Source organism: Streptomyces sp. NPDC006458 (genome assembly GCF_040612135.1).
Classification (GTDB): domain Bacteria; phylum Actinomycetota; class Actinomycetes; order Streptomycetales; family Streptomycetaceae; genus Streptomyces.
The window spans coordinates 1-57,671 of sequence record NZ_JBEXPR010000026.1; the positions used below are offsets into that span (position 1 = coordinate 1).

39 protein-coding genes and 1 pseudogene (1 of these 40 running past the window's edge) are annotated in these 57,671 nt (G+C 71.6%); 25 read left to right on the forward strand and 15 right to left on the reverse strand.

The window, feature by feature from the left end:
- Positions 1-220: 220 nt before the first annotated feature.
- The 7 genes and pseudogenes from ABZZ79_RS29740 to ABZZ79_RS29770 form a co-directional block, all read left to right on the forward strand.
- Positions 221-376 (forward strand): annotated as a pseudogene (locus tag ABZZ79_RS29740) (cellulose binding domain-containing protein); the annotation flags it as partial.
- Positions 377-461: 85 nt separating this feature from the next.
- A complete protein-coding gene (locus tag ABZZ79_RS29745; RefSeq protein ID WP_356693913.1) occupies positions 462-1,526 on the forward strand; it encodes an LCP family protein in 1,065 nt (354 codons plus the stop codon).
- A gap of 132 nt (positions 1,527-1,658) precedes the next feature.
- Positions 1,659-2,021, forward strand: a complete 363-nt coding sequence (locus ABZZ79_RS29750) for a YciI family protein (RefSeq protein WP_356693915.1) — start codon at positions 1,659-1,661, stop codon at positions 2,019-2,021.
- A 113-nt stretch (positions 2,022-2,134) separates the two neighbouring features.
- Entirely contained in the window at positions 2,135-3,337 is a 1,203-nt protein-coding gene (locus ABZZ79_RS29755; protein WP_356694095.1) for an RNA polymerase sigma factor, read from the forward strand.
- Positions 3,338-3,427: 90 nt separating this feature from the next.
- Entirely contained in the window at positions 3,428-7,810 is a 4,383-nt protein-coding gene (locus tag ABZZ79_RS29760; protein WP_356693917.1) for a LamG-like jellyroll fold domain-containing protein, read from the forward strand.
- Positions 7,811-7,896: 86 nt separating this feature from the next.
- Positions 7,897-14,319, forward strand: a complete 6,423-nt coding sequence (locus tag ABZZ79_RS29765) for an RHS repeat-associated core domain-containing protein (RefSeq protein WP_356693919.1) — start codon at positions 7,897-7,899, stop codon at positions 14,317-14,319.
- Positions 14,320-14,331: 12 nt separating this feature from the next.
- Complete coding sequence (locus tag ABZZ79_RS29770; protein ID WP_356693921.1) at positions 14,332-14,829, forward strand: hypothetical protein; 498 nt, start codon at positions 14,332-14,334, stop codon at positions 14,827-14,829.
- Positions 14,830-14,896: 67 nt separating this feature from the next.
- On the opposite strand, the gene ABZZ79_RS29775 is transcribed toward ABZZ79_RS29770, so the two are convergent.
- The gene (locus ABZZ79_RS29775) at positions 14,897-16,114 is read right to left on the reverse strand and encodes an SAM-dependent methyltransferase (RefSeq protein ID WP_356693923.1); all 1,218 of its coding nucleotides are present in this window, start codon (positions 16,112-16,114) and stop codon (positions 14,897-14,899) included.
- 258 nt (positions 16,115-16,372) lie between these two features.
- Here ABZZ79_RS29775 and ABZZ79_RS29780 point away from each other — a divergent pair, with 258 nt between their 5' ends.
- From ABZZ79_RS29780 to groL, 4 genes are all read left to right on the forward strand, one after another.
- On the forward strand, positions 16,373-17,272 hold the full coding sequence (locus ABZZ79_RS29780) for a polysaccharide deacetylase family protein (protein ID WP_356693925.1): 900 nt from the start codon (positions 16,373-16,375) through the stop codon (positions 17,270-17,272).
- Entirely contained in the window at positions 17,269-18,105 is an 837-nt protein-coding gene (locus tag ABZZ79_RS29785; RefSeq protein WP_356693927.1) for a polysaccharide deacetylase family protein, read from the forward strand. The genes ABZZ79_RS29780 and ABZZ79_RS29785 overlap by 4 nt, the downstream gene beginning before the upstream one ends.
- A 207-nt stretch (positions 18,106-18,312) precedes the next feature.
- Positions 18,313-18,621: a co-chaperone GroES gene (gene groES / locus ABZZ79_RS29790; RefSeq protein WP_356693929.1), complete on the forward strand. Its 309-nt coding sequence runs from the start codon at positions 18,313-18,315 to the stop codon at positions 18,619-18,621.
- Between the two features lie 129 nt (positions 18,622-18,750).
- Complete coding sequence (gene groL, locus ABZZ79_RS29795) at positions 18,751-20,373, forward strand: chaperonin GroEL (RefSeq protein ID WP_356693931.1); 1,623 nt, start codon at positions 18,751-18,753, stop codon at positions 20,371-20,373.
- A gap of 250 nt (positions 20,374-20,623) precedes the next feature.
- Here groL and ABZZ79_RS29800 read toward each other — a convergent pair whose 3' ends face one another.
- From ABZZ79_RS29800 to ABZZ79_RS29835, 8 genes are all read right to left on the reverse strand, one after another.
- Positions 20,624-20,920, reverse strand: a complete 297-nt coding sequence (locus ABZZ79_RS29800) for a hypothetical protein (RefSeq protein ID WP_356693933.1) — start codon at positions 20,918-20,920, stop codon at positions 20,624-20,626.
- Positions 20,913-25,355: a DUF6531 domain-containing protein gene (locus tag ABZZ79_RS29805; RefSeq protein WP_356693935.1), complete on the reverse strand. Its 4,443-nt coding sequence runs from the start codon at positions 25,353-25,355 to the stop codon at positions 20,913-20,915. Before ABZZ79_RS29805 ends, ABZZ79_RS29800 begins: the two co-directional genes overlap by 8 nt.
- Before the next feature lie 4 nt (positions 25,356-25,359).
- On the reverse strand, positions 25,360-25,641 hold the full coding sequence (locus tag ABZZ79_RS29810; protein WP_356693937.1) for a hypothetical protein: 282 nt from the start codon (positions 25,639-25,641) through the stop codon (positions 25,360-25,362).
- Between the two features lie 265 nt (positions 25,642-25,906).
- Positions 25,907-26,314: a hypothetical protein gene (locus ABZZ79_RS29815; protein WP_356693939.1), complete on the reverse strand. Its 408-nt coding sequence runs from the start codon at positions 26,312-26,314 to the stop codon at positions 25,907-25,909.
- A gap of 79 nt (positions 26,315-26,393) precedes the next feature.
- Positions 26,394-26,819 carry a nuclease-related domain-containing protein gene (locus ABZZ79_RS29820; protein ID WP_356693941.1) on the reverse strand — a complete coding sequence of 142 codons (426 nt, stop codon included), beginning with the start codon at positions 26,817-26,819 and terminating at the stop codon, positions 26,394-26,396.
- Positions 26,820-27,060: 241 nt separating this feature from the next.
- Positions 27,061-27,768 carry an ester cyclase gene (locus ABZZ79_RS29825; RefSeq protein ID WP_356693943.1) on the reverse strand — a complete coding sequence of 236 codons (708 nt, stop codon included), beginning with the start codon at positions 27,766-27,768 and terminating at the stop codon, positions 27,061-27,063.
- Between the two features lie 83 nt (positions 27,769-27,851).
- Positions 27,852-28,625, reverse strand: a complete 774-nt coding sequence (locus ABZZ79_RS29830; protein WP_356693945.1) for an SDR family oxidoreductase — start codon at positions 28,623-28,625, stop codon at positions 27,852-27,854.
- A gap of 90 nt (positions 28,626-28,715) precedes the next feature.
- Positions 28,716-29,384 (reverse strand): MOSC domain-containing protein, encoded by a 669-nt coding sequence (locus ABZZ79_RS29835; protein ID WP_356693947.1) that lies wholly within the window; start codon positions 29,382-29,384, stop codon positions 28,716-28,718.
- A gap of 80 nt (positions 29,385-29,464) precedes the next feature.
- Between ABZZ79_RS29835 and ABZZ79_RS29840 the strand changes: the two genes are divergently transcribed.
- On the forward strand, positions 29,465-30,367 hold the full coding sequence (locus tag ABZZ79_RS29840) for a LysR family transcriptional regulator (protein ID WP_356693949.1): 903 nt from the start codon (positions 29,465-29,467) through the stop codon (positions 30,365-30,367).
- Between the two features lie 436 nt (positions 30,368-30,803).
- Here the strand turns inward: ABZZ79_RS29840 and ABZZ79_RS29845 are convergent, their stop codons facing one another.
- The gene (locus ABZZ79_RS29845) at positions 30,804-31,133 is read right to left on the reverse strand and encodes a WhiB family transcriptional regulator (protein WP_356693951.1); all 330 of its coding nucleotides are present in this window, start codon (positions 31,131-31,133) and stop codon (positions 30,804-30,806) included.
- Positions 31,134-31,512: 379 nt separating this feature from the next.
- On the opposite strand from ABZZ79_RS29845, the gene ABZZ79_RS29850 reads away from it, so the two are divergent.
- From ABZZ79_RS29850 to ABZZ79_RS29865, 4 genes are all read left to right on the forward strand, one after another.
- A complete protein-coding gene (locus tag ABZZ79_RS29850; RefSeq protein WP_003948568.1) occupies positions 31,513-32,124 on the forward strand; it encodes a response regulator transcription factor in 612 nt (203 codons plus the stop codon).
- Between the two features lie 343 nt (positions 32,125-32,467).
- The gene (locus tag ABZZ79_RS29855; protein WP_356693953.1) at positions 32,468-33,055 is read left to right on the forward strand and encodes a sigma-70 family RNA polymerase sigma factor; all 588 of its coding nucleotides are present in this window, start codon (positions 32,468-32,470) and stop codon (positions 33,053-33,055) included.
- Between the two features lie 162 nt (positions 33,056-33,217).
- A complete protein-coding gene (gene guaB / locus ABZZ79_RS29860; protein ID WP_356693955.1) occupies positions 33,218-34,726 on the forward strand; it encodes an IMP dehydrogenase in 1,509 nt (502 codons plus the stop codon).
- Between the two features lie 106 nt (positions 34,727-34,832).
- Positions 34,833-35,957 (forward strand): GuaB3 family IMP dehydrogenase-related protein, encoded by a 1,125-nt coding sequence (locus ABZZ79_RS29865; protein ID WP_356693957.1) that lies wholly within the window; start codon positions 34,833-34,835, stop codon positions 35,955-35,957.
- Between the two features lie 74 nt (positions 35,958-36,031).
- On the opposite strand, the gene ABZZ79_RS29870 is transcribed toward ABZZ79_RS29865, so the two are convergent.
- Positions 36,032-36,562, reverse strand: coding sequence for a hypothetical protein (locus tag ABZZ79_RS29870; RefSeq protein ID WP_356693959.1), 531 nt, complete (start codon positions 36,560-36,562; stop codon positions 36,032-36,034).
- 186 nt (positions 36,563-36,748) lie between these two features.
- A complete protein-coding gene (locus ABZZ79_RS29875) occupies positions 36,749-37,957 on the reverse strand; it encodes a nucleotide sugar dehydrogenase (RefSeq protein ID WP_356693961.1) in 1,209 nt (402 codons plus the stop codon).
- Between the two features lie 291 nt (positions 37,958-38,248).
- Between ABZZ79_RS29875 and ABZZ79_RS29880 the strand changes: the two genes are divergently transcribed.
- The 8 genes from ABZZ79_RS29880 (at position 38,249) to ABZZ79_RS29915 (ending at position 53,682) form a co-directional block, all read left to right on the forward strand.
- Positions 38,249-39,955, forward strand: a complete 1,707-nt coding sequence (locus ABZZ79_RS29880; protein WP_356693963.1) for a glycerol-3-phosphate dehydrogenase/oxidase — start codon at positions 38,249-38,251, stop codon at positions 39,953-39,955.
- A gap of 346 nt (positions 39,956-40,301) precedes the next feature.
- Positions 40,302-42,323 carry a protein kinase gene (locus ABZZ79_RS29885; RefSeq protein WP_356693965.1) on the forward strand — a complete coding sequence of 674 codons (2,022 nt, stop codon included), beginning with the start codon at positions 40,302-40,304 and terminating at the stop codon, positions 42,321-42,323.
- Positions 42,324-42,512: 189 nt separating this feature from the next.
- Positions 42,513-45,173 (forward strand): protein kinase, encoded by a 2,661-nt coding sequence (locus ABZZ79_RS29890; protein ID WP_356693967.1) that lies wholly within the window; start codon positions 42,513-42,515, stop codon positions 45,171-45,173.
- A gap of 147 nt (positions 45,174-45,320) precedes the next feature.
- Positions 45,321-47,018, forward strand: a complete 1,698-nt coding sequence (locus ABZZ79_RS29895; protein WP_356693969.1) for a serine/threonine-protein kinase — start codon at positions 45,321-45,323, stop codon at positions 47,016-47,018.
- Positions 47,019-47,106: 88 nt separating this feature from the next.
- Entirely contained in the window at positions 47,107-48,153 is a 1,047-nt protein-coding gene (locus ABZZ79_RS29900; protein WP_356693971.1) for a serine/threonine-protein kinase, read from the forward strand.
- 223 nt (positions 48,154-48,376) lie between these two features.
- Positions 48,377-50,053, forward strand: a complete 1,677-nt coding sequence (locus ABZZ79_RS29905) for a serine/threonine-protein kinase (protein WP_356693973.1) — start codon at positions 48,377-48,379, stop codon at positions 50,051-50,053.
- Positions 50,054-50,190: 137 nt separating this feature from the next.
- Complete coding sequence (locus ABZZ79_RS29910) at positions 50,191-51,810, forward strand: succinic semialdehyde dehydrogenase (protein WP_356693975.1); 1,620 nt, start codon at positions 50,191-50,193, stop codon at positions 51,808-51,810.
- 93 nt (positions 51,811-51,903) lie between these two features.
- A complete protein-coding gene (locus ABZZ79_RS29915) occupies positions 51,904-53,682 on the forward strand; it encodes a GMC family oxidoreductase (RefSeq protein WP_356693977.1) in 1,779 nt (592 codons plus the stop codon).
- Between the two features lie 104 nt (positions 53,683-53,786).
- Here the strand turns inward: ABZZ79_RS29915 and ABZZ79_RS29920 are convergent, their stop codons facing one another.
- Positions 53,787-54,770, reverse strand: coding sequence for an LAETG motif-containing sortase-dependent surface protein (locus ABZZ79_RS29920; protein WP_356693979.1), 984 nt, complete (start codon positions 54,768-54,770; stop codon positions 53,787-53,789).
- A 401-nt stretch (positions 54,771-55,171) separates the two neighbouring features.
- Positions 55,172-55,453 (reverse strand): chorismate mutase, encoded by a 282-nt coding sequence (locus ABZZ79_RS29925; protein ID WP_356694097.1) that lies wholly within the window; start codon positions 55,451-55,453, stop codon positions 55,172-55,174.
- A gap of 448 nt (positions 55,454-55,901) precedes the next feature.
- Here ABZZ79_RS29925 and guaA point away from each other — a divergent pair, with 448 nt between their 5' ends.
- A complete protein-coding gene (guaA, locus tag ABZZ79_RS29930; RefSeq protein ID WP_356693981.1) occupies positions 55,902-57,482 on the forward strand; it encodes a glutamine-hydrolyzing GMP synthase in 1,581 nt (526 codons plus the stop codon).
- Positions 57,483-57,485: 3 nt separating this feature from the next.
- Here guaA and ABZZ79_RS29935 read toward each other — a convergent pair whose 3' ends face one another.
- Positions 57,486-57,671 carry the end of a pyridoxamine 5'-phosphate oxidase family protein gene (locus ABZZ79_RS29935; protein ID WP_356693983.1) on the reverse strand. The gene runs 288 nt beyond the window's last position, so only the last 186 of its 474 coding nucleotides appear in the window; its start codon lies beyond the right edge, outside the window; it ends in the stop codon at positions 57,486-57,488.

Below are 57,671 nucleotides of genomic sequence, written 5' to 3' on the forward strand. Positions count from 1 at the left end.
CATCGACCGGACCACCTACAAAGCAGCCATCAACATCACCATGCTCACAACCAGCACTTGACGCCCCGGCCCCGCCCTTAACTGAACGGCGTTGCAGCTAGAGCTGGACGACCTCGGTGCCGCGCCGGTCGCCGGTGTTGCGGACGGTCACGGACGAGCCGATCGCGACAGCTCGCAGATGCCGTCCGTGGCGAGATCCGCGCCGCCCGTGAAGTCGCTCCAGTCGAACGTCGCCGACTGCGTCCAGTCGGGTTCGGCCGTCATGTGCGCGAACGCCTCGTACAACGGCACGGTCCCCGACGGCGGTTCGGTGACCTTCGGGTTCAACGGCTCCTGGAACGGCGGCAATCCGATCCCCGTGGTGACGATCGGCTGAACCCGACCCGGGAAAGATGAGATTCTCCCAAGAAAATATGGAGTGCCGTTCCCGCCCGTAATATTTCGGACGTACGTTCCTGTCCGTGACGGGTCACCAGGAGAACGGAACCACCGGGAACGAGGACGAGGGCAGAAGAGCGGGCCGGCGGTCGGCAGTGCTGAAGACCGTCGGCCTCACTCTGGCGGGAGTGCTGGTGCTGGCCGGTGCCACGGCGGGCTGGGCGTACTGGCGGCTGAGCGACAACATCACCGGCGTCGACATCGACCAGGCCCTGGGCGACGACCGCCCGCCCAGACCCATGACGACCCCGTCCGCCTCGCCGTCCGGCCCGCCCGTGCCGAGCGGCGCCCTGAACATCCTGGTCCTCGGCTCGGACACCCGTACGGGTGCGGAGAACCAGCGCCTCGGCGGCGGGGACGGCGGCGGCGGCCGCTCCGACACCGCGATGATCGTCCATGTCGACCCGGGCCGTACGTCGGCCACGGTGGTCAGCATCCCGCGCGACACGCTCGTCGCCCGCCCCTCCTGCCCGCTGCCGTCCGGCGGCGAGACGGCACCCAGGGAGTCGGTGATGTTCAACTCCGCCTACGAGGTGGGCGGCCCGGTGTGCGCGGTGAAGACCGTCGAGCAGCTCACCGAGGTCCGCATGGACCACTACGCCGAGCTCGACTTCGCCGGGTTCGCGGCGCTGGTCGACGCCGTCGGCGGGGTCACCGTCACCACCGACGAGGACATCGACGACGAGGACAGCCATCTGCGGCTGGCGGCGGGCACCCATCTGCTGGACGGCGAGCGGGCCCTCGCCCTGGCCCGCACCCGCCACGGCATCGGCGACGGCAGCGACCTCGGCCGCATAGGCCTCCAGCAGCACCTGGTCACGGCCCTGCTGGAGCGGATCTCCGCGGGCGGCCTGCTCACCGACCCGGCCCGGCTCTACCGGGTCGCCGACACGGTGACCGGCAGCCTGACCACCGACACCGGCCTCGACTCGCTCACCGAGCTGATGGGCCTCGGGCGCAGCCTCGCCGGACTGTCGGCGGACGCGGTCGAGACGGTGACCATGCCGGTGGTCCCGGCGGCCTGGGACCGCAACCGGGTGGTCGCGGACGAGCCGGAGGCGGGGCGGCTGTGGGAGTCGCTGCGCTGAGGCGGAGCGCTGTCACGAGCCCTCTCGACAGGCGCGCGAAAAAAATCCCGGCGACGATGTCGATCCGGCCGTCTCCCGTTCGACGCATGGGTGAGAGCGGGGACAGGCCCCGCCGGAACACGAGGAGTCACCATGCCCCGCTATCTGTCCCTGGTCCGTATCGAGGAGAACACCATCGACATGGCGTCCGCCGACCCCGGCTTCGAGCAGCGCATGGCGGCGCTGTTCGAGGAGATCACCAAGGCCGGCGTCATGCTGGACACCGCCGGGCTCAAGCCGACCGCCGAGTCCACGCGGATCACCTGGTCGGACGGAAAGCTGTCGTACACCGACGGCCCCTTCACCGAGACCAAGGAGGTCGTCGGCGGCTACGCCCTCATGCAGTGCAAGGACATGGCCGAGGCGATCGAATGGGGAAAGCGCTTCCTGGAGGTCCACCCCAAGAAGTGGATGGTGGGCCTGGAGGTCCGCGAGGTCGAGGAGCCGGGCCTCTGAGCGCGCGGCCGCTGTCGGTGCCGTGTGCTGTCATGTGAGGTGTGAGGGCACACAGCACGGACGCGGCCGATCCGGTGGGTTCGGTCGCCCGGACACTCGACACGGTCTTCCGGATGGAGTCCGCGCGGATCATCGCCACGGTCGCGCGGATCGTCCGGGACGTCGGCATCGCCGAGGAGATCGCCCAGGACGCGCTCGTCGCCGCCCTGGAGCAGTGGCCCCGGGAGGGCGTCCCGGACCGGCCGGGCGCCTGGCTGACGGCCACCGCCAAGCACCGCGCGGTCGACCTGGTGCGGCGGCGCGAGACGTACGCCCGCAAGCTGGCGGAGGCCGGCCGCGAGCTGACGGAGGAGTCGCACGACCCCGAGCCCTCGGGCCCCGGGGACATCGACGACGACGTGCTGCGGCTGATCTTCACCGCCTGCCATCCGCTGCTGTCCGCCGAGGCCCGCACGGCGCTGACCCTGCGGCTCGTCGGCGGGCTGCGCACGGACGAGATCGCCCGCGCCTTCCTGGTGCCGGAGCCGACCGTCGCGCAGCGGATCGTGCGGGCCAAGCGGACGCTGGCCAGGGCCGGGGTGCCGTTCGAGGTGCCCTACGGGGAGGACCGGGCGGCCCGGCTGGGCTCGGTCCTGGAGGTCATCTACCTGATCTTCAACGAGGGGTACGCGGCCACCGCGGGCGACGACCTGCTGCGCCCGGCCCTGTGCGAGGACGCGCTGCGGCTCGCCCGGGTGCTGGCCGCGCTGGTGCCCAAGGAGGCCGAGGCACACGGACTGGCCGCCCTGCTGGAGCTCCAGGCCTCGCGCACGGCGGCGCGGACCGGGCCCGGCGGGGAGCCGGTGCTGCTCGCCGACCAGAACCGGCGGCTGTGGAACCGGCTGCTGATCCGGCGCGGTTTCGCCGCTCTGGAGCGGGCCGTCGACCAGGGCGGCACCTTCGGGCCGTACGCCCTCCAGGCCGCCATCGCCGCCTGCCACGCGCGGGCGGCGACGTACGAGGAGACCGACTGGCCGCGGATCGCCGCGTTCTACGGGATGCTCGCCGCCCGCGCCCCCTCGCCGGTGGTCGAGCTGAACCGGGCCGTCGCCGTCTCGATGGCCGAGGGCCCCGCCGAGGCGCTGCGGATCGTCGACGCCCTGGCCGCCGAACCCGCCCTGCGCGACTACCACTTGCTCCCCAGCGTCCGCGGTGACCTGCTCGCCCGTCTGGGCCGGACGGCCGAGGCGCGGGCGGAGTTCGAACGGGCCGCGAGGCTGGCGCGCAACGAACGGGAACGCGAGCTGCTGCTGGGCCGTGCACGGGAGTTGCTCTAGAGCGCCTCGCGGAGCGCTCGACGGGTCATGTTAAGTTCCCCTCCGACCAAATAACTTCATACGTTTTTCATGATGTGGGGGAAAGTGAAGATGCAGACGCATGCGCGTATGCGCGGCGTCGGGGGAACCATCGCGATCGCTCTCAGCTCCGCACTCGCGGTCGGGCTGCTGCCCGCCACCGCGAGCGCGGCCGTCTCCTCGACGGCAACGGACACCCGGGAACTGACCACTTCCGGGAACGCTCCGCTGTCCGAGAAGGAGGCGCGGGAGCAGGCCGTACGCACCGGCCGAAGCGTGGAGGTCACCGCACTGCGCGGTGAGAGCACCGAGGTGTTCGTCACCCCCGAGGGAGATCTGGAGAGACGGGAGCATCTGCGTCCCGTCCGGGCCCGGGTCGACGGCGAGTGGAAGCCGATCGACACGGAGCTGGCGCGGACCGGCCACGGCACGGTCGCGCCGAAGGTGGCCACGATCGGGCTGGAGTTCTCCGGCGGCGGCACCCAGGTGCCGCTGGTCCGGATGGACAAGGCCGGCCGGCGGCTCGCGCTGTCCTGGCCCGGCACCCTGCCCGCGCCCCAGCTGGACGGCGCCACGGCGACGTACCGGAACGTCCTGCCGGACGTCGATCTGCGGATGGGCGCGCAGGAGGACGGGTTCACCCAGCTGCTCGTCGTCAACAGCGCCGAGGCCGCGGCCAGTCCGGCGCTCGCCGAGCTGCGGCTGAAGCTGGCCGCCGACGGCATGGACGTGAAGGAGACCGCGGGCGGTGGCCTGGCCGCGGTCGACAAGGGCGCCGGGAACGCGGTGTTCGAGGCGCCGAAGCCGCTGATGTGGGACTCCAGCGGCGGCACGCCGGCCACCGGCGGGACGGCGGCCACCAAGGCAGCCGCCACCAAGGCAGCCGCCACCAAGTCGGCAGCCGCCACCAAGGCGGCAGCCCCCGGCAAGTCGGCGGCCACCGGTAAGGCGGCCGCCGCGCCGCAGCGCCGTACCGCCGGTCTGTCCGCAGCGGCCGGCGCGCCCGCGACCGGCACCGGCACCGGCCCCGGCGAGACCGCCAAGCTCGCTCCCGTCGACGTGGAACTGCCCGCGGGCGGACGCGAGTTGGTGCTCAGGCCCGACGCCAGAGTGCTGAAGGGCCGGAACACCGAGTACCCGGTGTTCATCGACCCGCAGTGGTACTCGCCGCGCGCGAGCTCGTGGACGATGGCGTCGAAGCACTGGGCGTCCTCCCCGCAGTGGAAGTTCAACGGCAAGCCGGACGCCGGCATGGGCTACTGCAACTGGGACTACTGCGCCCCCTACGACACCAAGCGGCTCTTCTACCAGGTGCCCACCTCCGCCTACGCGGGCCGGACGATCCTGTCCGCCGAGTTCGTGGTCCGCAACACCTGGTCGGCGTCCTGCTCGGACCGCGAGGTGGAGCTGTGGCGGACGAAGGGCATCTCCTCGTCGACCACGTGGAACTCGCAGAACGAGTCCGGGTTCTGGATCAAGCAGCTGCGCTCTTCGTCCTTCGCCTACGGCTTCACCGGCTGTGCCTCCAAGGACGCCGAGTTCGATGTGAAGTCGGCGGTCCAGGAGGCCGCGGACGGCAAATGGTCGTCGATGACCTTCGGCCTGCGCGCCGGCAGCGAGAGCGACCGGTACGGCTGGAAGCGCTTCTCGGACAAGGCGTTCCTGCGGGTGAAGTACAACCGCCCGCCGCCGCAGGTGAAGATGTCGCAGCTCACCATGGAGTACGGCGGCACCTGCAAGCCCCACACGAGCGAGCCCCGGGTGCGCACCCTGGGCAAGATCTACGCCAACGGCATCACCGACCCGGACGGCGACAACATCGCCGTCGAGTTCGAGGCGGCCTGGGACGCCGGTGACGGCAAGGGCTGGACCGCCCGCTGGAAGCCCGCCCGGACGTCGTACAAGAAGTCCGGTTCCGGCTTCTCGATCGCCCTGCCGTCCTCGATCCCGAAGAACAAGCGGGTCAGCTGGTACGTCCGGTCCTACGACGGCGCCCAGCACTCCCCGTGGTCGCACTCCGGCACCGCGGCGGGCTGCTACTTCGTCCACGACACCAGCGTGCCCAAGGCGCCCTCGATCTCCTCGGGCCACTACCCGGCCTCCGACCCGGAGGATCCGGAGGACCCCTGGTACGACGGCGTCGGCCAGTACGGCGGCTTCGCCTTCGACTCGCCCGAGACGGACGTGGTCCGCTACCGCTACGGGTTCAACACCGACCCGTCCGGCTCGACGCAGATCACCACCAGCGGCGGCGCCGGCAAGTCCGTGCAGCTGCTGCCGGCGAGGGCGGGCCTGAACTTCGTCACGGCCCAGGCCTTCGACGCGGCGGGCAACGGCTCCGAGATCCGCACCTACCAGTTCCGGGTCAAGGCCGGTCAGCCCGACCGCGCGGCCTGGCGGCTGGACGAGCCGGCCGGTGCGACCGGGGCCGCCGGTGCGACGGCCCCGCGGACCGTACGCCTGACCGGCGGGGCCACCCTCGGCGCCGAGGGCCGCAAGGGCACCGCGCTGCATGTCGACGGCACGTCCGGGTACGCCGACTCCGACCTCACCGTGGTCGACACCTCGGACAGCTTCTCCGTCGCGGCCTGGGCCCGGCTCGACAAGATGCCCGCGTACGCGGCGATCATCGCCGCCCAGCCGGGCAACCACTCCCCGGGCTTCGAGCTGTACTACTCCCAGTACTACGACCGCTGGGTGTTCAACCAGTACACCGCCGACACGGCCGACGCCTCCATCGCCCGTGCCATGGCGGCCGCGCCCGGTGACGCCAAGGCGGGGGAGTGGACCCACCTCGCGGGTGTCTACGACGGCAAGGCCAAGCAGCTGCGGCTGTACGTCAACGGCAAGCTCTCCGGCTCCACCGCCTACACCACCGCCTGGGAGGCCCGCCGGGGCCTGCGGATCGGCGCCGGCAGCTACAACGGCAAGGCCGGGGCCTTCTTCCCGGGCACCGTCGACGATCTCAGGATCTTCGACCGGGCCCTGAGCGCCACCGAGGCGGCGCGGCTCCAGCAGGACCAGGAGCTCACCGGTGGACGCCCCGCCCGCGCGGTCTTCCCGCTCGACGAGGCCGCCACCGCCACCGAGACCGTCGGCGCGGCCCCCGAGCAGCCGCTGACCCTGAACGGCGGGGCCACGACGGGCGCCGACGGGGTCGCGGGCCGCGCCCTGACCCTGAACGGCGGCACCGGCTACGCGGCCACCGACCGCCCGGTGCTCAACACCGCCGGCTCCTACGCCGTCTCCGCCTGGGCGAAGCTCAACGCGGGGGTGACCGGCAACCGCACGGTGGTGAGCCAGAACGGCACGTACTACAGCCCGTTCTATCTCTCCTACGAGGCCTCGCCGAACACCTGGAGCCTGCGCACCTCCCTGGAGGACGTCCAGGCCGGCAATATCACCGAACAGGTGGTGCGGGGCACCCAGCCCGCGCGGCCCGGTGAGTGGACCCACCTGGTGGCCGTCCACGACGCCACCGCCAAACAGATCCGCCTCTACGTCAACGGGCGGCTCCAGGGCACCGACGCCGCGCCGAAGACCTGGGAGGCCCAGGGGCCCCTGCAGATCGGGCGGGCCATCTGGACCGGCAAGATCGTCGACCACTTCCCCGGAACCATCGACGACGTCCGGCTCTTCGACCGGCCCGTCGCCGACGACGAGGTCCGCCAGATCTTCCAGCAGCGGCCCCTCGTCAGGAGCCGCTGGAACTTCGAGGAGACCACCGGCACCTCCACCGTCACCACGCCCAACGCGGTGACCGGGGGCGGCGCGCTCACGCTGGGCGGCGGAGCGAAGAAGGCGGACACCGCCTTCATCGACTCCGGCAGCCTGGACCTGGACGGCGTCACGGGCCACGCGGCGACCACCGCGGTCCCCGTCGACACCGGCGCCAGCTACACCGTGACCGCCTGGGCGCAGGCCGCTGCCGTGCCCAAGAGCGGGGTCACCCTGCTCAGCGCGGAGGGCTCGGCCCAGAGCGCCTTCGCCGTGCGGTTCGTGCCGGATGCCAAACCCGAGGCCCCCGGCCGCTGGGAGCTGGCGGTGGCCGACCAGGACGGCGCGGACGCGACCGTGGTGCGCGTGGAGAACACCGAGTTCCTCGACGTGCGCGACTGGAACCACCTCGCCGTGGTCTACGACGGCTTCGCCAAGCAGGCGCGGCTGTACGTCAACGGCAACCTCCAGGTGGTCTCCTGCGGCGATGCCGACGGCGACGGCGAGGCCGACCAGAGCGGCTGCGCCGAGCAGGTCTCCTGGGCGGAGAACACGCTGGCCTTCAAGGCGGCCAAGTCCTTCCAGATCGGTCGCGCCAAGTCCGGTACGGGCTACGGCGAGTACTTCCCGGGCCTGGTCGACGACGTGTGGACCTTCCAGGGCGCGCTGACCGACGAACAGGTCGAGAAGCTCGCCACCACCTGGTTCGACCTGCCGACCGAGGTACCGGGCGCCTGACGCCGCCCGCTCTTTCATCTCTTCCTTCACCGGCCCGCCCTGCTCAGGGCGGGCCGGACACCTCCCACGAGGATTGACGATCACTCATGTCTGGAACATCCAGATCGCGACTGCGCACAGCGGTCCGACGACGGGTGGCGCTGACCCTGTCCGCCGTCATGGTGGGCACGGTGCTGCAGACCGCGGCCGCTTCCGCGACCACCCCCGACACTCGGCATGACCTGCCCGGCCTGCCCGCGGCCGAGAAGCCCGTCAAGGGCGACGACACCCTGACGGCGGAGCCCCGCGCTCTCACCAAGGGGCCGAGGACGCCCCAGGGCAGGCCCAGGGCCTCCTGGCCCAAGGAGGGCGCGGCCCTGGTCGACGTGACCGGCCCGCGCACCGGCAGCCGCCTCGCGCGCTCCGCCGCCGGGGCCGCCCCCGCGTCCGTCACCGCCCGCGTCCTGGGCCGCGCCGCGGCCGAGCGCGCCGGGGTCAACGGCGTGCTGTTCACGCTCGACGCGGCCGACGGCAAGGGCCGTACGCCCGCCTCGGTCGGGGCGAAGCTGGACTACTCCTCCTTCGCCGAGGCGTACGGCGGCGGCTTCGGCTCGCGCCTCACCCTGGTCCGGCTCCCCGCCTGCGCCCTCGACAAGGGCGGCAGGGCGGACAAGGCCGGCACGGCCAAGTGCCGTACGGCGACCCCGGTCGAGACGGTCAACGACACCGAGCGGCGCACCCTGACCGCGTCGAAGGTGGCCCTGCGCTCGTCCGGCCCGACGCTGCTCGCGGCCGTCGCCGCGGCCGAGGAGACCGCCGGCAAGGGCGACTACACCGCCTCCCAGCTGTCCCCCTCGGCGACCTGGGACACCGACCTCAACACCGGTGACTTCACCTGGTCGTACGACATCCCCGTGCCGGACGTCCCGGGCGGGCTGACCCCCGACCTCGGGGTGTCGTACCACTCGGGCCGAATCGACGGGCAGACCGGCACCACCAACAACCAGTCCTCCTGGGTCGGTGACGGCTTCGACCTGTGGTCCGGCTTCATCGAGCGGCGCTACAAGCCCTGCCACGACGACGGTGTGAAGAACGCCGACGGCGACAAGCCGGGCGATCTGTGCTGGGGCTACGACAACGCGTTCGTCACCTTCAACGGCAAGGGCGGCGAACTCGTCCCCACCGGCGCGGACGACTTCCGGTTCAAGCAGGACGACGGCAGCCGCATCAAGCGCCTGCGCTCCACCGACCGGGGCAACGGCGACAACGACGGCGAGTACTGGCGTCTGACCGACCCCAACGGCGTGCGCTACTACTTCGGTTACCACCGGCTGCCCGGCTGGGCCGAGGGCAAGGCGACCACCGGCTCCACCTGGACGGTCCCGGTCTACGGCGACGACGCCGACGAGCCCTGCCACAAGGCGGCCTTCGCGGACTCCTGGTGCCAGCAGGCCTGGCGCTGGAACCTCGACTACGTCGAGGACCCGCACGGCAACGCGGTCGCCTACCACTACGACCAGGAGAAGAACTCCTACGGCCGCAACCTCAAGGCCAAGGACGACACCCGCTATGTGCGCGGCGGCTCCCTGGACCGGATCGAGTACGGCCTGAAGTCCTCCGACGTGTACGCCGCCAAGGCGCTCGCCCGGGTCGACTTCACCACCTCCGAGCGCTGTCTGCCGGACTCGAAGACCACCTGCGCCGACATCGGCAAGGACGCCTTCCACTGGTACGACACGCCCTGGGACCTCAACTGCGACGACGGCAAGGACTGCGACCAGGGGCGGCTGTCCCCGGTGTTCTTCACCCGCAAGCGGCTGACCGGCGTCACCACCGAGGTCCTCAAGGGCGACACCCTCACCAAGGTCGACTCCTGGACGCTGGGCCACCGCTGGGGCCAGGCCGACATCGACTACCAGCTGCTGCTGGACTCCATCCAGCACACCGGGCACACCGCGACCCCGGCGATCACCCTGCCGAAGACCACCTTCGGCTACACGCAGCTCGCCAACCGGCTCGACAGGACCGGTGACGGGTTCGCGCCGTTCATCAAGTCCCGGCTGTCCACCGTCGCCGACGAGTACGGCGGCCAGGTCGACATCAACTACTCCGCGCCCGCCTGCGCCTTCGACGCGCTGCCGACCCCGGAGAAGAACGCCACGCGCTGCTATCCGCAGTTCATCGGCGGCGACGCCGACGACGCTCCGGAGCGGCAGTGGTTCAACAAGTACGTCGTCACCTCCACGACCAAGACCGACCGCACCGGCGGCGCGCCGGACTCGGTGACCCAGTACGAGTACCTGGGCGGCGCGGCCTGGCACTTCGACACCGACGACGGCCTGACCAGGCAGAAGCACAAGACGTGGTCGCAGTGGCGCGGCTACGGCCAGGTCCGGGTCAAGTCCGGCGGCCAGGGCGGCGCCATGAAGTCCCAGCAGGACACGTACTTCCTGCGCGGCATGGACGGCGACCGGGAGAACACCTCGGGCGGCACCAAGGACGTGTCCGTCGCGCTCGGCGCCGGTGAGGGCGACCCCCTGACCGACCACGAGTCGGCGGCCGGCTTCGCCTACAGGACCGTCGTGTACTCGGGCGTCGGCGGAAAGGTCCTGTCGAAGACCGTCAGCCGGCCCTGGCACCACGAGACCGCCAAGAAGGTCCGCGACTGGGGCACCGTCACCGCCAACTACTCCGGCACCGCCCGGACCGGGTCCTGGACCTCGCTGGACGGCGGCGCCGGCTCCTCGTGGAAGACGACCGCGACGGAGACGGACCACGACCCCGCGACCGGCCGGGTCACCCAGGTCGACGACCTCGGCGACACCACCACCGCGAGCGACGACCGCTGCACCCGCACCACCTACGCCCCCGGCGACATCCGCACGCTCGTCGCGCGTGAGGAGACCGTCCTCGGCGCCTGCTCGCGCACCCCGGACCGGGCCAAGGACGTCGTCTCCGACGTCCGCACCGCCTACGACGGCGGCGAGTACGGCGCCGAGGCGACCAAGGGCGACGCCACCGCGTCCGCGACGCTCAAGAGCCACGACGGCACCACGGCCACCTACCTGGAGTCCAAGGCCGCCTTCGACTCCTACGGCCGACGGCTGAGCACCACGGACCTGACCGCCGACGTCAAGATCACCGGCACCGGCCAGCCCGTCCGCACGGCCCGCAAGGACGGCCGGACGACCACCACCGCCTACAGCCCCGCGACCGGCTTCCCGGCCAAGCTCACCGAGACGACCCCGCCCGCCACCGCGGGCGTCGCCGCCTCGGCGCAGAGCACGGTCACCGAGTTCGAGCCGCTGCGCGGCCGGCCGGCCGCCCAGGTCGACCCCAACGGCAAGCGCTCCGAGTTCGCGTACGACGCCCTCGGCCGCTCGCACAAGATCTGGCTGCCCGACCGGCGCACCGGCCAGACGCCCAACTACGAGTTCGGCTACTTCGTCGACGAGGGCAAGCCGGTCGCGATCCGCACCCAGACCCTCGACAACAACGGCGGCCAGCGCGCCTCGTACGTCCTCTACGACGGCTTCCTGCGCGAGCGCCAGACGCAGGACCCCGGCCCGAACGGCGGACGCCTCCTCTCGGACGTCTTCTACGACGAGCGGGGCCTCGCCGCGCGGTCGTTCGCGCCCTACTACAACGACCAGGAGGCCCCGAACCGCGGCCTGTTCAAGCCGGCCGACGCCCTCACCGTCGAGACCCAGACCTGGCACACCTACGACGGGCTCGGCCGCGAGACGGAGACCCGGGACGTCGCGGGCAACGGCGACGGCGGCGCGGTCCTCGGCATCACCCGCCGGATCTACGGCGGCGACCGCACCACGGTGATCCCGCCCGAGGGCGGCACCGCCACCACGGCGATCGCCAACGCCCGGGGCCAAGTCACCGAGCTGCGCCAGCACCACACCCGCAGCGCCGAGGCCGCCTACGACACCACCACGTACGGCTACACCACCAGGGGACAGCTGGAGAAGGTCACCGACCCGGCCGGCAACACCTGGAAGTACGGCTACGACGCGCGCGGCCGCGAGACCCGCACGGAGGACCCCGACCGGGGCACCACCATCCGCACCTACGACGACCGCGGTCTGCTCACCACCACCAAGGACTCCCGCGGCACCGTCCTGGCCCACGTCTACGACGGCCTCGACCGCCAGATCGAGCTGCGGGACACCTCCGCCACCGGCGCCCTGCGCGCCAAGTGGACGTACGACACCGTCAGCGGCGCCAAGGGCCTGCTCGCCGAGGCCACGCGCTACGCCGCCGGCGCCGCGTACACCACCAAGGTCACCCAGTACGACCAGCTCTACCGCGCGGTGCGCTCCGCGGTCGTCCTGCCCGAGAAGGAGGGCGCCCTCGCCGGCACCTACCAGACCGGCACCGCGTACGCCCCCTCCGGACTGGTCAAGGGCGTGAGCTGGTCCGCGGCCGGCGCGCTGCCGGGCGGCGGCTACTCGTACACCTACGAGCCGGACACGCTGCGGCCGGTCTCGGTGCTCGGTGACGGCTTCACGGCCGACACCAGCTACTCCAGCACCGGCAAGCCGCTCCAGCACAAGATGAACGGCAACGCGACCGGCGCCAAGCCGGTGCAGGTCACCAACACCTACGAGTGGGGCACCCAGCGCCTCGCGACCTCGCGGGTGGACCGGCAGGACGTGGCGGGTGTCGACCGGTTCAACACCTACCGCTACGACGAGGCGGGCAACATCCTGTCCGTCTCGGACACCTCCCGCTCCGGCACCGACACCCAGTGCTTCCGCCTGGACCACCTCCAGCGCCTGACCGAGGCGTGGACGCAGGGCACCAGGACCTGCGCCGCCGCCCCGTCCGGCTCCGTGCTGGGCGGACCCGCGCCGTACTGGCAGTCCTACGGCTACGACAAGGCCGGCAACCGTCTCACCGAGACCCAGCACGACCTCACCGGCGACAGCGCCAAGGACACCGAGCGGGCCTACGCCTACCCGGCGCCCGGCAGCGCCCACCCGCACGGCCTGGACTCGGTCACCACCCGCCGCCCCGACGGCAGCACCGCGAAGGAGTCCTACGACCACGACGCGACCGGCAACACCACGGCCCGCGGCGGCCAGTCGCTGGAGTGGGACGCCGAGGGCCACCTGGCCAAGGTCACCGAGTCCGGCAAGGTCACCGAGTACCTCTACGGCGCCGACGGCAACCGGCTGATCGGCCGCAGCGGCTCGGAGACCACGCTGTACCTGGGCCACACCGAGCTCACCCTCGCCAAGGGTGCCGACAAGCCGAAGGCGACCCGCTACTTCCCGCTCGGCGGCGGCCACCAGGCCGTCAAGTCCGACGACGGCACGGTCACCTTCACGCTCGCCGACCACCAGGGCACCGGCCAGCTCGCGGTCGACGCCGCCACCCAGCGGCTCACCCAGCGCCGCACGCTGCCCTTCGGCGGCGCCCGCGGCACGGCGGCGGCCTGGCCCGGCGGCAAGGGCTTCGTCGGCGGCACCGACGACAGCGCCGACACCGGCCTGACCCACCTCGGCGCCCGTGAGTACGACCCCTCCACCGGGCGCTTCCTCAGCGTCGACCCGGTCCTGGACCTCACGGACCCGCAGCAGCTCAACGGCTACGCGTACGCCGAGAACTCGCCCGTCACCTTCAGCGACGCCAACGGCCAGTGGAAGTGGCTGGACGACCTCGTCGACGGCGGCAAGAGCGCCACGAAGGGCTTCTGGAACGGCGCGGTCGACGGCTACTACGACCTGGCCGAGAGCGTCTACACGGTCACCGACCGGTTCGGCTGGACCGAGGGCAACGCCCAGAAGATCAAGAACGACCGGGCGGGCCACGGCCTGGTCAGCCTCTACCAGACTGTCCGCGGACCGGACGAGGGCGGCGCCTGGTACAGGATCTCGTACTGGATCGGCAAGTTCCTGGTGCCGTTCATGCCGGGTGCCTCCGGCGCGGGCGGCAGCGCGAAGGTGGCGTCCAAGTCCGGCACCGTGGCGAAGGTCGTCAAGGGCGCGCTCGGGAGGCTGTTCTCGGGCGCGGCGAAGAAGGCGGAGCAGCCGAAGGCGGCGCCGCGGATCATTCCCCGGCCCGACGTCAGCACCCGCGGCATCGGCGGCAAGGGCCCGCCCGCCCTGGAGATCCAGAAGGCTCCCTCGGGCTGGACCCACGCGGGCCAGATGGAGAAGGCCTCGTCCCAGGTCGCGGACTACGCTCTCAAGAACTTCTCGAAGCGTAAGAAGGACAAGACCTATGTGGGCGGCTACAACGTCGAGACGGGCGACATCGCCCTCGCCCAGTCCGGCGGCTGCAAGCCCGGCGCCAGCTACTGCGCCGAGGGCAATGTCGTACGGGCCCTGGGCGGCGACCCCGCGAAGGTGCGGTTCACCATCGCCTACACGGTGAAGATCGAGGAAGGCGGCCACACCGTCGCCGTCATGAAGCCGGTCTGCACGGAATGCCAGCTGGACTATCCGTCGCCGTTCCAGTTCCAGTCGGGTGCCGTGCCGCAGGAAGGCGGCATCTGGGAGAAGCAGCACTACTGAGGGGAGTGAGTCATGAACGCCATGGAGCTGGAGCTCAGCCTGTACGACTGGTCCGCGCTGCCCTGCCGTAGGTGCGGCTCCGCGGATCACGTCCCCGGCGAACTGCTGCGGATGGCCCGCGCGCAGACCCGGGAGGAGGCCGAGCCGAGGGACATCGAGTCCCACGTGCTGCAGGAGAGCTGGGCGACCCCGACCGTCGTCCCCGTCGCCCGGGTGCTGATGGCCGCCCTCGCCGACCGGAGCATCTCGCCCGAGGCACGGAACCGGTTCCTGGACCTGCTCTGGTCGTTCGTCATCGTGGACGACGACGACCTCGCCGAGGCGTGCAAGGACGCGGTCCGGGCCGGAACCTGGTCGCTGTACCAGGAGATCCTGTCCGGCGAGTCCATGGGCAGCGCTCTCCTCGCCTACTGGCTCGTGAAGGAGGTGGAGACCGCTCCGGCACGGGTGGAGCGGCTCCTGCAGGTCGCGCGGCATCTGCTGCCGGAGGACCTGCACGACGAGGACTGACCGGCCGGCAGCGGCAGGCAACGGGCAGGACACCCGCCGACAAGGCGGTGTCCTGCCCGTTCGTGTCTCACCCGGCCGGGTGACCGACCAGCATCGTCGGCGCGCCAGCCACCCGCGTGAGGAACACCGTCGCCGCGTTCGGCCCCTGCGGCTTGACCTTCTTGCGCAGCTCCTCCGGCTCGACGGCCGAGCCGCGCTTCTTCACGGTGAGGCTGCCGACCGCGCGCTCCCGCAGCAGCGCCCTGAGCTTCTTGACGTTGAAGGGCAGCTGGTCGGTGATCTCGTAGGCGGTGGCGTACGGGGTGGGGCGCAGCGTGTCGGAGGTGACGTAGGCGATGGTCTCGTCGATGAGACCGCCGTCCAGTTGCCGGGCCGCCTCGGCGACCAGGTGCGCGCGGATGACGGCGCCGTCGGGCTCGTAGAGGTAGCGGCCGAGAGGGCGGACCGGGGGGTTGGGCAGGCCGGTGCCGAGGAGGGTGCGCGGGCCGGGGAGCAGGGTCGCGCGCACGGCGCCCGGCTCCGTGCCGAACCACAGCACGGCCTCCTTCACGTCGCCGCCGTCCGAGATCCACTCGGCCTCGGCCTCGGCGGGGATCGCCTCGTGCGGCACGCCCGGGGCGATCTTCAGCGCCGCGTGCCGTGCCGTGGCCGCCGCCCCCACGGCCCAGGACAGCGGCGGTGAGTAGGACTCCGGGTCGAAGATGCGCCCGCCCGCCGACCGGCCGCCACCCCTCACCGACGCGCCGCGCGCGGCCCCTCCCGGTCTGCCGCCGCGCCGGGCGGGGTCCACGAACACGGCGTCGTACCCGGAGGTGTCGATCTCCGTGACGTCGGCCTCGCGCACCTCGATCAGGTCCGCGAGCCCGAGCGCCTCGGCGTTGGCGAGGGTCACCCGCGCGGTGAGCGGGTCGTGGTCGACCGCGAGGACGCGGATGCCCGCGCGGGCCAGCGCGATGGCGTCCCCGCCGATCCCGCAGCACAGGTCGGCGACGGAGGTGACGCCGAGCTCCTCGAACCGCCGCGCGCGATACGCGGCCACGCTCGCCCGGGTCGACTGCTCGACGCCGTTGGGCGTGAAGAACATCCGCGCGGCGTCCTCCGCCGCGAACTTCGCCGCCGCCCGTTGGCGCAGCCGCGCCTGCCCCAGCGCGGCGGAGACCAGCTCCGCCGGGTGCTCACGGCGCAGCCGCGTGGCCACGGCCAGCTCCTGCGCGGGATCGGTGTCGCGCACCTCGTCGAGGAGGGCACGGCCTTCGGGCGTCAGCAGGGCGTCGAGCTCGTTCACCGGCTCATTGTGGGCCAGTCGGAGGACGGTGCGCCCGCGGTGGCGGTGTCGGCGGGGGCCGGGGGTGGGGTGCTGCGAGGATCCGGCTACATGCGAGCAGTAGGACAAAATGACAAAAATACTTCCTTTGGTGTCGGTGTCGGTGTCGGTGTCGGTGTCGGTGGGGCTGGGGCTGGGGCTGGTGGGGGTGGGGCTGGTGGGGCCGGGGGCCCGTCCGGTCGCCGGGGGCGTTCGCCGGGACGGAGGCGGGGGCGTCGCGTGCCGCGCGTCCGTGCCGCGCTCGCCGTGCTCGCAGCCTCCGCCCTAGCCGCCGGGTGCGCCGGGGGCGCCCGTCCCGAGGTCCTTACGGCCCGCCCCGCGCCCGGGCAGCAGCCGCACCTGAAGGCGCCCCACGCCCGCGCCCTGGACTCCTACGCCGACCGGCTGCGGGCCGACTACACCGCCCGCGCGGCCGCCGCCAGACGCTGGGGGCTGGCCGAGACGCCGCTCCGGCCCCCGCCCCCGCCCGCGAGGAAGCCGGCCATCGGCACCCGCGAGGGCTTCGAGGTCGACGGCCACGAGGAACTGGGCCTGCCGCCGGTCTTCACCACGGTCCCCACCAAGGAGAAGGTCGTCTTCCTCACCATCGACGACGGCGCCGAGAAGGACCCGGCGTTCCTGCGGATGATGAGCGAGCTGAAGATCCCGTACACCGCCTTCCTCAGCGACTACCTGGTCAAGGAGGACTACGGGTACTTCGGGCGGATGCAGGACCGGGGAGTGACCCTCAACAACCACACCCTCCACCACCCGTTCATGCCCGCCCTGTCCTACGAACGCCAGAAGCGCGAGATCTGCGGCATGCAGGACGTCATCGAGAAGCGCTACGGCAAGCGCCCCGTCGTCTTCCGGCCGCCCTTCGGCGGCTACGACCGCGACACGCTGCGCGCCGCGAAGGCCTGCGGCGTGAAGTACGCCCCGCTCTGGAACCAGGAGGTCTTCGTCGACCGCTGGGAGTACCGCGAGTGGGACCGCGGCCTGCACCCCGGTGACATCGTCCTCAGCCACTTCCGCGGCAAGGCCCAGTGGAAGGGCAGCATGCCCGACATGATCCGCCGGTTCCTGCGCAAGGTGACCGACGAGGGGTACGCGGTCGCACGGCTGGAGGACTACCTGTGAGGGTGCGGGACCTGATCGCGGCCACGCTCGCCCTGACCGTCCCGCTCACCGGCTGCGCCCGCTCCGTCGACCCGGTGGAACGGCTGGGCGGGAAGGCGGCCGAGCGGGTCCGCGCCACCGGCGCCACGCAGGCCTCCGCGCCCCCGCACGCCACCGGCGGCGACTCGCGCGCGCCGCAGCCGCCGTACCGCCGCTGGGGCCTCACCGCGCCCCTTCCCGCCGCCCCGGACCCCGCGCGCCGGCCGCGTCCGGCCGCGCCCGGCGCGCTGCCGCCCGTCGTCGACCGGGTGCCCACCCGCGACCGGGTCGTCTTCCTGACCTACGACGACGGGGCGGAGCGCGACCCCCTGTTCGTCGACCTGGTCCGCGAACTGCGGCTCCCGGTGAGCCTGTTCCTCACCGACAGCGTCGTGGGACCGGGCTACGCGCACTTCGCGCGGCTGCGCGCGGTCGGGGCGGGCGTGCAGAACCACACGCTCGACCACACGTATCTGCGCGGACTGCCGTACGCCGGACAGCGCGCGGCGATCTGCGGTCAGCAGGACAAGCTCCGGGCCCGCTTCGGTCTGCGCCCGCGCCTCTTCCGGCCGCCGCACGGCGCCTACGACACCACCACGCTGCGGGCCGCCGCCGACTGCGGCATCGCGGCGGTCGTCCGCTGGAGCGCGACCGTCACCGATACCCGGGCTCCTCTACGGCTCGCGCCCGGCATGATCGTCTCGCTGCCCTCCCGCGACCCCACCGACCCGCCCCTGCGCGACCGTACGGCCGCCGTGCTGCGGGAGATCCAGCGGCGGGGACTGACGGTGGGCAGGCTGGAGAACTACCTGTAGGAAGGTCGGACACGGGCGCCGCGCCGGACGTCAATTGGCACTCCGCTTGACCGAGTGCTAACCCCGGTCATAGTCTCGGGTCTGGCACTCCCCACTGGAGAGTGCCAAACACGCGACGGGCAGGTCCGGCACCCGCGACGACGGATCCACCTGGTCGCCACCTCAGACAGTTAACCCCGTGAGATCTCCGAAGGGGGAGGTCGGATCGTGACGACCACCAGCTCCAAGGTTGCCATCAAGCCGCTCGAGGACCGCATCGTGGTCCAGCCGCTCGACGCCGAGCAGACCACGGCCTCCGGCCTGGTCATCCCGGACACCGCGAAGGAGAAGCCCCAGGAGGGCGTCGTCCTCGCCGTGGGCCCGGGCCGCTTCGAGGACGGCAACCGTCTGCCGCTCGACGTCCAGGTCGGCGACGTGGTCCTCTACAGCAAGTACGGCGGCACCGAGGTGAAGTACAACAACGAGGAGTACCTCGTTCTCTCGGCTCGCGACGTTCTCGCGATCATCGAGAAGTAAGCACCTCGCTGCACCCGAAACACCCTGCTGTTTGCTTGTTCTGCGCCCCTGGCCCCCGCGACCCATAGAAGCCGGGCGCCCGGGGCGCAGTTTCTTTACCCCAGACTTTCCGAGAGGGCTACCGCTGCCATGGCGAAGATCCTGAAGTTCGACGAGGACGCCCGTCGCGCCCTTGAGCGTGGCGTCAACAAGCTTGCGGACACGGTCAAGGTGACGATCGGCCCCAGGGGCCGCAACGTCGTGATCGACAAGAAGTTCGGCGCCCCCACCATCACCAACGACGGTGTGACCATCGCCCGCGAGGTCGAGGTCGAGGACCCGTTCGAGAACCTCGGCGCCCAGCTGGTGAAGGAGGTGGCGACCAAGACCAACGACATCGCGGGTGACGGTACGACCACCGCCACCGTGCTGGCCCAGGCGCTCGTCCGCGAGGGCCTGAAGAACGTCGCCGCCGGCGCCTCTCCGGCCGCCCTGAAGAAGGGCATCGACGCGGCCGTCGCCGCGGTCTCCGAGGATCTGCTCGCGACCGCCCGGCCGATCGAGGAGAAGTCCGACATCGCCGCCGTCGCCGCGCTGTCCGCCCAGGACCAGCAGGTCGGCGAGCTCATCGCCGAGGCGATGGACAAGGTCGGCAAGGACGGTGTCATCACCGTCGAGGAGTCCAACACTTTCGGTCTGGAGCTGGACTTCACCGAGGGCATGGCCTTCGACAAGGGCTACCTGTCGCCGTACTTCGTGACGGACCAGGAGCGCATGGAGGCCGTCCTGGAGGACCCCTACATCCTCATCAACCAGGGCAAGATCTCCTCGATCCAGGACCTGCTGCCGCTGCTGGAGAAGGTCATCCAGTCCGGTGGCTCCAAGCCGCTGCTGATCATCGCCGAGGACGTCGAGGGCGAGGCCCTGTCCACCCTCGTCGTGAACAAGATCCGCGGCACCTTCAACGCGGTCGCGGTCAAGGCCCCCGGCTTCGGTGACCGCCGCAAGGCGATGCTCCAGGACATGGCGGTCCTCACGGGCGCCACGGTCATCTCCGAGGAGGTCGGTCTCAAGCTCGACCAGGCCGGTCTGGACGTGCTGGGCAGCGCCCGCCGCGTGACCGTCACCAAGGACGACACCACCCTGGTCGACGGTGGCGGCAACTCCGAGGACGTCGTCGGCCGCGTCAACCAGATCAAGGCCGAGATCGAGAACACCGACTCCGACTGGGACCGCGAGAAGCTCCAGGAGCGCCTCGCGAAGCTGGCCGGCGGCGTGTGCGTGATCAAGGTCGGCGCCGCCACCGAGGTGGAGCTGAAGGAGAAGAAGCACCGTCTGGAGGACGCCATCTCCGCGACCCGCGCCGCGGTCGAGGAGGGCATCGTCTCCGGTGGTGGCTCCGCGCTCGTCCACGCCGTGAAGGTCCTGGAGGGCAACCTCGGCAAGACCGGCGACGAGGCCACCGGTGTCTCCGTCGTCCGCCGCGCCGCCGTCGAGCCGCTGCGCTGGATCGCCGAGAACGCCGGCCTGGAGGGCTACGTCATCGTCTCCAAGGTCGCCGACCTGGAGAAGGGCAACGGCTACAACGCCGCCACCGGCGAGTACGGCGACCTGGTCAAGCAGGGCGTCATCGACCCGGTCAAGGTCACCCGCTCCGCCCTGGAGAACGCCGCCTCCATCGCCTCCCTGCTTCTGACGACCGAGACCCTGGTCGTCGAGAAGAAGGAAGAGGAGCCGGCCGACGCAGGCCACGGCCACGGCCACTCGCACTGACCCACCACGCACCACCAGAAGGCCCGGCACCCGGTTGGGGGCGCCGGGCCTTCCGGCTGCTCGGGTCCCGCCGTCAGCCGTCGTGCCCTTTCCTCGTCCGCGAGCCGCGCGGCCGGGGTGGCCTGAGCGAGCCGTTCGGGCAGGGCTTCCGCGAACCTCAGGCCGCGTACGGCGCGGGCCTCCACCTCTGGCAGCGTCAGGCCTTCTCCCGAGGGATATGGGGCCGTGGAGCATCACCTTCGTGCGATGTTCACGGATGTGCGAGTGTCAGCGTCGTTCCCGGCGTGAGCGTCTTGGCCGACTCCCCCCTCAAGGTGACCTTGCCGGAATGAACCGTGTCCAACTGTTCCACGTCTCTGCCATACCACTCGATCTTTTCCAAGGTGAGAGGCGCATGAGCGTCGCCGTTCTCTTCTTGCGGTGGCATGCCAAGGAATTGCATCCCCAGGACGGCCGTCCCTTCGATGCATCGCACAACGCACACCGCCGTTAGTTCTGTCGGCGCGGGAAGGACTTCCAGAACGCTTAGCGCTGCCTTCTCAGGCACGTTTGTGGGCCTCCTCGACGAATTTCGCGATCTGTTCGGGTGAAAGTTTCGGGATGTCGTACTCGAGTAGAGGATCGATGTCCTCGTTTCTGACTCTCCTCGGCACGTTGACTCCCATTTCCGCGAGGATATCTCGCGCAACGGCCGAAGGAACCTGCAGGGAGGCACGGGACGAGAGGTCGGCCGGGCTCAGTTCGACCGGCCATTCGGCCTCGCGCGCGATGTACCCCTCGTGCACGGGGACCCCCTGTAGCGCGCGGCGTGGATAGATCTCTACGACGGCCTCTCCGAACCTCTCGGCCTGTGTCGCGAACACGGTTGCCACGCCGGGGTCGGAGGACGTGGGCGTGATGCCGTACCGCTGTACGCCAGGGCTTCCTTCGAAACCGAGGGTGGTTCCTCGGAAAAGGTGTTCTGGGCACCCTGACAAGCCGAGAGGATCGCTCCACGTGTGCGGATTGAGGACGTACGCGGTGGGATTCGGTCCGGGAGTGAGACCGAGGGGGTCGGTAGTGAGGTAGCGGGCGGTCTCGGGGTCGTAGTGGCGGAAGAAGTTGTAGTGCAGGCCTGTTTCGGGGTCGTGGTACTGCCCCGGGAAGCGCAGGGGTGTGTAGGCCGTGCTGTTCGCGGGCCAGGCGGTGGTGCCCCAGACCGTGCTGCGGGCGCGCCATGCGATCTCGCCCTGCTCGTCCACGAGCTCGCCGGGGGTGCCGACGAGATCGGTCACGATGGCGAAGAACCGGGAGTCGACATCTTCCTGGGATGTGTCCGACGTGAGACGTTCGGTCTGGGCCACGGGGTGCTGGCCCTGGTGGTCCCAGGTGAGCGTAACCTGGTGCGGCAGCTCCGGTGACGTGGTGGTCTGTTCGCACAGGACCGAGCCGTCCCAGGTGAACTCGACGCGTTCGACGACCGTTTCGCCGCCGACGGCAAGGCGCAGTTTCGCCGTACGACGGCCCAGCGGGTCATAGGTGTAGCGCCAGCGGGTGCCGTCCGGTGTGGTCACCTGGGTCAGGCGGTCCTCGGCGTCCCACTCGTAGTGCCAGGTGTCCGGCTTGCGGGACAGTCGACTCTTCTGGCGCAGGACGACACGGCCGAGGGCGTCGTGTTCGTAGCGGACCTCACCTGCACGCCGGATGCGGGTGCCCTCGTACGCGCGTGTGCCGGCCGCCTCTCGACCATGGGACGCGGGCCACGACGCGGACACCTGGTTGCCTGCCGTGTCGTACGCGTACGTCTCCGACCAGGTCTCCGCGCGCACCGCCGTGACCCTGCCCACCGCGTCCAGGTCGATGGTGCGGCTCCCGGCCAGCTGGTCATCGATGCGAACGGGGTTGCCGTCGGCGCGGTAGGTGTAGGCGCGACGCTGGATCGGGCGCCCGTCCTGGGCCGTCACCGACTGGACGGTTCTGCGGCCGAGGGCGTCGTAGGTGTGCTCCAACGTGAGCGTCTCGCCGACTCGCCGTACGAGTTCGCGGCCCGCTGAGTCATAGGTGAAATCGACGGCACGTCCAGAGGCGACCATCCTCGTGCGCCGGCCGGCACTGTCGTACGACCAGTCCGTCGTCGCTCCGGTCGGTGTCGTCCGACTGACCAGCTGTCCCAAGTCGTCGTATCTGTAGGTCACTTCGCGGCCGTCGACTGTCTCCGACAACACCCTGCCGTGGCGGTCTCGCAGCATGGCCAGTGTGCTGACCCCTGGACCGCCCGCCTCGGCAAGTCGGCCCATCGGGTCGTATGTGTACGCCGTCACCTGGCCCGCCGCGTCTTTGCGTACGACCTGCCCCAGGGTGTTGCGCTCGAACGCAACCACTTGACCGATCGCGTTCGTGCGAGATGTCAGGCGACCCGCCTGGTCGTGCGTATAGGCGAGCGTCCGGCCGTCGAAGTCGTCCTCCGAGCTCAGTCGTCCCGCCGGGTCGTAGGTGTAGTCCCAGTTCAGGCCCTGCGGATTGCGGACCTGCACGAGGTGGAGTTCGGTGTCGTAGGAGAACTCGTAGCGCACTCCGTCCGGGCCGGTGCGTGCCGACAAGAGGTCGAAGTACGTGTACTCGAAGCGCGAGACGCCGCCGTACGCATCGGTGTGGTGGGTGCAGTTGCCCTCGGCGTCGTAGCGCCAGGTCTCCTCCGACCCGTCGGCGGCGATGCGGCGTACCGGCTTGCCCTCGACATTCCACTCCAAGCGGGTCTGGGCTCCCGACGCGTCGGTCAGGACGATGGGGCGCCCGAACGCGTCCCGCTCGCACGTTGTTGTCGCACCCAGAGTGTCCGTCACGTCGAGAGGGAGGCCCGCTCCGTCGCTACGGATCAGGGTGGCGCTGCCCGAGGAGTCGCTGATGCGCTTGAGGCTGCCGTTCCTGTTGTAGGCGAAGCGCGTAGTGCGCCCCGCCGGGTCGGTGACAGCCACCGTGTTGCCCGACGCGTCGTATTCCTGGACCCATTGCGAGCCGGCTGCGTCCACCATCAGCGTGGGCAGGCCCACCTCGTTGTACCCGAGGTGGAGTTCGCTGCCGTCCGACCGCAGGACGTGCGTGACGTGGCCGTTCTCGTCGTACGTGTGGCCCGTGATGTTTCCCAAGGGGTCCGTGACCGAGACGAGTTGCCTGTCCTCGTCCCACTCCTGCTGTGTGACGTTGCCGAGCGGGTCGGTCTCGCGGATGAGGCGGAGGGCCTCATTGTGCTCGTAGATACGAGTGTGCCCGAGGGAGTCGGTGACGAGGGTCGTGCGTGTGGCGTCGTCGTAGGTGAAGGTGGAGGCCAGCGCGTCGCCGGTGCCGCCGGTGGCCACGACGCGGCCCTGCCCGTCGTAGGAGTACCAGTACGTGGTGTCGTTGCGGTCGGTCCAGGACGTGATGCGTCCGTCGGCATCGTAGGTGTAGCGCAGCGGCAGGCCAGAGGAGTTGGTCTCCTCGGTGAGGCGGCCCGTCTCGTCGTAGCCGAAGGTGAGCAGGGTGGTGCCCCGCCCTTCCGGCGCGGTGGGGTCGAGGAGGCGCAGACCCGTGATGCGCGAGAGGGAAGGATGGTGGTCCAGGGCAATCCTGTAGCCGCCGGAGTGCTCGACCGCGGCGGGGACGTCACCCTCGGCATAGACGACGGTGACGCGGTTGCCGTTACGGTCCTGAATCTGCTGGAGGGGCAGGTCCACCGCTGTGTCGTCGGCTGCCGCGACCGGGCTGTGGAAGACATGGATCAGGCCCGTGTCGGGGTCGGTGATGCGTATCGCGCCGTCGGTGTCGTGGTCCCAGGACAGGGTCAGGCGGGAGCCTGCGGTCTCCGGGCGGACCGGCTCGTTGGTCTCCGGATCAGGCACGGGGAAACACAGGCGAGCACCGTCGGCTGCCGCGTAGACGAAGCCGTCATCGTCGGCCTGAACACGCTGGTCGAGCGTAGAGGCCCAGGACGGGCCGAACCAGCCGCCCCAGCGATACGAGGAAACATGGGTGCGTTCCAGCACCAACGGCAGCACACCGGGGAGTTGGACGTCCGTACGGGGCAGAGCCATGTCCCCCGTGGCCACGTCGATCGGATCCGCCACGAATTTCTTGATCATGTTGCGGACCGAGGCGGGCAGTTTGTCGAAGCCGGGGTTCAGCCTCAGTCGCTCGAAGGTGGCGCAGTTCAGCTTGAGGCCCCGGCTCAGCCTGGCCAGGTCGGCCGGCTTGAGGGCCTTCAACCCCTTGCCCAACGCCTTACCCAGGACGCCGAAGCCAATACCCAGCAAAGCGCCCTCGGCGAGAATGCCGGCCAGTTTGTCCGGGTCCTTGAACGCGGCCGGGTCCTTCAGCAGTGTGTCGAAGGCGGCAAACTCCGCGCCCGTCTTGGCCATCCTTGCCGCCGCGGCGACTCCGCGGATCTCCTTCAGGGCCTTGAGTGCCCGCTCGACCGCCCGGATGGTCTCCATCACCGTGCGGATCGCGGAGGCCAGTACGGTGCCTTCCTTCTCGATCCGGGCCACCAGCGCTACCACCTTGACCGCACGGGAGCCGGCCATCAGAGATGAGACGACCGCAGAGGCGCCGCCGGTCAGCACCGACAGCGCCAGGCCCGCGATCTCGAACTCGGCTATCTCTGCGAGGAGTACACCGATCTCGGCGAGCAACTCGTGTGCCTGGTCCGCGAATTCGTCCAACGCCTTCGCGCCCTCACGCAGCGCGTCCGCCATCTCGGTGGCCTGCGTGCGGGCCGCCTTGGAGCGCTTGTGGAACGCCTTGGCCGCCTTGCCCTCCCACTCCACGTCCGCCATCGCCTTGCGCGCGGCCTCGGCCGCGTCGTCCAGGCCGGCTGCCAGATGGCGCCACTTCTTGGCGATCTCCCGGATGCCGTCCGGGTCGACTGCCGGGTCGCTGATCCCCAGAAACTCCAGACCGCTGGTGAGGGTGTCGCCGAACATGTGATTGAACTTGTTCACGTAGTGCAGGGGGTTGAGATCGACCACGGGCTCAGCCCTTCTTCGCTCGGGCCGCGGCCGCCAGCAGGACGTCGAGCAGGTCGAAGGCGTCAGATATCTCGCCGATCAGCTTCGCCTCCGCCTTCCATTCCTCGTCCAGTTCCTTGGCGAGCTTGGCGAGGGTGGTCATGCCCTCCTCGATCTCGCTCTTCGCTCCGAGAAGGGAGCCGAGGGCGCCGAGCGCGTCCAGGTCGTGCGACGCGGCCTTGAACTCCTGCAACGGCTTCGCCGTGTGCTGTCCCACCGCGCGCAGTCCCGATGCCGCCGTATGCATGGACGCCGCTTCCTTGCCCAGGTCGGCCACGTCACCCCACCCCCGTACTTCACTCTGTGCACATGCCAACCTGACGACCCTAGGTGAGGCGCTCCCGGAGCAGGCAATGCGCGATCCAAGGAGAGGTAAAGCGCGCACGATGGGCCGCATCTCGGAACCCCCAGGACAGCCCGCCATTTGATTCAGTGGTTGATGGACCGGATCTTCTGGACATTCATCTCCTGCGTGGCCTCGAAGCCTCCCACTCGGTCGCCGGTCCACCACCTCACCGTCCGTCCAGCGTCGGCGTCGCGCGCGGGTCCTTCATGGGCAGCAGCAGCCACAGCCCGTGCGGGGTGTCGGCCGGGCGCCGGGCCGACCGCTGGAGAGCGACCAGCAACTCCCGGCCCCCCGCCTCCCAGTACTGGGCGAGGAGACCGGCCTCGTGGACGAGTAGAACGAAGCGCGGGCCGGAAGTCTCGGCGAGGTCCACCACCCGCTGCCGGACCCGCTCGGCCGCCAGCCGCGTGTTGTGCGCGTAGCGCAACGCCTCGGCGAGCTGGCGGACCAGACCCAGTCGCGGGGCGGGGGTGAGCTGACCGCCATAGGCGTCGAGGTAGGCGTCCAGCCGGAGATCAGACCCGCGATGCCGGAAGAGGATCGCGGGGCCGCCCTGGTGCTCGCGGATCTGCACCGCCTGCACGATGCCGCGATGATTGAGCCCCTGCAGCACCTGGTACTCGCGGCGGTGCGCTGGAACTCGTCCAGCTGACTCACCAGGCCCGGGTCGTGCAGGAGGACGGCGGGCTTGATGAAGGGAACCTGCCGGGGGTCCATCCCGAGCGTCCAGGCCCCTTCAGCTCCTCGGCCTTGAGATCGGTCAGGTGGAGGGGATTGCGCAGCGTGCGCACACAGTCGCCGTGGAACTGCCAGGTGTCACGGTGGTTCACGACCCGGCCGGGGTGCCCCTTCAGTTCCAGCAGATAGAGCCCGCCGGGCACGGCGATCAGTACGTCGCACTCGTTGATCCGGCCGGACCCGCCGGTGAACTGGAACGTCGCCCACGCCCGGAACGGCTTGGTCCTCGGCAGCCCCCGGAGATGGTCCAGCCTCTCCTGCTCCCACCGGAACCCGGATCGCCGGGGCTGGAACCAACGCTCCCGGGGGGTGGGGGCTGTCGGCTTGGGAGCAGCGGACACCAGGCACCTGCGGAAACGGCAGCAGCAGATAGAGGAGAGGAGACCCATGGTCGAGCTTCGTGGATCTCCTCTTCCGACCGGGCCGAAATCCTAGTCGCACCCTGTGACAGTCGGGCGGCGGGCCGTAGAGGGGCACCGGGCCTGGACGTGCGCCGCCTCGGACACGGCAGAGAGCAGAAGCCCCCATCCGCCGGGCGGATTCCAGGGGGCTTCTCCTTCATGGGCGTACCCGCTACCGCGCCTACTGCTCCAGCGCGTCCAGCACGCCCAGCTGGGACATCAGGCCCAGGCGGTCGTACTCCCACCAGCCCTCGGCGATCCTGCCGTCGCCGCCGCAGCGGAAGACGGTCGTGCCGGTCATGGTGCACTCCTTGCCAGTGGCCGGGATACCGAGGAAGTCGGCCTTGTTGGTGCCCTTCCAGAACCAGCGCACACAGACCCGGTCGCCCTCGCAGACCAGGTCCTCCACGGTGAACGCGAAGTCGAACGCCCCGCGCCACATCAGCATCTCGCGCCGGATGTTCTCCAGCCCGAGGACGTCCTGCTCATTGGACGGGTCGTGGTCGTGGTAGTGCTCCGCGATCAGGTCGTTGAGCGGCGGGAGCTCGCCCGGCGTGCCCATCGTCTCCAGCAGCCGCCGCACCTGGGAGGCGTACAGCTGCTCGTCCCGTACGACGTCCAGGTCCGTGAACGTAGGCATCTCGTCGCAGAGCGCGACCATGTCCCGGAAGATCCTGTCGGTCTCGGGAAGGTTCGAGTTACGCATCGCCTCCTCGTACGAGGGGAACTCCACGATCTCGATGTAGTGCGACGCGTCGGACCGGTCCTTGCCGATCACGTTGTGCGTCGCCGTCCGCTTGCCTTTGGTCTGTTCGACCCAGGTGTCCATCAGCCGGTTCATCTCGTCGAACCGGCTGGTCTTGCAGTCGATGATCTGTACGAACGTCATGGCGCCGCCTCCGACCCCCCCCGTGGGGTCCGTCCGGACAGCTCCATTGTTCCACCGCCCCGCCCCGGCGTCCCCCGACCGGCCTACCGCGGCCCGTACTTCCGCCCGGTCCTGGACGTGACCCCGCCCAGCAGCCCCCGGGGGACCACCTTGACCACGCCCATCAGCGCCTTGTAGCGCGGGTCCGGGATCGACACGGCTTTGCCGCGGGCCAGGTCGGCCAGGGCCGTCGCGACCAGCTTGTCGGCGTCGAGCCACATCCAGCCGGGGATGTTGTCGGTGCCCATGCCGGCCCGCTCGTGGAACTCCGTGCGCACGAACCCCGGGCACAGCGCCATCAACCGCACCCCGCTGCCCGCCAGATCTCGCGCCACGCCCTGCGTGAACTGCACGACCCACGCCTTCGACGCTCCGTAGGTGCCCCGCGGCACGAACGCCGCGACCGAGGCCACGTTCACGACCCCGCCCCGCCCACGCTCCCGCATCGCCTCCGTCGCCGCCGACGTCAGCCGGAGCACCGCCTCGCAGTGCACCTTCAGCATCCGCAGCTCGTCCTCGACGGACACCTCCAGAAAACGGCCCTTGTTGCCGAACCCCGCGTTGTTGACCAGCAGGTCGACGGGGTTGCGCCGGTCCGCCAGCCGGGCCGCCACGGCATCGATCCCGGCGTCCGTCGCCAGATCGGCCACCAGCACCTCCGCCTCGATGCCGTGCCGGTCGTGCAGCTCGGTCGCCTGCTCCGCCAGCCGCCCCGCGTCCCGTGCCACCAGCACGAGGTTCTGCCCGTCCGCGGCCAGCCGCCGCGCGAACGCGCCGCCGATGCCCGCCGTCGATCCCGTAATGAGAGCCGTTGTCATGGCGCAAGGTTAGTGACCCCAAGGCGCCGGATCCGGCCCCGGAGGTGGGGGATTCGGGTTCCGCGGGTGAGGGAATCGCGTGACCGGCGATCAGCTTCCTTGCGCCGCCACGTACTTGCGGGCCGACGCCAGCAGCTCGGGGTGCAGCGCCTCGCCCGCCGCGAGGATCGCGGGCAGCAGCGTCCGCCGGGTCGTCTCGGCCTGGAAGGCGAGCGCCACCGTCACCTCGTGGTCGGGGCGGTGCACTATCTCGATCCGGTCCCCGGTGCGGATCTCGCCCGGCTCGATCACCCGCAGGTACGCCCCCGGCGCCGCGCGCTGCGTGAAGCGCCTCACCCAGCGGTCCTCGCCGAGGTGGGCCTGGAAGGTCCGGCAGGGGATGCGGCCGCAGGTGACTTCGAGGACGAGGTCGGGGCCGACCCGCCAGCGTTCGCCGATGAGGGCGCCGGAGACGTCCAGGCCGATCGTGGTGAGGTTCTCACCGAAGCAGCCGTTCGGCAGCTCGCGCCCCAGCTCCGTCTCCCAGGCGTCGAGGTCCTCCCGCGCCACGGCGTAGACGGCCTGGTCGTCGCCGCCGTGGTGCCGGGTGTCGCACACCGCGTCCCCGGCCAGCCCGCTCCTCCCGACCCCCTTGGGCCCGGGCGCCGTGACCCGCACCGGACCTTCCACGGGCCGCTTGTCGATGCCGGTCAGCCCATCCGGCTGGTCGGTGTAGGGCACGCGCGTCGCACGGCCCAGGTTCAGGGACAGAAGCTTCATGACCGCACGGTAGGCCGCCGAGGGCCAAAGCGTCGACGCATTATTCGCCTCCGCACCCAAGCAAGACTTATGCTCAAGGAGTGATCGAGGCCCGACATCTCCGAGTGCTGCGCGCCGTCGCCGCCACCGGCTCCTTCTCCGCGGCGGGGCGCGAGCTGGGCTGCACCCAGCCCGCCGTGAGTCAGCAGATGAAGGCCCTGGAGACGTCCGTCGGCACCCCGCTGCTGGTGCGCGGCGGCCGGGAGATGCGACTGACCCAGGCCGGCGAGGCCCTGGTCCGGCACGCCGCCGGCATCCTCGCGGGGCTGACCGCCGCGGAGGAGGAGGTCGCCGCCATCGCCGGGCTGCGGGCGGGCCGGGTCCGGCTGGTCTCCTTCCCCAGCGGCAGCTCCACCCTCGTCCCCACCGCCCTCGCCGCCCTGCGCGCGGCCCACCCCGGCACCCGGGTCTCCCTGGTGGAGGCCGAGCCGCCGCGGTCCGTGGAGATGCTCCGCGAGGGCGACTGCGACGTCGCGCTCGCGTTCCGCTACGCGGGGGGCGCGGGCGCGCAGGAGACGGAGTGGGACGACCTCGTCGTACGGCCGCTGCTGACGGACCGCCTCGTGGCGCTCGTGCCCGAACGCCACCGCCTGGCCCGCGCCGGGTCCGTCGCCATCGGCGAACTCGCCGAGGAGCCCTGGATCGCGGGCTGCCCGCGCTGCCGCGGCCAGCTCGTCGAGGTCTGCGAGGGCGCGGGCTTCACGCCCCGCATCGACTTCGCCACCGACGACTACCCGGCGGTGGTGGGCCTGGTCGGCGCCGGGCTCGGCGTCGCCGTACTGCCCCAGCTCGCCATCGAGTCCGTACGGCCCCGGGGCGCACGCGCGGTGACCCTGGAACCCGCGGTACGCCGGGAGATCGTCGCCCTCACCCTGCCCGACCTGGCCCAGGTCCCGGCCGTGACGGCGACCCTGGACCAACTGGCCCGGGCGACCCGACGCTAGGGCCTGCCGTCCGGGGCGGTGACCTCATGTCTGCCGGGTGCGGGCCGCGTGTGGCTGCTCGCGCAGTTCCCCGCGCCCCCCTGAGGCGCCCGCCGTGCGCGCCCCTCAAGGGGCGCGAGCAACCCACGATCATCCGCACCCCGAACCGATCGGCCACCACCCCGAACAGATCCGGCTCTCAGCCGTGCCCGAACCAGGCAGGGCCCAGCCCAGCCCGAACCAGGCAGGGCCCAGCCCAGCCCGAACCAGGCAGGGCCCAGCCCAGCCCGAACCAGGCAGGGCCCGGCCGAGCCCGAACCGATAGGGCGGCCCAGTCAGGCCGAACCGGCAGGGCCCGGCCAGGCCGAACCGCAGAGCTCAAGGCACCACAAAGCCCGGGCGCGCGCAGCCGCGAGCCCTCACTCGTCCGCCCCCGGATATACGAAGAAACGTTCCTTCAGGTGTTCGAACCGGCGTCGCCGCCGGACGTCGAAGCCGTCACCAGGCGATGACGCGCCCGGCCCATGAGCTCCTCGCGCTCGTCCTCGGTCAACCCGCCCCACACGCCGTACGGCTCGCGCACCGCCAGCGCGTGTGCCGCGCACTGTGCGCGGACCGGGCACCTCATGCAGACCTCCTTGGCCGAGTTCTCGCGAGCGCTCCGGGCCGCCCCGCGCTCACCCTCCGGATGAAAGAAGAGCGAGCTGTCCACCCCGCGACAGGCAGCGAGCAGCTGCCAGTCCCACAGGTCCGCGTTCGGTCCGGGAAGGCGGGAGAAATCTGCCATTGCGTGACCCCTTGTAGCCGTTCAGAGCGGATACGGTGCCCACGACCGTACAACTACGATCTAAGAAGATGAAAATATGACTCATTGCGAATCTAGCCGCGGACACCAGCAAAAGGGAAGAAAATGGGCCGAATGGGGCACGGTTGTGATGAAACGTTGAGGGTCCGACGTCTATGTCTGCACCGTGTCGGCCCCCTCACGTAGAGTGCCGAAGATGTCAGACAGCCCCGTAACTCTTTCGAGTGACCGTCGTTGAGAGTGCGGAGGCGGTTGAAAACAAAAGCGCTCGGGCAGGCGTCCGAGACGGTCGACCGCACAGGTGACGATTCGTACCAGCCTGGAGGCTCAAGGTGACGCGCATCAGCTGCGGAGGGCGGCCATGACTTCCGTCCTCGTCTGCGACGACTCCCCGCTTGCCCGAGAGGCGCTCCGCCGCGCGGTCGCGACCGTGCCCGGCGTCGAGCGTGTGACGACGGCGGCCAACGGCGAGGAAGTCCTCCGCCGCTGGGGTGCCGACCGCTCGGACCTCATTCTGATGGACGTACGCATGCCCGGACTGGGCGGCGTCGAGACCGTGCGGCGGCTGCTGTCCGCCGACCCGGGTGCCCGCATCATCATGCTCACCGTCGCGGAGGACCTCGACGGCGTCGCCCTCGCGGTCGCCGCGGGTGCGCGGGGGTACCTGCACAAGGACGCCTCGCGAGCGGAGCTGCGGGCGACCGTGACGCAGGCGCTCGCCGACCCCACCTGGCGGCTCGCGCCGCGGCGGCTGCGGTCGGCGGAGATGGGTGCGGCGCCGACGCTCACCGCGCGTGAGATCCAGGTGCTGGAGGGCATGAGCCACGGCCGCTCCAACGCGGAGATCGGCCGGGAGCTGTTCCTCTCCGAGGACACGGTCAAGACCCACGCCCGGCGTCTGTTCAAGAAGCTGGGAGCTTCGGACCGGGCTCACGCCGTGGCGCTGGGCTTCCGGTGGGGACTGGTTCGCTAGCCCTCCCCCGCGGTGGCGGGTGGCCGGGTGTCACTCGTCCGCCGTCGTCCGTGGGTGGTTCCGCGCGGGCGGTGCCGGCCGGTCGCGCCCACGCGGCGGAGCCGTGCGTCGATACAGCCCCGCGCCCCTTTCGGGGCGCGGGTGTGGACCGCCCTCCAGATGCCCGCTGCTCGTTTCGGCGCGGATGCCGCATCCTTGAGGTGTGGAGTTCCTCGGGGACGAGTCGGTCGAGCGGAAGGGGAGGGCGCGAGGGATGAGTTCCGGCGCACCTGCTCATAACGCTTCGGTGCACAACGATGGACGCGGTGCCACGGGCCGGACGGCCCCAGGGCACGATGGACCGATGCGCGACGACGAGCCGACCCGTGCCCAGGGAGCGATCGGCGCGCTCGTGCATCGCGCCGTCGACGGGGACGAGCAGGCCACACACGACCTGCTCGCCCATGTCCACCCCCTGGCGCTGCGCTACTGCCGCACCCGGCTGTCCCGGCTGCCGGGCGACGCGCGCCACTTCGTCGAGGACCTCGCCCAGGAGGTCTGTGTGGCCGTCCTGCTGGCGCTGCCGCGCTACCGGGACACCGGCCGGCCCTTCGAGGCGTTCGTCTTCGCCATCGCCTCCCACAAGGTCGCCGACCTCCAGCGGGCCGCGATGCGCCACCCGGGCTCCACGGCCGTCCCCTCGGACGAGATGCCCGAGCGCCCCGACGACTCCCTCGGCCCCGAGGAGCGCGCACTGCTCAGCAGCGACGCCGAATGGGCCAAGAAACTGCTGGCCAACCTGCCCGAGAACCAGCGCGAGCTGCTTCTGCTGCGGATCGCGGTCGGCCTCACGGCCGAGGAGACGGGTCAGATGTTGGGAATGTCACCCGGAGCGGTCCGCGTCGCCCAGCACCGCGCGCTGAGCCGGCTGCGGGCACTGGCGGAGCAGTAACGGCACTGCCGCGGCGGCGTGTCGGCGATCGGTCGAACAGGCAGCCATGCCTTTCCGTATGAACATACGAAGCCGCCCGTGGTCCGGGACCGTGGAATGAGACGGGTCCACTTCCCGTTAGCATGGACATCCGCACCGATCAAGGCCATTGGGGAAGGTGTCATGACTGCAAACGTCGACGGAGTGCCCGGTAAATTCGCGACACTCGGGCTGACCTACGACGACGTGCTGCTGTTGCCCGGCGCGTCGGACATGGCACCCGACGAGATCGACACCGCCTCGTACGTCTCCAAGAACGTGCGGGTGAACATCCCGCTGCTGTCCGCCGCCATGGACAAGGTCACCGAGTCGCGCATGGCGATCGCGATGGCCCGCCAGGGCGGCGTCGGCGTACTGCACCGCAACCTGTCCATCGAGGACCAGGCCAACCAGGTCGACCTGGTCAAGCGCTCCGAGTCGGGCATGGTCACCGACCCGATCACGATCCACCCGGACGCCACGCTCGCCGAGGCGGACGCGCTGTGCGGCAAGTTCCGCATCAGCGGTGTCCCGGTCACCGACGGCGACAAGAGGCTGCTCGGCATCGTCACCAACCGCGACATGGCCTTCGAGAGCGACCGCACCCGCCGGGTGCGCGAGGTCATGACGCCGATGCCGCTGGTCACCGGCAAGGTCGGCATCTCCGGCGTGGACGCCATGGAGCTGCTGCGCAAGCACAAGATCGAGAAGCTGCCGCTGGTCGACGACCAGGGCGTCCTCAAGGGCCTGATCACGGTCAAGGACTTCGTCAAGGCGGAGAAGTACCCGCACGCCGCCAAGGACGCGGGCGGCCGGCTGCTCGTCGGCGCGGCGGTCGGTGTCGCCGGTGACTCCTTCGAGCGCGCCCAGGCGCTGATCGAGGCGGGCGTCGACTTCATCGTCGTGGACACCGCGCACGGCCACTCCCGGCTGGTCGGCGACATGATCGCCAAGATCAAGTCGAACTCCGCCGGCGTCGACGTCGTCGGCGGCAACGTCGCCACCCGCGACGGCGCCCAGGCGCTGGTCGACGCGGGCGCCGACGGCATCAAGGTCGGTGTCGGACCGGGCTCGATCTGTACGACCCGCGTGGTCGCCGGTGTCGGCGTCCCGCAGGTCACGGCGATCTACGAGGCGGCACTCGCCGCGCGCGAGGCCGGTGTCCCGGTCATCGGCGACGGCGGTCTGCAGTACTCCGGCGACATCGCCAAGGCCCTGGTCGCGGGCGCCGACACCGTGATGCTCGGCTCGCTGCTCGCGGGCTGCGAGGAGTCGCCCGGCGAGCTGCTGTTCATCAACGGCAAGCAGTTCAAGTCGTACCGCGGCATGGGCTCCCTCGGGGCCATGCAGACGCGCGGCGAGCGCAAGTCGTTCTCCAAGGACCGCTACTTCCAGGAGGGCGTCGCCTCCGACGAGCAGCTGATCCCCGAGGGCATCGAGGGCCAGGTGCCCTACCGCGGCCCGCTCGCCTCGGTCGTGCACCAGCTGGTCGGCGGTCTGCGCCAGTCGATGTTCTACGTCGGCGGCAAGACCGTGCCGGACCTGCAGACCAACGGCCGGTTCGTCCGCATCACCTCGGCGGGTCTGAAGGAGAGCCACCCGCACGACATCCAGATGACGGTCGAGGCGCCGAACTACAGCCGCAACAAGTAGTCACCAGCTCCGTGCAGGGCGGTCCCGGACGCACCGGGGCCGCCCTTGTCGTGCCCGTCGGCGATACTGGAAGACGCTGAAACGCATCAGGGAAAGGCCACACATCGTGACTGAGATCGAGATCGGGCGCGGCAAGCGCGGCCGCCGGGCGTACGCCTTCGACGACATCGCCGTCGTCCCCAGCCGCCGTACGCGGGACCCGAAGGAGGTCTCGATCGCCTGGCAGATCGACGCCTACCGCTTCGAGCTGCCCTTCCTGGCCGCCCCCATGGACTCGGTCGTCTCGCCGGCCACCGCGATCCGTATCGGCGAGCTCGGCGGTCTCGGCGTGCTCAACCTCGAAGGTCTGTGGACGCGCTACGAGGACCCGCAGCCGCTGCTCGACGAGATCGCCGAGCTGCCCGCGGAGACCGCGACCCGCCGCCTCCAGGAGATCTACGCCGCGCCGATCAAGGAGGAGCTGATCGGTGCGCGCATCAAGGAGGTGCGCGACTCCGGCGTGGTCACCGCCGCCGCGCTCTCCCCGCAGCGCACGGCCCAGTTCTCCAAGGCCGTCGTCGACGCGGGCGTGGACATCTTCGTCATCCGCGGTACGACGGTTTCGGCGGAGCACGTCTCCGGCTCGAACGAGCCGCTGAACCTGAAGCAGTTCATCTACGAGCTCGACGTCCCGGTGATCGTCGGCGGCTGCGCCACGTACACCGCGGCCCTGCACCTGATGCGCACGGGCGCCGCGGGCGTGCTGGTCGGCTTCGGTGGCGGCGCCGCGCACACCACGCGCAACGTGCTGGGCATCCAGGTCCCGATGGCCACGGCCGTCGCGGACGTGGCTGCGGCCCGCCGTGACTACATGGACGAGTCCGGCGGCCGGTACGTGCACGTCATCGCCGACGGCGGTGTCGGCTGGTCCGGCGACCTGCCCAAGGCGATCGCCTGCGGCGCCGACGCCGTGATGATGGGCTCCCCGCTGGCCCGTGCCACCGACGCGCCCGGCAAGGGCCACCACTGGGGCATGGAGGCGGTCAACGAGGAGCTGCCGCGAGGCAAGAAGGTCGACCTCGGCACGGTCGGCACCATCGAGGAGGTCCTCACCGGCCCGTCCCACACCCCGGACGGCTCCATGAACCTCTTCGGCGCCCTGCGCCGCGCCATGGCCACCACCGGCTACAGCGAGCTCAAGGAGTTCCAGCGCGTCGAGGTCACGGTCGCGGACTCCCAGCACAAGCGCTGACCCACCACAGCACGCGAAGGGCCCGCCCACCGATCAGGTGGGCGGGCCCTCGCGCGCGTACGCCGGGTACCTGCCTACGCGGCGGCCTTCTTCGCGCCGGAGAACGCGGCGAAGGCACCGATGCCGAAGAAGAGGAAGGTCATCGGGTCGGCGGTCTCCTTCCAGGCCTCGGTCACCAGGTCGAAGTGGTCGACGAGGAGGCTGGTCGCGGAGACGCCCAGCTCGTCGGCGCCGATCACCGCCACCCCGATGAGCTGGCCCAGGTAGACCGCGCCCACCGACACCACCGCGCTGACGACGGGCAGCGCCGGATTGGCCCCGCCCACCTTGCCGGCGGCGAGGCCGACGAGGAAGCCGACGCCGATGGCCGCGTAGCCGATCTCGTACTTGGTCGCGCCCACGATGGCCCCGTAGATGCCGGCCGTGACCAGGGCGACGACGACCGCGGTGACGATGCCGAGCGCGACGTTGCCGCTCCGGACGGGCGCGGGCGCGACGGGGACGAACGCGGCCTGCTGCCCCGCGAACGGGTTCCCGTCACCGGGCTGCTGCTGGGCGAACGGGTTGCCGTCGGTGGGCTGCGGCGGCGGTACTGACTGGGTCATGACAGGAATCCCCCCACGGGACTGACGAGCGACGCACGCACGGACGTGCGAACGGAGACGCCGCACAGTAACAGGCGTGACGGGGGGTGCCGCGGCGGATTTTCCGGGGCGCGGGTGGGACGTCAGCACACCCGCAGGGGTGGCGGCGCCGGCCTCGGGGGCTCGTGGTGTTCGGCGCGCCGCCGGTCAGAGCCTGTGCGCCGCCCCTGTGGGTGTGGCTCCCCGTGTGTCCAGCAGGAGCTGGGCCTTCACCGACAGGCCCTGGAGGTCGTAGGTGCGGTGGGGCTGGAGGAGGATCGTGAGGTCGGCCTCGGCGGCGGAGTCGTAGAAGGAGTCGGCGCGGGGGATCGGGCGGTCCAGGACGGTCCACGAGGGGATGTGCGGGTCGTGGTAGCTCACCGCCGCGCCCAGGGACATCAGGCGGACCGCGATCTCGTGGGCGGGGGTGGCCTGTTCGTCGGCGAGGTCGGGTTTGTAGGCGACGCCCAGCAGGAGGACGCGGGCGCCCCTCGCCGACTTGCCGTGTTCGTTCAGCAGGGCCGCCGCGCGCTGGACGACGTAGCGCGGCATCTGTTCGTTGACCTGGCGGGCCAGTTCGACCATGCGCAGGCCGCGGCCGGGGTGGCCCGTGAGGTCCTGGGGGACGGTGTGGCCGCCGACTCCCGGCCCGGGGCGGAAGGCCTGGAAGCCGAAGGGCTTCGTCTCGGCGCAGCGGATGACGTCCCACAGGTCGACGCCCAGGTCGTGGCAGAGGACGGCCATTTCGTTGACGAGGGCGATGTTGACGTGGCGGTAGGTCGTCTCCAGCAGATGCACCGTCTCCGCCTCGCGCAGTCCGCGTGCGCGGACGACCTTGTCGGTGATGCGGCCGTAGAACGCGGCGGCGGACTCGGTGCAGGCGGGGGTGAGGCCGCCGATGACCTTGGGTGTGTTGGCGGGGGTGAACACGCGGTTGCCGGGGTCGACCCGGCTGGGGGAGTAGGCGAGGTGGAAGTCGCGTCCGGCGCGCAGGCCTGAGCCCTCTTCGAGGAGGGGGCGCAGGACCTCCTCCGTGGTGCCGGGGAGGACCGGGGACTCCAGGATGACCGTGGTGTGGGGGCGCAGTCGGGCCGCCAGGGTGCGGGCGGCCGTCTCCACCTGGCAGAGGTCGAGTCCGCCGTCTGCGGCGCGCGGGGTGGGGGCGCAGATGACCGCCGTGCGGACGCGGCCGAGTGCGGCGGGGCCGTCGGCCGGCCGGAAGCCCTCCGAGTGCATCCGGCGCAGTTCGGCGGGGCTGAGGGAACCGGCCTCGGTTCCGGTGCGATAGCCGACCGTGGGGATGCCGGCGGCGACCGCGGCCTGGGCCAGCGGCAGGCCGAGCGGGCCGAGTCCGATGACGGCGAGATCTGCGGGCATGGCGTGGGCCGTCCTTCCCAATAACCGAAGCGGGACAGGTGCGCAAGCCCGGTGGACAGAACGAACGAGCGCAATGTCAGACTAGGAGTAAATATGACCGATATGCCGCATTGTTTCCTTGTGTCGCCCGGCCTGATGCCGGAGTGCGCGTCCCGGTCCGCCGGAGTTATCCACAGGTCGCCCGTGCGTGGTGGCTGAAGTCGGGCAAGCCGGTCAGAATTTTGGGCAGGGGGATACGGACGGGCTCGCCCGACGGGTGCGGCCGGTGCGACCGAGGAACGGGAGGCAGCGGTGAGGACAGCGACACTGGGGCCGGCGCAGCGTGCCGAGGCGCTGGCGGCCATGGCCGAGCACGAACTGGACCTCCTCGTCGTGGGCGGTGGCGTGGTCGGTGCCGGTATCGCCCTCGACTCCGCCACGCGCGGCCTGTCCACGGGACTGGTCGAGGCGCGTGACTGGGCGTCGGGCACGTCCAGCAGATCCAGCAAGCTGATCCACGGCGGCCTGCGCTATCTGGAGATGCTCGACTTCGCCCTCGTACGGGAGGCGCTGAAGGAGCGCGGACTGCTGCTGGAGCGGCTCGCGCCGCATCTGGTCAAGCCGGTGCCGTTCCTGTACCCGCTTCAGCACAAGGGCTGGGAGCGGCTGTACGCGGGATCGGGCGTCGCCCTCTACGACGCCATGTCGACGGCCCGCGGACACGGCCGAGGACTCCCGATGCACCGCCATCTGACCCGCCGTCACGCGCTGCGGATCGCCCCCTGCCTGAAGAAGGACGCCCTGGTCGGCGCCCTTCAGTACTACGACGCCCAGATGGACGACGCCCGCTATGTGGCCAACCTGGTGCGCACGGCCGCCGCCTACGGCACCCGGGCCGCCAACCGCGCGCGGGTCACCGGCTTCCTGCGCGAGGGCGAACGCGTGGTCGGCGCACGCGTGCAGGACGTCGAGGCGGGCGGGGAGTACGAGATCCACGCCAAGCAGATCGTCAACGCCACGGGTGTGTGGACCGACGACACCCAGGCCATGGTGGGCGAGCGCGGGCAGTTCCACGTCCGCGCGTCCAAGGGCATCCACCTGGTGGTGCCGAAGGACCGCGTCCACTCAGGCACCGGGCTGATCCTGCGCACCGAGAAGTCGGTGCTGTTCGTCATCCCCTGGGGCCGGCACTGGATCATCGGCACCACCGACACCGACTGGGACCTGGACAAGGCCCACCCGGCCGCCTCCAGCGCCGACATCGACTACCTGCTGGAGCGGGTGAACTCCGTGCTGGCCGTGCCGCTCACCCGTGACGACGTCGAAGGCGTCTACGCCGGGCTGCGCCCGCTGCTGGCCGGCGAGTCGGCCGCCACCAGCAAGCTCTCGCGCGAGCACACCGTGGCCCACCCGGTGCCGGGCCTGGTCGTGGTGGCCGGCGGCAAGTACACGACGTACCGGGTGATGGCCAAGGACGCCGTGGACGAGGCGGTCCACGCTCTCGACCGGCGGGTCGCGGAGTGCGTCACCGAGGACATCCCGCTGGTCGGAGCCGAGGGCTACCGCGCGCTGTGGAACACGCGAGCGCGCATCGCCACCGGCGCCGGGCTGCACGTGGTCCGCATCGAGCACCTGCTCAACCGCTACGGCTCGCTCACCGAGGAACTCCTCGAACTCATCGCCGCCGACCCCTCGCTGGCCGGCCCGCTCCAGGGCGCCGAGGACTATCTGCGCGCCGAGGTCGTCTACGCCGCCTCGCACGAGGGCGCGCGTCACCTGGACGACGTGCTGACCCGGCGCACCCGTATCTCCATCGAGACCTTCGACCGCGGCACGCGCTGCGCGCGGGAGGCCGCCGAGTTGATGGCGCCGGTGCTCGGCTGGGACGCGGACCAGATCGAGCGGGAGGTGCGGCACTACGAGAAGAGAGTGGAGGCCGAGCGGGAGTCCCAGCGGCAGCCCGACGACCTCACGGCGGACGCGGCGCGGCTGGGGGCCCCGGACATCGTGCCGTTGTGAGGGGCGGGGGGTATGTCGACTGTGCCGTTGCGAGGGGAGGAGGTCTGCCGAATGTGGCGTTGTGCGAGGGCGGGGGCTGCCGACTGTGCCGTTTGAAGGGCGGGGCCGTGTCGCCGTGAGGGCGCCCGCGCGTCCGGTCCCACCCGAACACGTCCCCGGCCCGCGCATGTCACAGGGCGTCACGTGGGAGTCTCACAGAGCGTCATCCAGGGGCTCGGAACGGGCGATTCAGACCGCTCGCGGACGTCAGCGCCCCGGCGGGACGCCATGGCCCCCCGGGGCATCGGGCACTTGCCGGGTGAGGGACAATGGAGCCTCTGTCAGGGCGGGTTGCACGAGGGGACGCATGTCGGAGGCGGAGCGGGCGGGGACATCCGGTCAGGACGAGAGCGCACGTCTCCTCGCCGGGCGGTACCGGCTGGGAGATGTGCTCGGCCGCGGCGGCATGGGCACGGTGTGGCGTGCCGAGGACGAGACCCTCGGCCGCACGGTGGCCGTCAAGGAGCTGCGGTTCCCGTCGAACATCGACGAGGAGGAGAAGCGACGGCTCATCACGCGCACCCTGCGTGAGGCCAAGGCCATCGCCAGGATCCGCAACAACAGCGCGGTGACGGTTTTCGACGTGGTCGACGAGGACGACCGGCCGTGGATCGTGATGGAACTCGTCGAGGGCAAGTCGCTCGCCGAGGTCATCCGCGAGGACGGCCTGCTCGAACCCCGGCGCGCCGCCGAGGTCGGCCTCGCGGTCCTCGACGTGCTGCGCTCCGCCCACCGCCAGGGCATCCTGCACCGCGACGTGAAGCCGTCCAACGTGCTGATCGCCGACGACGGCCGGGTCGTGCTCACCGACTTCGGCATCGCCCAGGTCGAGGGCGACCCGTCCATCACCTCGACCGGCATGCTCGTCGGCGCGCCCTCCTACATCGCCCCCGAGCGCGCCCGCGGCCACAAGCCGGGGCCCGCGGCCGACCTGTGGTCGCTCGGCGGTCTGCTCTACGCGGCGGTCGAGGGCGTGCCGCCGTACGACAAGGGGTCGGCGATCGCCACCCTCACCGCGGTGATGACCGAGCCGCTGGACGAACCGCGGAACGCCGGGCCCCTCAAGGACGTCATCCACGGCCTGCTCACCAAGGACCCCGACGAGCGGCTCGACGACGCGGGCGCGCGCAGGATGCTCGACGCCGTGCTGAAGGCGCCGGAGGGAACCGCGGCGGCGGAGCCGCTGGAGGCGACGAAGGTCGTCCCGCTGCCCGCGCAGCCGGGCGAGTCCGGCACGGGCGGCCGACGCGGCGAGGAAGCGGCCGATCGGCTGCGCGGAGCGCTGCGTTCGGTGCGCAAGGCCGCGGGGTCGGCGGGGTCCGCCGGGTCGGCGCGGTCCGCGGGCTCCACCGGATCCGCCGGGTCTTCGGGTGCCGCCGCCTCAGCCTCCCCGGCCGCCTCAGCCTCTCCGCCCGCCTCAGCCTCTCCGCCCGCCTCAGCCGAGCGGACCGCCGCCGAGCCCGCGCGTCCGGAGGAGACCGCCGGTCCGGGCGGGCGTTCCGGTACGGCCGGGCGCAGTTCCGGCTGGCCCGTGATGCCGCCGCCGGATCTGCCGGAGCGCCCGGTGCGGCGTGCGCCGCTGACCAATGCGGTTTCCCGGCGGACGCTGGTGATCATCGCGGTGGCCGTGGTGCTCGCCGTGCTCGGCACGGTACTCGCCCTCACCCTCGGCGGCGGCGACTCCGACTCGGCGAACTCCGGCGGGGGCACCAAGGCCTCGGCCGGGGCCACCCCCGGCGCCGACACCAAGGGCGACGACCAGGGCGGCACCCGCCCGGACGGCAAGGCGTCCAAGTCAGCCGACAAGGAGGCGAGTCCGGGCGCGAGCGCGACCGCGGACGGGTCGGCCGGCCAGGGCGAGGACGAGTCCAAGGACGCCACGGGCAGCTCCGGCGCCGACGTGGCCAGGACCCACCGGGGCGGCCAGGGGTACTCGATCGGGCTGCCCAAGGGCTGGAGGTTCCAGTCCAGCGGTGACGCGGGGGATCGGTTCACCGGCCCCGACGGCCAGAAGCTGCTCATCGGCTGGACCAGCACGCCGAAGGACGACCCGGTCGCCGACTGGCGCAACCAGGAACGCTTCATGCAGCGCTCGCAGTACCAACGCATCCGCATAGAGGCGGTGGACTACCGCGGCTGGAACACGGCCGACTGGGAGTTCACCTTCACCGAGGGCGGTACGCGCTACCGCAGCGTCGACCGCGGGTTCGTCGTCGACGACCACCAGGGATACGCGCTGATGTACACGGCCAAGGCCGACGAGTGGCGCGGGGATCTGCGCCGGGACACATGGCGGACGCTGACGAAGACGTTCCGGCCGAAGGATTGAGGCGGGCCCCGGCCGGGGACGGTCCGGACGTCCGGACCGGACTTCCCGCGGCCGAGGCGGGGTGAGATCTCCCATCCCCTCGGTGGGAGTTGACTCCGGCACGTATCGTGAGTGCTTGCGAACCGTACGCATCCGGAACGGGACGCCGTACGAACGGAATTGACCAACCGGGCGGCCGGGGGAGGCAACGTGGACGACTATGCGGGACGGGTGCTGGCCGACCGCTACCGCCTGCCGCTGCCGCCCTCCGACGAGTACGAACTCACCGAGTCGCGCGCCTTCGACACCTACAGCGGGCAGGAAGTCCTGGTCCGCCAGGTGCCGTTGCCCGAGATCGTCGAGGCGGAGGTGCTCGACGCGGACGGGCTGCCGGAGGGATTCACCGCGCGGGACCGGGGCGTACGCCGGCCCCCCGCGCCCGGCAGCACACGACGGCCCGCCGATCCGGCGGTACGACGTGCCGTGGAGGCCGCCCAGGCCGCCGCGGTCATCCCCGACCACCCCCGGCTGGACCAGGTCTTCGACGTGTTCGCCGAGGGCGGTTCGCTGTGGATCGTCAGCGAGCTCGTGGCCGCGCGGCCGCTCGCCGCGCTGCTCGCCGAGCGGCCGCTGACGCCGTACCGGGCGGCCGAGGTCGCCTCCGACGTCCTCACGGCGCTGCGCGTGCTGCACGCGCACGGCTGGGTGCACCGCAACATCACCGCCCGCACGGTGCTCGTCTGCGACGACGGGCGCGTCCTGCTCACCGGCCTCGCGGTCGGCGCGGCGGAGGAGGCAATGTGCGGCTACGACCCGGTACCGGCCGGGGACGACACCGGCGTGCACCCCGCGCTGCCCCACCAGGGCTCCGAGGGCCCCTCCGGCGGCGCCGGCGCGCTGCCCCCCGGTCCCGGCCGGGCAGGGGGCCCCGCGGGGGCCACGGCGGGTGACGTCGACGCCGCGCGGCGGGCCGCCATCGAGGCACGGGGCGTCGGACGCCTGCCCGGCGCGGAGGTCCCGCCCGGCCCGGGACCGTCCGGCCCGGGACCGTCCGGCCCCGCTCCGTCCGGCGTGCCGGGCACGCCCGCGCGCGGGGCGCTGGAACGCGGCGACGACATCCGCGCGGCCCGCGCCGGGGCGATCGCCGCCTACCGTGAGGGAGCCCGCGCCGCGGCCCGCGTCCAGGAGACGCGGCAGGGCGGCCCCGAACTCGGTCCCGACTCCTCACTGTCGAACGGGCAGGCCCTGTTGCCGGGCGGCCGGCCCGCCCCCGAAGGGCCCTCGCCCTACCTGCCGGACCAGGACTCCCACGGCCGCGCGGAGGGCACACCGCCGGGCCAGATAGCCGACCCGTACGGCGTGCACGCCCGCCCCTGGCACGGCGCCGTCCCGCGCACCGCCCCCGGTGCCCCCCGACCGGGTGTCACGCCGCTCGGTGTCCCGCCGGGCGACCCGCAGCGTCAGGCCCTCCCCGCGGCGGGCCACGCCCCGGGCGCGGCTCCCGCGCCGCTGAGCCCCGCCGGACTTCCCGCGCCCGCTCCCGTCTCCCAGCCGCCCAGCCACTGGGACGAGTTGGCCCCCGACGTGCCCGGACGGCGTGGCCCCGCCACCGCGCTCGCCGCCGAGCGGGCCCGGCAGGCGCGGATGGCCGTGGTCGGCACGGTGACCGAGCGGTGGGCGCCCGAACAGGCCGGGCCCGTGCACGAGAACTGGCAGCTCGCCGCGCCGATCGGCCCCGCCACCGACCTGTGGGCGCTGGGCGCGCTGCTCTTCCGGGCCGTGCAGGGCCACGCGCCCTACCCGGAGGAGTCGACGGCCGAACTGGTGCAGATGGTGTGCGCGGAGCCGCCCGCGTTCGCCGAGGAGTGCGGTCCGCTGCGGCCGGTCGTGGAGTCCCTGCTGCGCCAGGACCCCACCGAACGGCCCGACTTCGAGGAGCTGCGCGGCTGGCTGCGCTCGCTCGTGCGCTCGGCGCCCGAGCCGGAGGCCGGGGTGCATGTCGTGGCCGCGCCGCCCGCCGACACGGGCCGGCTGCCGATCGTGCGGCGCCGTGGCGAGCTGGTGCGCAGGCGGCGTGCCGGGCTGCCCGCGGCCCACGCACGGCCCAAGCGGGCCCGGCAGGAGGAGCGTTCGCCGCGCAGCCTGGGCCGGACCCTGCTGGTGACGGTGCTGATGGCGATGGCGGCGGCGGTCGCGTACGCCTTGCTGTTCATGCCCAAGGCCGACCAGCCCGGCTCGGGCGGCTCGCCGCAGGCGGACCGTACCGGCGCGGCCGGGCAGGCCGGGGAGGCGCCCGAGAGCTCCCCGCAGGCCAGCAGCGAGCCGCGGCCCGACCAGACCACGCCGGGCGGGACGGGCGGCAACGACCCCTCCCAGTCGGCCGGTTCCGAGGAGACGCAGCCGTCCGGGCCCGACGCCGCCGACGGCTTCACCGTCCGCTCCGACCCGGCGGGCTTCCGGATCGCCGTGGCCGACGGCTGGGAGCGCGGCGGGCAGAACGGCCGCGGTCAGGTGCGGTACGCCCACGGGGCGTTCGAGCTGATCGTCGTGGCCGGACGGGACAGCGCCGGGGAGTTCGGCGGCGACCCGATGGTCTACCAACGCGAACGGGAGGCGGAGTTGCAGCCGTACCGCGACTCCAGCTGGGCCACGGCCACCGGGCTGAAGACGATCTCGGTGGGCGGACGAACCATGGCCGAGGGGCAGTTCACCTGGACCGGCGCCGACGGGCGCGAGCTGTTCGTGCGCAATGTCGCGATCCTGCTCGACGGCCGGTACCACGTGGTGCAGGTACGCGGACCGGAGGCCGAACGGGACGAGGTGACACGCCTGTACGAACAAGCGTCGTCCACCTACCAGCCCACCGGCTGATTTCGCACGAGGGCGGTCCGGTTCCCTTCCGTCACTCAAAGCGACAACCGTCACAGTGCGGTATCCGAGCCGCCCCGCTTGTTCCCCGCCGGGTCACCGGTCCTTACCCTGACCCTGTCAATACCAGAGCGGGGCAACGTGAATCAGATGCAGGGCCAGCTCATCGCGGGCCGTTACCGGTTGGCCGAATCGATCGGCCGTGGCGGCATGGGCCGGGTGTGGCGGGCGCACGACGAGGTGCTGCACCGCACCGTCGCGATCAAAGAGCTGACGGCCGCGCTCTATGTGTCGGAGAGTGACCAGGCGGTGCTGCTGGCGCGCACCCGCGCCGAGGCGCGGGCGGCCGCCCGGATCAACCACTCGGCCGTGGTCACCGTGCACGACGTGCTGGAGCACGACGGCCGCCCGTGGATCGTCATGGAGTTGGTCGAGGGCCGCTCGCTGGCCGACGCGGTCAAGGAGGAAGGCCGGCTGGAGCCGGCCGAGGTGGCACGGATCGGCATGTGGGTGCTGCGCGCGCTGGGCGCCGCGCACACGGCCGGAGTGCTGCACCGGGACGTCAAGCCCGGCAATGTGCTGCTCGGCCGTGAAGGCCGGGTGCTGCTCACCGACTTCGGCATCGCGCAGATCGAGGGCGACTCCACCATCACCCGTACCGGAGAGGTCGTCGGCTCCGTCGACTACCTCGCCCCGGAGCGGGTGCGCGGCCACGACCCCGGCCCGGCCTCCGACCTGTGGGCGCTCGGGGCGACCCTCTACACCGCGGTGGAGGGCCGTTCGCCGTTCCGCCGCACCTCACCCATCTCCACCATGCAGGCCGTGGTCGAGGAAGAGGCCGACGCCTCGGCCAACGCCGGTGCGCTAGCGCCCGTCATCGCCGCCCTGCTGCGCAAGGATCCGGCCAGTCGTCCCGGTGCCGCCGAGGCCGAACGGATGCTCGCCGAGGCGGCGCAGGGCCGTCCGCCGACCGTGACACAGCCGTACGTCCCGACTCAGGTGGGCCCAAGGGACGGCGCGGCCGTCGCGTCGCCCATGTCCACCACGACGCCGTACCCGCGGCCGCCCGCCGCCCTCCCCCCGCCCGCCGCCCTCCCCCCGCCCGCACCCCGCCGTCCCCGGCGGCGGCGGACGCTCGCCCTCGTGGTCGTCCTCGCGGCGCTCATCGGCGGCGGCGCGGCCGTCGCCGTCCAGCAGTGGCAGGACGGCGGACAGCAGCAGACGGGGAACCGGACCCCGGGCGGCCACAGCCCAAGCTCCCCGGCGAGTTCCCCGGCGAGTTCCCCGGCGAGTTCCCCGGCGAGTTCCCCGGCCAGTTCCCCGCCGAGTTCCCCGCCGAGTTCCCCGCCGAGTTCCTCGGCGAGCACCGGCACCCTCCCCGACGGCTGGGAGCGCCGCGACGACCCCTTCGGCTTCAGCATCGCGCTGCCCGGACCCGAGTGGCAGCGCACGGTGTTCGACGAGGCCACGGGCCAGGTCGACTACTCGCCCGACGGCGGGGAGCACTTCTTCCGCATCGCCGTCGACGCGACGCCCGACTTCGACGACCCCTACGAGCACCAACTGGACCTGGAGCAGCAGGTGCAGCGGCTGGTCGACTACGACGTGGTGGGCCTGGAGCAGAACACCTACCGGGACCGCCCGGGTTCCCTCTGGGAGTACACCTGGACCGCGCTGGCGAAGGACACGGAGACCCGGCCGGGGCCGCGCCGCGCGATCGACCAGATGTACATCTCCCGCGACGGCGTCGAGTACGCCATCTACGCCTCGGCCCCGGCCGCGGACTGGGCCACCATGCGCGAGCAGTTCGACACGCTGCTGCGCAGCTGGCGGACCACCCGCTCCTGACGACTTCCCGTCGCTGAGCGTCTGTTGTCGGCCACCCTCGGCCGCGCCGCCCGGAGGGTGCCGCTCCGGCTGATGCATCATGGGGCGCATGGGGACCGAGCGGACGGGCGGGCGTGTGATAGCTGGCCGCTACCGGCTGGAGACGGTGCTCGGGCGCGGCGGCATGGGCGTGGTCTGGCGTGCCACCGACGAGTTGCTCGGCCGGATCGTCGCGGTCAAGGAACTCGCCCTGGACGACTCGCTGTCGGCGGACGAGGCCCGCAGACGGCGGGACCGCACCCTGCGGGAGGCCCGAGCGGTGGCCCAGTTGCGGCACCCGCAGGTCATCGTCGTGCACGACGTCGTCGCCCACGACGAACGCCCCTACCTGGTCATGGAGTTCGTCGACGGCGGCTCCCTCGCCGAGCGCATCGCCGCGCAGGGCCCCGTCGACGCCCGAGAGGCGGCACGGATCGGTGTGGCGCTGCTGGCTGCCCTGCGCACCGCGCACGCAGCGGGGGTACTGCACCGCGACCTCAAGCCCGCCAACGTCCTGGTGGAGAACGGCACCGGCCGGGTCGTCCTCACCGACTTCGGGGTCGCCCAGGTCGCGGGCACCACCACGCTCACCGAGAGCGGCTCCTTCGTCGGCTCGCCCGAGTACACCGCGCCGGAGCGCATGTCCGGGGCCGGTACCGGGGCGGCCTCCGACCTGTGGTCGCTCGGCGCCCTGCTGTGCGCGGCCGTGAGCGGTGAATCGCCCTTCCGGCGCGAGTCGCTGGGCGCGGTCGTGCACGCGGTGCTGTCCGAGGACCTCCGACTGCCGGCCCAGGCCGCGCCGCTGCTGCCCGTCGTACGGGGTCTGCTGGAGCGCGATCCGGCGCGGCGGCTGGACGCGGCCGGGGCCGAGCGGATGCTGCGCGGTTTCCTGGACACCGGGCGCACGCCCGAGCCGGAGCGACGGGCCCCGCGCTCCCGGCTGTTGGTGGCCGCGCTGGTGGCGGCGATGGCGGTGGCGGGGCTGTCGGCCGCGGCGCTGCTCCTCAACGGGGACGGGGACGGCGGCGGTTCACCGACGACGCCCGCGCCGTCCACCTCGGTCAGCACACCGCAGGTGACGCCGACGCCGTCCGGCCAGGGGGCCGGAGGGGGCTGAGGGCCTTCGCCGTCCGGCTAGGAGGCCGGAGGGGACTGAAGCGCCTTCGCCGTCCGGCAAGGGGGCCGGAGGGGGCTGAAGCGCCTTCGCCGTCCGGCAAAGGGGCCGAAGCGGGCTGAAGCGCCGGTTCCGCCGGAATTCGGCGGACGCCGCGGGTCACGGGTCTGTACCGCGTCCTCCGTCGAAGTGGATACGCGAGCGTTCGGCGCGATATGGATAAAGCATGAGCAACAACGGGGGAGCCCGCTACGGGGCCGACGAGCCGACGAGTTTCGCGCTGCAACCGCCGAACCCGAACCCGCCCGTGGGTGTGCCGCATCCCGGCAACCCCTACGCGACGCCCGCCCAGGCCGTCCCGCAGCAGCAGGCCGCGCCGGAGCCGGGCGCGGGACGCCTGGTCGCCGGGCGCTACCGGCTGCTCGCCAAGCTCGGGCACGGCGGCATGGGCACGGTGTGGCGGGCCAAGGACGAGACGGTGGACCGTGAGGTCGCGGTCAAGGAGCCGCGCGTCCCCGACCACCTTCCCGAGCGCGAACGGGCCAACGCCTTCGAGCGGATGCGCCGCGAGGCCCGTGCGGCCGCCCGGCTCGACCACCCGGCGGTCGTCAACGTGCACGACGTCGCCGTGGTGGACGGACAGCCCTGGATCGTGATGGAGCTGGTGCAGGGACGTTCGCTCGGCGCCGCGCTCCAGGAGGGCACGCTGAGCGCCCGGGAGGCCGCCAAGGTCGGCCTGGAGGTGCTCGGCGCCCTGGAGGCGGCCCACGCGGCGGGCATCCTGCACCGGGACGTGAAGCCGGACAACGTGCTGCTCGGCCGGCACGAGCGGGTCGTCCTCACCGACTTCGGCATCGCCCAGATCGAGGGCGAGACCAACCTGACGGACACGGGCGGCTTCGTCGGCTCGCCGGAGTACATCGCGCCGGAGCGGGTGCTCGGCCAGCGCCCCGGCCCCGCCTCCGACCTCTGGTCGCTGGGTGTGGTCCTGTACGCCGCGACCGAGGGCGTCTCGCCGTTCCGCCGCAGCAACACCCCGGCCACCCTCCAGTCCGTCCTCAACGCCACCCCGGCCCCGCCCGCCTCCGCGCGGGGGCCCCTCGCCGACGTCATCAACGGGCTGCTCCAGAAGGACCCGGCCCACCGTCCGGGCGCCGGCCAGGTCCGCGCCCTGCTGGAGGCGGCCGCGAACCCGCCGGTGCCCGCGCCTACCCAGGTGGTGACCCTGACGGGCGGCGGCGGCCAGGGCGGCGTCCGGCTCGGCCGCAAGGCGCTGATCGCGGTCGGCGCGGTGGTGGTGGCCTCGGTGCTGACGGCCGTCCTCGCGGTCGCCCAGCCGTTCAAGGGCGACGACGGGCGGGCGGGGGGCTGGACGAAGCGCGAGGCCAAGGAGCTGGGCGCGACGCTGAGCGTGCCCGAGGGCTACGACCGTTACCTGCCCGGGGAGACGGAGCAGGGCGAGCACTGGGTGCACTGGTCGGACCCCAGCGGCATGGTCTACATCCGGCTGGAGCTCCTGAGGAAGAGCGAGGACTCGCTCGGGTACATAGCCAGCTCGTCGATGGGCGAGGCCTACGACGAGAAGAAGGAGCTGGAGGGCGGTTCGAGCTCGGCGTTCAACATCGCCGACGACAAGCCGGTGAAGGTCGTGACGAAGGCGACCACCTTCCAGGGCCACGAGGCCGCGGAGAGCACCTTCACCTACACGGACGACAAGGACAGCGAGTTCACCGTGCCCAAGGAGGTGAAGATCTTCTACTACCGGAGTGTGGGCGAGGACATGTACCGGCTGTCCGTCTCCTACCCGAGCAAGGGAGACCTCACCGAACGGGGCCGCGAGGTGGCGGAGCGCGCGATCGCCGAGCTCGTGGTCGAGGAGGGCACCGCCCCCGCGAAAAACTGACGTTCGAGTCCAAGGCGGAGAGTGAGCCCCTGATCAGGGTGTTTGTTGCCAGTGATCGCTGGCGGTTTGTGTGCGCCCGGTGAATCCTTATTACCGACGGGTACACAAAGCCTTCGACGCGGCATACCCTGCGCCTCATGACCGAAGCGCAGGCACCCGAGAAGGGCGCTCGGGGCACCAACCCCGTCGCCCCCGCCCCGGCAGGGGTCCGCACCGCCGCCGACGTGGTCACGCCGGAACTCGTGGCCCAGCTGACCAAGGGCGTCACGGGCTCCGGCCGGACCGCCAACCACACGCCGTACACCGGCGAGAAGCTGGCCGACCTGCCCGAGTCGACGCCCGAGGACGTCGCCCGGGCCTTCGAGGCCGCCCGCGCCGCCCAGGCGGTCTGGGCCCAGGTGCCCGTACGGCGGCGCGCCGCCGTCCTGCTCCGCTTCCACGACCTCGCCCTGGAGCGCCAGGCCGAGGTCCTCGACCTCATCCAGCTGGAGACCGGCAAGGCCCGGCTGCACGCCCACGAGGAGGTCCAGGCCGTCGCGGTCGCCGCCCGCCACTACGGCCGCAGGGCCGCCGCGTACCTCGGGCCCAAGCGGCACACGGGTGCCATCCCGGTCCTGACCAAGGCCGCCGAACTGCGCCACCCGCGCGGGGTCGTGGGCCAGATCGCCCCCTGGAACTACCCCCTCGAACTCTCCGTCGGCGACGCGCTCCCCGCCTTCGCCGCGGGCAACGCCGTCGTGATGAAGCCCGACACCGAGACCTGCCTGACCGCCCTGTGGGCACGCGACCTGCTCATCGAGGCCGGGCTGCCCGCCGAGGTCTTCCAAGTCGTCATCGGCGACGGCCCGGTCGTCGGCCCCGAGGTCGTCAAGCACGCCGACTACGTCTCCTTCACCGGCTCCACCCGCACCGGCCGCGAGGTCGCCCAGGGCGCGGCGGCCCGGCTGGTCGGGGTCTCCCTCGAACTCGGCGGCAAGAACCCCATGCTCGTGCTTGAGGACGCCGATCTCGACAAGGCGGCCGCGGGCGCCGTCCGCTCCTGCTTCTCCTCCGCCGGCCAGCTGTGCATCTCCATCGAGCGGCTGTACGTCCACGAGGCCGTCGCCGACGCCTTCCTGGAGCGCTTCGCCGCCCGCACCAGGGCCATGCGCCTCGGCACCAGCCTCGCCTACGGCGCCGACATGGGCTCCCTGGCCGGCGAACGCCAGCTGGAGACCGTCACCCGCCATGTCGAGGAGGCCGTCGCCAAGGGCGCGAAGGTCCTCGCCGGCGGGGTCGCCCGCCCGGACGTCGGCCCGTACTTCTTCGAGCCGACCATCCTCGACGGCGTCACCGAACCGATGTCCGTCTGCGCCGAGGAGACGTTCGGCCCGGTCGTCTCCGTCTACCGCTTCACGACGGAGGAGGAGGCGGTCGAACTCGCCAACTCCACGCCGTACGGCCTCAACTCCTCGGTCTGGACGAAGGACGGCCGCCGCGGCCGCGCGCTCGCCGCCCGGCTGCGCACCGGCACGGTCAACGTCAACGAGGGCTACGCCCCCGCCTACGGCTCCGTCCGGTCCCCGATGGGCGGCATGAAGGACTCCGGCCTCGGCCGCCGCCACGGCTCCGAGGGCATCCTCAAGTACACGGAGGCCCAGACCGTCGCCCACCAGCGGCTGCTGCCGATGGCTCCCGCGCTGGGCATGGACGACGAGAAGTACGCGGCCTTCATGAGCCGGAGCCTGCGCGTCATGAAGGCGCTCAGGCTCAGGTAGTCAGGCCAGCGAGCCGCAGCGGCGTGCGGCTCCGCCGCGTGAGCGCGAGCCGCCACACCCACCCCGCACGGACACTCGACGAGGAGCGCACACGTGCCCCAGGACACCTACGACTACGACGTCATCGTCGTCGGCTCAGGATTCGGCGGATCCGTCACCGCCCTCCGCCTCACCGAGAAGGGCTACTCCGTCGGCGTCCTGGAGGCGGGCCGCCGCTGGACCCGCGACTCCCTGCCGAAGAACTCCTGGGACATCAAGAACTACCTCTGGGCCCCCAAGCTCGGCCTCTACGGAATCCAGCGCATCCATCTGCTCGGCAACGTCATGGTCCTGGCCGGCGCGGGCGTGGGCGGCGGGTCCCTCAACTACGCCAACACCCTCTACGTCCCGCCGAAGCCGTTCTTCGACGACCCCCAGTGGCGCGAGATCACCGACTGGCACGAGGAGCTGAAGCCGTTCTACGACCAGGCCCAGCGCATGCTCGGCGTACGGCTCAACCCGACGATGACCCCGTCGGACGTCCATCTGAAGGCGGCCGCGCAGCGGATGGGCGTCGGCGACACCTTCCACATGGCCCCGGTCGGCGTCTTCTTCGGCGACGGCGAGGACGCCGACGGCAAGGCGAGGGCCAAGGCGGGCCGGCAGGTCGCCGACCCCTACTTCGGCGGCGCGGGCCCCTCCCGCAACGCCTGTACCGAGTGCGGCGAGTGCATGACCGGCTGCCGGCACGGCGCGAAGAACACCCTGAACGAGAACTACCTGTACCTCGCCGAGAAGGCGGGCGCGGTCGTCCACCCGATGACGACGGTCGTCACGGTCACGGAGGACTCGCAGGGCGGCTTCGCCCTCACCACCCTGCCCACCGACAACCGCCGCAAGGGCGAGAGCCGCACCTTCAAGGCCCGCCGGGTCGTCCTGGCCGCCGGCACCTACGGCACCCAGACCCTGCTGCACCGCATGAAGGCCAGTGGCAGGCTGCCGTATCTGTCGGACCGGCTGGGCGAACTGACCCGGACGAACTCCGAGGCCCTGGTGGGCGCCCAGACCACCGACCGGCGCTACCGCAGGGCAACCGGCGAGAGGCGGGCCGACTTCACCCGCGGGGTAGCCATCACGTCCTCCGTCCACCCGGACGCCGACACCCACATCGAGCCGGTCCGCTACGGCAAGGGCTCCAACTCGATGGGCGGCCTGTCCATCCTCCAGGTCCCCTACGCCGAGAACTCCTCCCGGGTGCTGGGCTGGCTGGCCAACGCGGCCAGGCACCCCGTTCTGGTGCTGCGTTCGCTGTCGAACCGCAAGTGGTCGGAGCGGACCATCATCGGCCTGGTGATGCAGTCGCTGGACAACTCCCTGACGACGTATCTGAAGCCGGACGGCGTCGGCAAGGGCCTGCTGACCGCCCGGCAGGGCCACGGCGCGCCCAACCCCAAGCAGATCCGGGCCGCCCACGAGGGCGCGAACGCCCTCGCCGCCGAGATCAACGGCTTCGCCGGCTCCAACGTCGGCGAGCTGATGGGCACCCCGCTGACCGCCCACTTCCTCGGCGGCTGCCCGATCGGCTCCTCCCGCGAGACCGGCGTCCTCGACCCCTACCACCGGCTGTACGGCCACCCCGGCATCTCGGTCGTCGACGGTGCGGCCGTCTCGGCGAACCTGGGCGTGAACCCGTCCCTGACGATCACCGCGCAGGCCGAGCGGGCGATGTCCTTCTGGCCGAACAAGGGCGAGGCCGACCCGCGCCCCGAGCAGGGATCGGCCTACGAGCGCGTCCAGCCGGTCGAGCCGAAGTCCCCGGCCGTGCCCGCGGAGGCGTTCGGCGCGCTGCGGCTGCCGTTCCTGGGGATGCCGGCGGTGCCGCCGAAGGAGTGACCTCCTCGCACAGCCAGAGGGACCTGCGCCCCCCTCCGAGCGCAGGTCCCTGTGGCTGTCCGTACGACGCGCGGCGCCCGGATCACCGGGCGGCGCACGCCACGTCAGGTGTCGGTACCGTCCTTGCGCCGCCGTACGGCGAACACCGCGCCCGCACCCGCCACGACGGCGACACCGCCGACGAGGGCGATGACCGGCAGCGCGGAGCTGGAGCCGGTGTGCGCGAGGTTGCCGCTGCCGGTCGCCGGGGAACCGGCGCCGCCCTGCCCCTTGCTGTCCGAGTCGCTGGGCGTGGCCGTACCCGGGTCCGGGTTGGCGGAGCCGGCCCTCAGGACCTGGAAGTCGTACTGGGCCCAGCCCTCGGCGATGCAGTCCCGCTCGCCCACCCGGTCGAGGTAGGCGCCGGAGCCGAAGGAGTAGGCGTCACCGGCCCGCGCCCCGGCGTCGACGTTCAGGCGCAGCTCGACCGACCGGGAGGCGTGCGCCGCGAGCGTGGTGTCGAGGAACTCGTCGCCCGCCCAGTCGCCGTCGCCGATCCGGGTCCAGCCGTCGCCGTCCTTGAACTCCAGCTCGACGTACGGGCTGAGGAACTCCGACTCCTCCAGCTCGTAGTTCTCGACCTCGGCGTAGAGGTGGACGTCCTCGATCGGGGCGTCGGAGTCGTTGGTGACGACCAGCCGGAAGGTGTGGTGGCCGTCGCCCGCGACGATCTTGCCGGGCAGGCCCTTGATGTCCGCGGAGATCTTGGCGTCGTGGCCGGCGTCGACGTCCTCGCAGAAGGGGATGTCCGGCTCGGACGGCTCCGGGCTCGGCTCGGGCTTCTGGGACGAGCTCTCGGTGGCCGAGGGAGAGGACGTGGCCGTGGCCGTGCCGGTCGGTGTGCTGGTGCCGGTCGGAGTGCTGGTGGCCGTCGCGGTGCCGGTGGGCGTGCCTGTCCCGGTCGGCGTCCCGCTGTCGGCCGGTGTGACCGAGGCGGTGACGTTCGCCGGGTCGGCCGGGTCCGCGAAGGCGACAGAGGCGGACAGCAGGGCGAGCGGCGTCACGACCGCCGTGGCGGCGGCCGCCGCCACGGCACGGCTGAGCTTCATGCGGACCTCTGGATCACGGGTGAGCTGTGGTTTGCCCAGTTGGATCGGTGAGGCCGCTGAACGGTTGTCCCGCGATCACACAGTTTTTATGTGATCCGGGTCACTTATTGGGGGCTGAGGGGCGGGGGAGGGTGGCGGCGGGAGAGGGGGACGGTTCCCGCCGGCCGGCCCCGGGCGTCCCCGGAGCCGGCCGTTCTCTTGGGTGACCGGGCTGCTGTCCCCTGCCGTCCGGTCACGACCCTGGAGCGAGGTCCCACGACGCACGGCACGTTCCGCACGTCTCATCGCCCCAGCGAGCCACGCGTGGTTCTTCGGGCCCGCCCCTGGCTGACGCGGACAACCAGAGCAACGAAGCCGTTCGCGTGCCGTCACGCGCCGTACGGGTGAGTCGGGGGTCGAACTCAGATCCGGCCCCGGCACAGTTCGAGGAGCTTCATGGCGAGGGTGGTGCCGGGCCTGCCCAGGGCCTCGCTGTAGTGGCCGAGGACCTCCATCTCGCGGGAGAGGTTCACCCGGCGCCCGCCGGAGGTGATCCGGGCCTCCTGGATGACGGACGATACGGCCATGCGTTCCTGGATCAGTCCGATGATCCGGTCGTCCAGCGCGTCGATGCGCTCCCTGGCGCCGCTGATCACATCGGCGGCCTCGGGGGTGCGGGCGCCGGTCCTCTCGGCGGGGGTGATCGCGGGGGTGACGGTCTTCCCGGTGGCGGCGGGGGTGATCGCGGAGGGGGCGGTCTTGTCGGGGGCGGTGGTGGTCACGGGGGGCTCCTTGTGTCGGAAGGGCCGCCCCGGAGCGACAGGACCCGGAAAACGTCAGACGCCCCGGGCCTTGTCGGCCCGGGGCGCCTGGGAAGTCGCTCGGCGTCAGCTCAAGCAGCACGACCATGGCACCCGGCGGGCCGGTTGCCATAGGTAAACAGGAAGGTCGTCTGCGTGAGCATGGGGCTCAGTATGCCGCGTGGCGGGGGACGGACCAAGGCGGTTCGGATGCTGAGACGGGCGGCGGCGGGGAGTGGCGGGGGGTGGCGGAGGGCCTCCAGGGGTGCGCACACCGGCGGCCGGACCAGTCCCGCCCGCGCGTCGGTAGAATCAGCCACACAGCCCCCGCCCGACCACCAGAAGGCACCCCGTGTCAACAGCGACTCCCGCTGCCGCCGCCCCCGACACCGTCCTGGTCGTCGACTTCGGTGCGCAGTACGCCCAGCTCATCGCCCGTCGAGTCCGCGAGGCCCGGGTCTACAGCGAGATCGTGCCGAGCACCATGCCGGTCCAGGAGATGCTCGCCAAGAACCCGGCGGCCATCATCCTCTCCGGCGGCCCCTCGTCCGTGTACGAGCAGGGCGCCCCTCGTCTCGACCGCGCGCTCTTCGAGGCCGGCGTCCCCGTCTTCGGCATGTGCTACGGCTTCCAGCTCATGGCCCAGAGCCTGGGCGGCACCGTCGACAACACCGGCGCCCGCGAGTACGGCCGTACCGACCTGCACGTCTCGAAGTCGTCCTCCACGCTGTTCGAGGGCACGCCCGCCGAGCAGCACGTGTGGATGTCGCACGGCGACGCCTGCTCCGCCGCCCCCGAGGGCTTCACCGTCACGGCCTCCACGGACGTCGTCCCGGTCGCCGCCTTCGAGAACGACGACAAGAAGCTCTACGGCGTCCAGTACCACCCGGAGGTCATGCACTCCACGCACGGCCAGCAGGTCCTGGAGCACTTCCTGTACCGGGGCGCGGGCCTGAAGCCGACGTGGACCACCGGCAACGTCATCGAGGAGCAGGTCGCCGCGATCCGCGAGCTGGTCGGCGACAGGCGCGCGATCTGCGGTCTGTCCGGCGGCGTGGACTCCGCCGTCGCCGCCGCCCTCGTGCAGCGGGCCATCGGCTCCCAGCTGACCTGCGTCTACGTCGACCACGGTCTGATGCGCAAGGGCGAGACCGAGCAGGTCGAGAAGGACTTCGTCGCGGCCACCGGCGTGCACCTGAAGGTCGTCGACGCGGAGGAGCGGTTCCTGGCGGCTCTCGCCGGTGTCTCCGACCCGGAGGAGAAGCGGAAGATCATCGGCCGCGAGTTCATCCGCGTCTTCGAGCAGGCGCAGGCCGAGATCATCGCGGACGAGGGCCCGGCGGTGGAGTTCCTCGTGCAGGGCACCCTGTACCCGGATGTCGTCGAGTCCGGCGGCGGCACCGGCACGGCGAACATCAAGTCGCACCACAACGTCGGCGGCCTGCCCGAGGACCTCGAGTTCCAGCTCATCGAGCCGCTGCGCAAGCTGTTCAAGGACGAGGTCCGCATGGTCGGCCAGGAGCTCGGCCTGCCGGAGGAGATCGTCCAGCGGCAGCCGTTCCCCGGCCCCGGCCTGGGCATCCGTATCGTCGGCGAGGTCACCAAGGACCGCCTGGACCTCCTGCGCGACGCCGACGCCATCGCCCGCGAGGAGCTCACGGCCGCCGGTCTCGACCGCGAGATCTGGCAGTGCCCGGTGGTCCTGCTGGCGGACGTCCGCAGCGTCGGCGTCCAGGGCGACGGCCGCACCTACGGCCACCCGATCGTCCTGCGCCCGGTGTCCAGCGAGGACGCCATGACCGCCGACTGGTCGCGCCTGCCGTACGACGTGCTGGCGCGGATCTCCACGCGGATCACCAACGAGGTGCGCGACGTCAACCGGGTCGTCGTCGACGTGACGAGCAAGCCCCCGGGCACCATCGAGTGGGAGTAGGCGTCATGTGCGCTTGATCGTGCGCACAGGCTCACCAGGCTTCCAGATCTGGAGGACGAGGTACTTGTCGTCCTCGACGTAGGTCCGCACGACCTCCGTCAGCTCGGTGCGAAAGAGGTGGAACGGCCCCGGCGGTTCCACCTCTTTCGCGTGTGCGGCCTTCGCCGCCGGATCGTCCACCTCGAAGGC

Excerpts from the sequence above, each read along its gene's own strand:
- ABZZ79_RS29750 (WP_356693915.1), top strand. The coding sequence starts at position 1,659 with ATGCCCCGCTATCTGTCCCTGGTCCGTATCGAGGAGAACACCATCGAC.
- ABZZ79_RS29755 (WP_356694095.1), top strand. The coding sequence starts at position 2,135 with ATGGAGTCCGCGCGGATCATCGCCACGGTCGCGCGGATCGTCCGGGAC.
- ABZZ79_RS29760 (WP_356693917.1), top strand. The coding sequence starts at position 3,428 with ATGCAGACGCATGCGCGTATGCGCGGCGTCGGGGGAACCATCGCGATC.
- ABZZ79_RS29765 (WP_356693919.1), top strand. The coding sequence starts at position 7,897 with ATGTCTGGAACATCCAGATCGCGACTGCGCACAGCGGTCCGACGACGG.
- ABZZ79_RS29770 (WP_356693921.1), top strand. The coding sequence starts at position 14,332 with ATGAACGCCATGGAGCTGGAGCTCAGCCTGTACGACTGGTCCGCGCTG.
- groL (WP_356693931.1), top strand. The coding sequence starts at position 18,751 with ATGGCGAAGATCCTGAAGTTCGACGAGGACGCCCGTCGCGCCCTTGAG.
- ABZZ79_RS29810 (WP_356693937.1), bottom strand. The coding sequence starts at position 25,641 with ATGCATACGGCGGCATCGGGACTGCGCGCGGTGGGACAGCACACGGCG.
- ABZZ79_RS29825 (WP_356693943.1), bottom strand. The coding sequence starts at position 27,768 with ATGACGTTCGTACAGATCATCGACTGCAAGACCAGCCGGTTCGACGAG.
- ABZZ79_RS29830 (WP_356693945.1), bottom strand. The coding sequence starts at position 28,625 with ATGACAACGGCTCTCATTACGGGATCGACGGCGGGCATCGGCGGCGCG.
- ABZZ79_RS29835 (WP_356693947.1), bottom strand. The coding sequence starts at position 29,384 with ATGAAGCTTCTGTCCCTGAACCTGGGCCGTGCGACGCGCGTGCCCTAC.
- ABZZ79_RS29845 (WP_356693951.1), bottom strand. The coding sequence starts at position 31,133 with ATGGCAGATTTCTCCCGCCTTCCCGGACCGAACGCGGACCTGTGGGAC.
- ABZZ79_RS29850 (WP_003948568.1), top strand. The coding sequence starts at position 31,513 with ATGACTTCCGTCCTCGTCTGCGACGACTCCCCGCTTGCCCGAGAGGCG.
- ABZZ79_RS29855 (WP_356693953.1), top strand. The coding sequence starts at position 32,468 with ATGCGCGACGACGAGCCGACCCGTGCCCAGGGAGCGATCGGCGCGCTC.
- guaB (WP_356693955.1), top strand. The coding sequence starts at position 33,218 with ATGACTGCAAACGTCGACGGAGTGCCCGGTAAATTCGCGACACTCGGG.
- ABZZ79_RS29870 (WP_356693959.1), bottom strand. The coding sequence starts at position 36,562 with ATGACCCAGTCAGTACCGCCGCCGCAGCCCACCGACGGCAACCCGTTC.
- ABZZ79_RS29875 (WP_356693961.1), bottom strand. The coding sequence starts at position 37,957 with ATGCCCGCAGATCTCGCCGTCATCGGACTCGGCCCGCTCGGCCTGCCG.
- ABZZ79_RS29885 (WP_356693965.1), top strand. The coding sequence starts at position 40,302 with ATGTCGGAGGCGGAGCGGGCGGGGACATCCGGTCAGGACGAGAGCGCA.
- ABZZ79_RS29895 (WP_356693969.1), top strand. The coding sequence starts at position 45,321 with ATGCAGGGCCAGCTCATCGCGGGCCGTTACCGGTTGGCCGAATCGATC.
- ABZZ79_RS29900 (WP_356693971.1), top strand. The coding sequence starts at position 47,107 with ATGGGGACCGAGCGGACGGGCGGGCGTGTGATAGCTGGCCGCTACCGG.
- ABZZ79_RS29905 (WP_356693973.1), top strand. The coding sequence starts at position 48,377 with ATGAGCAACAACGGGGGAGCCCGCTACGGGGCCGACGAGCCGACGAGT.
- ABZZ79_RS29910 (WP_356693975.1), top strand. The coding sequence starts at position 50,191 with ATGACCGAAGCGCAGGCACCCGAGAAGGGCGCTCGGGGCACCAACCCC.
- ABZZ79_RS29920 (WP_356693979.1), bottom strand. The coding sequence starts at position 54,770 with ATGAAGCTCAGCCGTGCCGTGGCGGCGGCCGCCGCCACGGCGGTCGTG.